Source organism: Brevundimonas sp. GW821-FHT12C05 (assembly GCF_058807475.1).
The window spans coordinates 215,997-269,345 of record NZ_JBXAQS010000003.1 but is presented as its reverse complement, the minus strand read 5'-3'; the positions used below and the strand labels follow the sequence as shown (position 1 = coordinate 269,345).

General features: G+C 69.0%; 56 protein-coding genes and 2 tRNA genes (2 of these 58 running past the window's edge). 32 read left to right on the top strand and 26 right to left on the bottom strand.

Going from position 1 to position 53,349, the window contains the following annotated elements; all coding sequences use genetic code 11:
• Nucleotides 1-485 carry the 3' portion of a GNAT family N-acetyltransferase gene (locus AC1RRF_RS13510; protein WP_492835361.1) on the top strand. The gene continues 49 nt to the left of window position 1, outside the view, so 485 of the gene's 534 nt are visible here — the last part of the coding sequence; the start codon falls outside the window, past its left edge; the stop codon is at nt 483-485.
• A gap of 210 nt (nt 486-695) precedes the next feature.
• Here AC1RRF_RS13510 and AC1RRF_RS13505 read toward each other — a convergent pair whose 3' ends face one another.
• The 3 genes from AC1RRF_RS13505 to AC1RRF_RS13495 all read right to left on the bottom strand — a co-directional run bounded on the left by AC1RRF_RS13505 (nt 696) and on the right by AC1RRF_RS13495 (nt 2,240).
• Complete coding sequence (locus AC1RRF_RS13505) at nt 696-893, bottom strand: hypothetical protein (protein ID WP_492835359.1); 198 nt, start codon at nt 891-893, stop codon at nt 696-698.
• A 123-nt stretch (nt 894-1,016) separates the two neighbouring features.
• A complete protein-coding gene (locus AC1RRF_RS13500) occupies nt 1,017-1,667 on the bottom strand; it encodes a BA14K family protein (protein ID WP_492835357.1) in 651 nt (216 codons plus the stop codon).
• 57 nt (nt 1,668-1,724) lie between these two features.
• Nucleotides 1,725-2,240, bottom strand: a complete 516-nt coding sequence (locus AC1RRF_RS13495) for a hypothetical protein (protein WP_492835355.1) — start codon at nt 2,238-2,240, stop codon at nt 1,725-1,727.
• A 137-nt stretch (nt 2,241-2,377) separates the two neighbouring features.
• On the opposite strand from AC1RRF_RS13495, the gene AC1RRF_RS13490 reads away from it, so the two are divergent.
• Together AC1RRF_RS13490 and bamJ are read left to right on the top strand one after the other, a co-directional pair.
• Entirely contained in the window at nt 2,378-3,580 is a 1,203-nt protein-coding gene (locus AC1RRF_RS13490) for a threonine ammonia-lyase (RefSeq protein WP_492835353.1), read from the top strand.
• Nucleotides 3,561-4,094 carry a BamJ family beta-barrel-assembly machinery protein gene (gene bamJ, locus AC1RRF_RS13485; RefSeq protein ID WP_492835351.1) on the top strand — a complete coding sequence of 178 codons (534 nt, stop codon included), beginning with the start codon at nt 3,561-3,563 and terminating at the stop codon, nt 4,092-4,094. Before AC1RRF_RS13490 ends, bamJ begins: the two co-directional genes overlap by 20 nt.
• A gap of 6 nt (nt 4,095-4,100) precedes the next feature.
• Here the strand turns inward: bamJ and AC1RRF_RS13480 are convergent, their stop codons facing one another.
• From AC1RRF_RS13480 to AC1RRF_RS13465, 4 genes are all read right to left on the bottom strand, one after another.
• Nucleotides 4,101-4,346, bottom strand: coding sequence for a hypothetical protein (locus AC1RRF_RS13480; protein ID WP_492835349.1), 246 nt, complete (start codon nt 4,344-4,346; stop codon nt 4,101-4,103).
• Between the two features lie 190 nt (nt 4,347-4,536).
• Nucleotides 4,537-5,592 (bottom strand): tRNA epoxyqueuosine(34) reductase QueG, encoded by a 1,056-nt coding sequence (queG, locus tag AC1RRF_RS13475; protein ID WP_492835347.1) that lies wholly within the window; start codon nt 5,590-5,592, stop codon nt 4,537-4,539.
• A gap of 24 nt (nt 5,593-5,616) precedes the next feature.
• On the bottom strand, nt 5,617-6,300 hold the full coding sequence (gene fzlA / locus AC1RRF_RS13470; protein WP_492835345.1) for an FtsZ-binding protein FzlA: 684 nt from the start codon (nt 6,298-6,300) through the stop codon (nt 5,617-5,619).
• A gap of 56 nt (nt 6,301-6,356) precedes the next feature.
• Nucleotides 6,357-7,277: a cation diffusion facilitator family transporter gene (locus tag AC1RRF_RS13465; RefSeq protein WP_492835343.1), complete on the bottom strand. Its 921-nt coding sequence runs from the start codon at nt 7,275-7,277 to the stop codon at nt 6,357-6,359.
• A 135-nt stretch (nt 7,278-7,412) separates the two neighbouring features.
• On the opposite strand from AC1RRF_RS13465, the gene AC1RRF_RS13460 reads away from it, so the two are divergent.
• Together AC1RRF_RS13460 and AC1RRF_RS13455 are read left to right on the top strand one after the other, a co-directional pair.
• Nucleotides 7,413-8,570, top strand: a complete 1,158-nt coding sequence (locus tag AC1RRF_RS13460) for a citrate/2-methylcitrate synthase (RefSeq protein WP_492835341.1) — start codon at nt 7,413-7,415, stop codon at nt 8,568-8,570.
• 27 nt (nt 8,571-8,597) lie between these two features.
• Nucleotides 8,598-9,407 carry an undecaprenyl-diphosphate phosphatase gene (locus tag AC1RRF_RS13455; RefSeq protein ID WP_492835339.1) on the top strand — a complete coding sequence of 270 codons (810 nt, stop codon included), beginning with the start codon at nt 8,598-8,600 and terminating at the stop codon, nt 9,405-9,407.
• An 11-nt stretch (nt 9,408-9,418) separates the two neighbouring features.
• Here AC1RRF_RS13455 and AC1RRF_RS13450 read toward each other — a convergent pair whose 3' ends face one another.
• Entirely contained in the window at nt 9,419-10,390 is a 972-nt protein-coding gene (locus AC1RRF_RS13450; RefSeq protein ID WP_492835337.1) for a complex I NDUFA9 subunit family protein, read from the bottom strand.
• Between the two features lie 175 nt (nt 10,391-10,565).
• On the opposite strand from AC1RRF_RS13450, the gene AC1RRF_RS13445 reads away from it, so the two are divergent.
• The 5 genes from AC1RRF_RS13445 (at nt 10,566) to lptB (ending at nt 13,517) form a co-directional block, all read left to right on the top strand.
• Nucleotides 10,566-10,652: transfer RNA gene (locus tag AC1RRF_RS13445), tRNA-Leu, on the top strand.
• A 297-nt stretch (nt 10,653-10,949) separates the two neighbouring features.
• Nucleotides 10,950-11,564: a ribonuclease D gene (locus AC1RRF_RS13440; RefSeq protein ID WP_492835335.1), complete on the top strand. Its 615-nt coding sequence runs from the start codon at nt 10,950-10,952 to the stop codon at nt 11,562-11,564.
• 12 nt (nt 11,565-11,576) lie between these two features.
• Nucleotides 11,577-12,230, top strand: coding sequence for an LPS export ABC transporter periplasmic protein LptC (gene lptC, locus AC1RRF_RS13435; protein WP_492835333.1), 654 nt, complete (start codon nt 11,577-11,579; stop codon nt 12,228-12,230).
• Nucleotides 12,230-12,706 carry an LptA/OstA family protein gene (locus AC1RRF_RS13430; RefSeq protein WP_492835331.1) on the top strand — a complete coding sequence of 159 codons (477 nt, stop codon included), beginning with the start codon at nt 12,230-12,232 and terminating at the stop codon, nt 12,704-12,706. Before lptC ends, AC1RRF_RS13430 begins: the two co-directional genes overlap by 1 nt.
• A 19-nt stretch (nt 12,707-12,725) precedes the next feature.
• Nucleotides 12,726-13,517, top strand: a complete 792-nt coding sequence (lptB, locus tag AC1RRF_RS13425) for an LPS export ABC transporter ATP-binding protein (protein ID WP_492835329.1) — start codon at nt 12,726-12,728, stop codon at nt 13,515-13,517.
• A 2-nt stretch (nt 13,518-13,519) separates the two neighbouring features.
• Here the strand turns inward: lptB and AC1RRF_RS13420 are convergent, their stop codons facing one another.
• Nucleotides 13,520-14,275 (bottom strand): DUF805 domain-containing protein, encoded by a 756-nt coding sequence (locus AC1RRF_RS13420; protein ID WP_492835327.1) that lies wholly within the window; start codon nt 14,273-14,275, stop codon nt 13,520-13,522.
• Between the two features lie 134 nt (nt 14,276-14,409).
• On the opposite strand from AC1RRF_RS13420, the gene AC1RRF_RS13415 reads away from it, so the two are divergent.
• Entirely contained in the window at nt 14,410-14,868 is a 459-nt protein-coding gene (locus AC1RRF_RS13415; protein ID WP_492835326.1) for a hypothetical protein, read from the top strand.
• Between the two features lie 10 nt (nt 14,869-14,878).
• Complete coding sequence (locus AC1RRF_RS13410) at nt 14,879-15,235, top strand: DUF2200 domain-containing protein (protein ID WP_492835324.1); 357 nt, start codon at nt 14,879-14,881, stop codon at nt 15,233-15,235.
• Here AC1RRF_RS13410 and AC1RRF_RS13405 read toward each other — a convergent pair.
• The 4 genes from AC1RRF_RS13405 to AC1RRF_RS13390 all read right to left on the bottom strand — a co-directional run bounded on the left by AC1RRF_RS13405 (nt 15,232) and on the right by AC1RRF_RS13390 (nt 18,922).
• Nucleotides 15,232-16,806, bottom strand: coding sequence for a phage tail sheath family protein (locus AC1RRF_RS13405; protein ID WP_492835322.1), 1,575 nt, complete (start codon nt 16,804-16,806; stop codon nt 15,232-15,234). The genes AC1RRF_RS13410 and AC1RRF_RS13405 overlap by 4 nt on opposite strands.
• Before the next feature lie 116 nt (nt 16,807-16,922).
• Nucleotides 16,923-17,375 carry a VOC family protein gene (locus AC1RRF_RS13400; protein WP_492835320.1) on the bottom strand — a complete coding sequence of 151 codons (453 nt, stop codon included), beginning with the start codon at nt 17,373-17,375 and terminating at the stop codon, nt 16,923-16,925.
• 102 nt (nt 17,376-17,477) lie between these two features.
• The gene (locus AC1RRF_RS13395; RefSeq protein ID WP_492835318.1) at nt 17,478-18,398 is read right to left on the bottom strand and encodes an FtsW/RodA/SpoVE family cell cycle protein; all 921 of its coding nucleotides are present in this window, start codon (nt 18,396-18,398) and stop codon (nt 17,478-17,480) included.
• Nucleotides 18,399-18,619: 221 nt separating this feature from the next.
• Nucleotides 18,620-18,922 carry a PadR family transcriptional regulator gene (locus AC1RRF_RS13390; protein ID WP_492835316.1) on the bottom strand — a complete coding sequence of 101 codons (303 nt, stop codon included), beginning with the start codon at nt 18,920-18,922 and terminating at the stop codon, nt 18,620-18,622.
• A gap of 372 nt (nt 18,923-19,294) precedes the next feature.
• Between AC1RRF_RS13390 and AC1RRF_RS13385 the strand changes: the two genes are divergently transcribed.
• The 4 genes from AC1RRF_RS13385 to AC1RRF_RS13370 all read left to right on the top strand — a co-directional run bounded on the left by AC1RRF_RS13385 (nt 19,295) and on the right by AC1RRF_RS13370 (nt 23,955).
• Nucleotides 19,295-20,122: a hypothetical protein gene (locus AC1RRF_RS13385; protein WP_492835314.1), complete on the top strand. Its 828-nt coding sequence runs from the start codon at nt 19,295-19,297 to the stop codon at nt 20,120-20,122.
• Nucleotides 20,122-21,711, top strand: a complete 1,590-nt coding sequence (locus AC1RRF_RS13380) for a hypothetical protein (protein WP_492835312.1) — start codon at nt 20,122-20,124, stop codon at nt 21,709-21,711. Before AC1RRF_RS13385 ends, AC1RRF_RS13380 begins: the two co-directional genes overlap by 1 nt.
• A 251-nt stretch (nt 21,712-21,962) precedes the next feature.
• Nucleotides 21,963-22,631 (top strand): hypothetical protein, encoded by a 669-nt coding sequence (locus tag AC1RRF_RS13375; RefSeq protein ID WP_492835310.1) that lies wholly within the window; start codon nt 21,963-21,965, stop codon nt 22,629-22,631.
• Nucleotides 22,632-22,851: 220 nt separating this feature from the next.
• Nucleotides 22,852-23,955, top strand: coding sequence for a helix-turn-helix transcriptional regulator (locus tag AC1RRF_RS13370; RefSeq protein ID WP_492835308.1), 1,104 nt, complete (start codon nt 22,852-22,854; stop codon nt 23,953-23,955).
• 47 nt (nt 23,956-24,002) lie between these two features.
• On the opposite strand, the gene AC1RRF_RS13365 is transcribed toward AC1RRF_RS13370, so the two are convergent.
• Nucleotides 24,003-25,586: a YadA-like family protein gene (locus AC1RRF_RS13365; protein ID WP_492835306.1), complete on the bottom strand. Its 1,584-nt coding sequence runs from the start codon at nt 25,584-25,586 to the stop codon at nt 24,003-24,005.
• 258 nt (nt 25,587-25,844) lie between these two features.
• On the opposite strand from AC1RRF_RS13365, the gene rpoN reads away from it, so the two are divergent.
• The 3 genes from rpoN (at nt 25,845) to ptsN (ending at nt 28,656) form a co-directional block, all read left to right on the top strand.
• Nucleotides 25,845-27,362, top strand: a complete 1,518-nt coding sequence (gene rpoN, locus AC1RRF_RS13360) for an RNA polymerase factor sigma-54 (RefSeq protein WP_492835304.1) — start codon at nt 25,845-25,847, stop codon at nt 27,360-27,362.
• Nucleotides 27,363-27,448: 86 nt separating this feature from the next.
• Entirely contained in the window at nt 27,449-28,114 is a 666-nt protein-coding gene (gene hpf / locus AC1RRF_RS13355) for a ribosome hibernation-promoting factor, HPF/YfiA family (protein ID WP_492835302.1), read from the top strand.
• Nucleotides 28,115-28,188: 74 nt separating this feature from the next.
• A complete protein-coding gene (gene ptsN / locus AC1RRF_RS13350; protein WP_492835300.1) occupies nt 28,189-28,656 on the top strand; it encodes a PTS IIA-like nitrogen regulatory protein PtsN in 468 nt (155 codons plus the stop codon).
• Nucleotides 28,657-28,745: 89 nt separating this feature from the next.
• On the opposite strand, the gene AC1RRF_RS13345 is transcribed toward ptsN, so the two are convergent.
• The 4 genes from AC1RRF_RS13345 to AC1RRF_RS13330 all read right to left on the bottom strand — a co-directional run bounded on the left by AC1RRF_RS13345 (nt 28,746) and on the right by AC1RRF_RS13330 (nt 30,386).
• Nucleotides 28,746-29,006 (bottom strand): DUF1150 family protein, encoded by a 261-nt coding sequence (locus AC1RRF_RS13345; RefSeq protein WP_492835298.1) that lies wholly within the window; start codon nt 29,004-29,006, stop codon nt 28,746-28,748.
• Between the two features lie 82 nt (nt 29,007-29,088).
• Nucleotides 29,089-29,508: an Hsp20 family protein gene (locus AC1RRF_RS13340; RefSeq protein WP_492835296.1), complete on the bottom strand. Its 420-nt coding sequence runs from the start codon at nt 29,506-29,508 to the stop codon at nt 29,089-29,091.
• 161 nt (nt 29,509-29,669) lie between these two features.
• Nucleotides 29,670-29,745: transfer RNA gene (locus AC1RRF_RS13335), tRNA-Ala, on the bottom strand.
• A 179-nt stretch (nt 29,746-29,924) separates the two neighbouring features.
• Nucleotides 29,925-30,386 (bottom strand): TIGR02300 family protein, encoded by a 462-nt coding sequence (locus tag AC1RRF_RS13330; protein ID WP_492835294.1) that lies wholly within the window; start codon nt 30,384-30,386, stop codon nt 29,925-29,927.
• 135 nt (nt 30,387-30,521) lie between these two features.
• On the opposite strand from AC1RRF_RS13330, the gene aroA reads away from it, so the two are divergent.
• The 7 genes from aroA (at nt 30,522) to mscL (ending at nt 35,829) form a co-directional block, all read left to right on the top strand.
• Nucleotides 30,522-31,817, top strand: a complete 1,296-nt coding sequence (aroA, locus tag AC1RRF_RS13325; protein ID WP_492835413.1) for a 3-phosphoshikimate 1-carboxyvinyltransferase — start codon at nt 30,522-30,524, stop codon at nt 31,815-31,817.
• Nucleotides 31,814-32,083: a hypothetical protein gene (locus AC1RRF_RS13320; protein WP_492835292.1), complete on the top strand. Its 270-nt coding sequence runs from the start codon at nt 31,814-31,816 to the stop codon at nt 32,081-32,083. The genes aroA and AC1RRF_RS13320 overlap by 4 nt, the downstream gene beginning before the upstream one ends.
• Nucleotides 32,080-32,364 (top strand): hypothetical protein, encoded by a 285-nt coding sequence (locus AC1RRF_RS13315; RefSeq protein ID WP_492835290.1) that lies wholly within the window; start codon nt 32,080-32,082, stop codon nt 32,362-32,364. The genes AC1RRF_RS13320 and AC1RRF_RS13315 overlap by 4 nt, the downstream gene beginning before the upstream one ends.
• Nucleotides 32,361-33,011 (top strand): (d)CMP kinase, encoded by a 651-nt coding sequence (cmk, locus tag AC1RRF_RS13310; protein ID WP_492835288.1) that lies wholly within the window; start codon nt 32,361-32,363, stop codon nt 33,009-33,011. Before AC1RRF_RS13315 ends, cmk begins: the two co-directional genes overlap by 4 nt.
• 161 nt (nt 33,012-33,172) lie before the next feature.
• Nucleotides 33,173-34,876, top strand: a complete 1,704-nt coding sequence (gene rpsA / locus AC1RRF_RS13305; RefSeq protein ID WP_492835286.1) for a 30S ribosomal protein S1 — start codon at nt 33,173-33,175, stop codon at nt 34,874-34,876.
• 243 nt (nt 34,877-35,119) lie between these two features.
• Nucleotides 35,120-35,404 (top strand): integration host factor subunit beta, encoded by a 285-nt coding sequence (locus AC1RRF_RS13300; protein WP_291835090.1) that lies wholly within the window; start codon nt 35,120-35,122, stop codon nt 35,402-35,404.
• Between the two features lie 11 nt (nt 35,405-35,415).
• On the top strand, nt 35,416-35,829 hold the full coding sequence (gene mscL / locus AC1RRF_RS13295) for a large-conductance mechanosensitive channel protein MscL (protein WP_492835284.1): 414 nt from the start codon (nt 35,416-35,418) through the stop codon (nt 35,827-35,829).
• A gap of 13 nt (nt 35,830-35,842) precedes the next feature.
• Here the strand turns inward: mscL and AC1RRF_RS13290 are convergent, their stop codons facing one another.
• Entirely contained in the window at nt 35,843-36,991 is a 1,149-nt protein-coding gene (locus tag AC1RRF_RS13290) for an N-acetyltransferase (RefSeq protein WP_492835282.1), read from the bottom strand.
• A gap of 150 nt (nt 36,992-37,141) precedes the next feature.
• On the opposite strand from AC1RRF_RS13290, the gene AC1RRF_RS13285 reads away from it, so the two are divergent.
• The 3 genes from AC1RRF_RS13285 to AC1RRF_RS13275 are packed head-to-tail and all read left to right on the top strand — an operon-like array spanning nt 37,142 to nt 42,601.
• Nucleotides 37,142-37,822 carry a hypothetical protein gene (locus AC1RRF_RS13285; protein WP_492835280.1) on the top strand — a complete coding sequence of 227 codons (681 nt, stop codon included), beginning with the start codon at nt 37,142-37,144 and terminating at the stop codon, nt 37,820-37,822.
• The gene (locus AC1RRF_RS13280; protein ID WP_492835278.1) at nt 37,728-39,320 is read left to right on the top strand and encodes a Y-family DNA polymerase; all 1,593 of its coding nucleotides are present in this window, start codon (nt 37,728-37,730) and stop codon (nt 39,318-39,320) included. The genes AC1RRF_RS13285 and AC1RRF_RS13280 overlap by 95 nt, the downstream gene beginning before the upstream one ends.
• Nucleotides 39,317-42,601, top strand: a complete 3,285-nt coding sequence (locus tag AC1RRF_RS13275) for an error-prone DNA polymerase (protein ID WP_492835276.1) — start codon at nt 39,317-39,319, stop codon at nt 42,599-42,601. Before AC1RRF_RS13280 ends, AC1RRF_RS13275 begins: the two co-directional genes overlap by 4 nt.
• 7 nt (nt 42,602-42,608) lie before the next feature.
• Here the strand turns inward: AC1RRF_RS13275 and AC1RRF_RS13270 are convergent, their stop codons facing one another.
• From AC1RRF_RS13270 to AC1RRF_RS13255, 4 genes are all read right to left on the bottom strand, one after another.
• Nucleotides 42,609-42,797 (bottom strand): hypothetical protein, encoded by a 189-nt coding sequence (locus AC1RRF_RS13270; RefSeq protein WP_291839156.1) that lies wholly within the window; start codon nt 42,795-42,797, stop codon nt 42,609-42,611.
• Entirely contained in the window at nt 42,798-43,883 is a 1,086-nt protein-coding gene (gene hppD / locus AC1RRF_RS13265; protein WP_492835273.1) for a 4-hydroxyphenylpyruvate dioxygenase, read from the bottom strand.
• Between the two features lie 169 nt (nt 43,884-44,052).
• Complete coding sequence (locus AC1RRF_RS13260) at nt 44,053-45,993, bottom strand: M1 family metallopeptidase (protein ID WP_492835271.1); 1,941 nt, start codon at nt 45,991-45,993, stop codon at nt 44,053-44,055.
• A 92-nt stretch (nt 45,994-46,085) separates the two neighbouring features.
• Nucleotides 46,086-47,345 (bottom strand): multidrug effflux MFS transporter, encoded by a 1,260-nt coding sequence (locus AC1RRF_RS13255; RefSeq protein ID WP_492835269.1) that lies wholly within the window; start codon nt 47,343-47,345, stop codon nt 46,086-46,088.
• An 80-nt stretch (nt 47,346-47,425) separates the two neighbouring features.
• Here AC1RRF_RS13255 and arsC point away from each other — a divergent pair, with 80 nt between their 5' ends.
• The 3 genes from arsC to AC1RRF_RS13240 all read left to right on the top strand — a co-directional run bounded on the left by arsC (nt 47,426) and on the right by AC1RRF_RS13240 (nt 49,184).
• The gene (gene arsC / locus AC1RRF_RS13250; RefSeq protein ID WP_492835267.1) at nt 47,426-47,785 is read left to right on the top strand and encodes an arsenate reductase (glutaredoxin); all 360 of its coding nucleotides are present in this window, start codon (nt 47,426-47,428) and stop codon (nt 47,783-47,785) included.
• A 66-nt stretch (nt 47,786-47,851) separates the two neighbouring features.
• Complete coding sequence (locus AC1RRF_RS13245; RefSeq protein WP_492835265.1) at nt 47,852-48,313, top strand: hypothetical protein; 462 nt, start codon at nt 47,852-47,854, stop codon at nt 48,311-48,313.
• A gap of 97 nt (nt 48,314-48,410) precedes the next feature.
• Nucleotides 48,411-49,184, top strand: a complete 774-nt coding sequence (locus AC1RRF_RS13240; protein ID WP_492835263.1) for an energy transducer TonB family protein — start codon at nt 48,411-48,413, stop codon at nt 49,182-49,184.
• Here AC1RRF_RS13240 and AC1RRF_RS13235 read toward each other — a convergent pair.
• The 3 genes from AC1RRF_RS13235 to AC1RRF_RS13225 form a co-directional block, all read right to left on the bottom strand.
• Complete coding sequence (locus AC1RRF_RS13235) at nt 49,181-50,287, bottom strand: cytochrome-c peroxidase (RefSeq protein ID WP_492835261.1); 1,107 nt, start codon at nt 50,285-50,287, stop codon at nt 49,181-49,183. The two genes, AC1RRF_RS13240 and AC1RRF_RS13235, sit on opposite strands and share 4 nt — an antisense overlap.
• A 32-nt stretch (nt 50,288-50,319) precedes the next feature.
• Complete coding sequence (locus AC1RRF_RS13230; protein WP_492835259.1) at nt 50,320-52,845, bottom strand: TonB-dependent receptor; 2,526 nt, start codon at nt 52,843-52,845, stop codon at nt 50,320-50,322.
• A gap of 139 nt (nt 52,846-52,984) precedes the next feature.
• A protein-coding gene (locus tag AC1RRF_RS13225) for a winged helix-turn-helix domain-containing protein (protein ID WP_492835257.1) crosses the window boundary here: on the bottom strand, nt 52,985-53,349 show its 3' portion. It continues 325 nt past the right edge of the window; only the last 365 of its 690 coding nucleotides appear in the window; its start codon lies off the right edge, out of view; the stop codon is at nt 52,985-52,987.

Below are 53,349 nucleotides of genomic sequence, written 5' to 3'. Positions count from 1 at the left end.
TGCGTAGCCCGCAGGCCCAGGACATCAGCCGTCTGGCGGCCTTGGCCAATGACGCCGACATCGCGCGGATGACGCTGCGCATGCCGCACCCCTTCTCGACCAAGGACGCCGAGGCCTTCGTCCTGGCCGTCGCGGGCCAGGATCCGGCCCGCGCCCGCACCTTCCTGATCGACCACGAGGACCATGGGCCGGTCGGGGTGATCGGCCTGTTCGAGGACGGCGATATCGGGCCTGAGGTCGGCTACTGGATCGGCCGGCCCTACTGGGGCCGCGGCTACGCCACCGAGGCGCTGGAGGCGGGCGTGGTCTGGGCCAGCCGCAACTGGCGCCGCCGCGCCCTGGTCGCGGGCCATTTCGACGACAATCCCGCCTCGGGCCGCGTGCTGGAGAAGGCGGGCTTCCTGTACACGGGCGAGGTCCGCAAGGGCTTCAGCCGCGCCCGCGGCGGCGAGGCGCGGACCCGTCGCATGGTGTGGCTGGCTTGACGTCTAAGAGGGGGCGCTAACGCTCGCGACGCGGTCGCGCGCTGCTTGAGCGCGTTTTCCCTCCCCCTTGTGGGGAGGGATGTCGGCGCGCAGCGCCGACAGGGTGGGGTACGTATCGGAGCGCTCGGCTCCCCACCCGTCCCGCTTCGCGGTCCACCCTCCCCATGAGGGGAGGGAGAACGTCTGCGCGAAGCCTTCAACCGCTTGGCGTCAGCCGAAGAGCGTCGGCCCGAAGATCGCGGCCAGGGCCACCGCGCCGCCTGTAACCGCCACGACGGCGCCCGCGATGAAGGCGACCAGGGTGCGGGCGCTACGCTGACGGCGCAGGCCGCTCGTTTTGACCGCGCGCAGGATGACGAACGGCTTGGGGCCGAAGACCTCGGACCCGGAAATATTGTGCTGGGACATGACGCTCCCCCTCGACTGCGCCCGGATGGGCGGGGCGAGGGAGCGGGCCGCAGAGGGCGAAACAATGGCGAACGCCGATCACCCACACGTCTGTGATCGGACGAACATTGTCAGGCGTTTAGCTTAGCCGCACCAGACCAGGCGGCCGCTGTAGGCCCGGTAATAGCCGCTGGCGGGGTCGTAGGAGCGGTAGGTCGCCCGGCACCAGTCGATGCGGCGTCCGTCCCTGGACCCGCCCGCGTGGCTGTCGCGATAACCGCCGCCGGGGAAGACGACGTCGGGCCGCCCATAGGCGCCCTCATAGGCCGTGCCCCCCTGAGTGTGACCGCCGTAGCCGTAGCCGCCGTAATACGATGAGCCGTAGCCGCGGCGCGGATAGCCGTAACCGCCGTAGCCATAGCGGCTGGAGCTGTATCCATAGCCGCCGTCGTACCGATAGCCGGCCAGCTGGCGATAGTCGCTGCGGGCCTGCGCGCTGACGCGGCGGCGCTGGTCGCGCCAGCGGTCGCCGCAGTCGTCGCGGCTGGCGTCCCAGAACCGGTCGCAGCGGTAGTCGCCCGGCCGGTCCAGCTGGCTGCGCCAGTCGAAGTTCGACGGCACGGCGTTCGAGCGGTAGCGCGGCGTGTAATAGCGGCTCCCGCCGTCGGGATCGTAGCCGCCGTTGTAGCCGCTGTTCCCGTACTCATGGCCGTAGCCGCCGTTCCACGACTGGGCGGCGGCGGGGGATGCGGCGAGGGCCAGGCCGGCCGCGGCGATCAGGAGGGAGGCTCGCATGGTTAATTCTCCGAAGCGGCCCGATACGCGGCCTCGAAACACGGGCACTGAAGGCACTCAGGGCAGGGTGACGGCGATCCGTCCGTTACGCGTCTCGACGTGACGCATCAGCACCACGCGGTCTCCCCCGGCGCTGACCGGGGCGATGATGAACCAGCCGCCCGCGGGCAGGCCGACGAAGTCGAAGGTCCCGTTCCGGCAGGTCTCCGAGCGGACGAAGGAGCGGTAGTCGGCGTTGGGATCGGGCACGGTCCGGGCGCGCACCACGGCCTCGGGCAGGGCGGCGCGGTCGGTCGAGCCGTACAGGGTCCGGAACCGGGCGCGGGTGTAGGGGGTGTCCGGCGTCAGGGCGACCGAGCCGGTGCAGCTGAAGACCTGGCCGTCGCGGCGATAATCGACCCGGCCCTCGATGGCCGCGCGGCCCGAGGCGCTGGACCAGGCGAAATCATCGGCGCGGAACGCGGCCGGTCCGGCCGGCGCGACCGGCCCCATGGGCACGGTCTCGCAGCCCGCCAGCACGGCGGCGGCGGCGGTCAGGGCGGCGAGGGGCAGAAGGGACCGGGCGGTGGACATGAGCTCTCTCCGGGCTGGCGCGGGTCGAACGCCCGATCAGACGCTCAACGCCGCCATAAGGTCAAGGTTGCGACCTCTTGGACCGTGGTTCACAAGCGCGCAACAAACCGGCGCGAGACCGGCTATAGGGGACGCTCATGACAGTGACGTTTGACGACATTCTGGCGGCACGGGACCGGATCGCCGGTCAGGTGGACCGCACGCCCGTACGCTATTCCCGCCGCCTGTCGCAGCTGACCGGCGCCGAGGTGTGGATCAAGTTCGACAACCTGCATTTCACCGGCAGCTTCAAGGAGCGCGGGGCGCTGAACCGCCTGCTGCAGCTGACGCCGGAAGAGCGCAAGCGCGGCGTCGTCGCCGCCAGCGCGGGCAATCACGCGCAGGCGCTGGCCTATCACGGCGGCCGCCTGGGCGTGCCGGTGACCATCGTCATGCCCGAGGGCACCCCCTTCGTGAAGGCGGACGGCACGCGGGCCCATGGCGCGACCGTCGTTATCAAGGGACTGGATTTCTCGGGCTCCACCGAAGAGGCCCATCGCCTGCGCGACGAGGAAGGCTTCGTCTTCATCTCGGCCTTCGACGATGAGGGAATCGTCGCCGGCCAGGGCGTCTGCGGGCTGGAGTTCATGGAGGACGCGCCGGACCTCGACGTCCTGATCATCCCGATCGGCGGCGGCGGGCTGATCGCCGGTTCGGCCATCGCGGCCAAGGCGATGAAGCCGTCGATTCGCATTTTCGGCGTCGAGGCGGCGATGTACCCCTCGTTCAGCGCCAAGCGGGCGGGTCTCCCGCCCAAATGCGGCGGCCAGACCATCGCCGAAGGCATCGCCATCAAGGCCGTCGGCGACATTCCCTTCGCCCTGGCCGAGCCGCTGATCGAAGAGGTCCTGGTCTGCCAGGAGGCCGATTTCGAACGCGGAGTCTCCTATCTGGCCACCATGGAGCGGACCGTGGCCGAAGGCGCCGGCGCCGGCGGACTGGCGGCCATGCTGGCCTATCCGGACAAGTTCAAGGGACTGAAGGTCGGCATCGAACTGACCGGCGGCAACATCGACGCCCGCATGCTGGCCGTGGTGCTGAACCGCGAGCTGGTGCGCGAGAAGCGGCTGATCGTCTATCGCATCCTGGGCGACGATCGCCCGGGCATGCTGTCCAAGATGAGCGCCGTGATCGGCGGCCTTGGCGGAAACATCATCGACGTCGTGCACAACCGGCTGGCGCTGGACGTGCCCGCCAAGGGCGCGGAGTTCGACATCATGGTCGAAACCCGCGGCGAGGCGCACGCGGAAGAAATCAGACAAGGACTTGAAGGTGCGGGTTATGAACTCCGGATGGGCTAGGGGCGTCGCCGTCCTGGCCATGGTCGCGGCCCTGGCCGCCTGCAATCGCGCGCCGGACACGTCAGGCGCCGACGCCGAGGCCAATCTGAAGGCCGGGCAGGCCTTCATGGAACGCAACGCCAAGGCGGACGGGGTGCAGACCCTGCCCGGCGGCATCCAGTACAAGGTCCTCCAGTCCGGCCCCGCGGGCGGCGAGAGCCCCGACAGCAACGACCTGGTGCGCGTCGAGTACGAGGGCACCCTGACCGACGGCACGGTCTTCGACAGCAGCTATGAGCGCGGCCAGCCGGCGGTCTTCACCCTGGGCACGGTCGTGGCCGGCTGGACCGAGGCGCTGCAGCACATGAAGGTCGGCGACGAGTGGATCGTCTACCTGCCGGCCGACAAGGCCTACGGCGAGCGTGAGGCGGGCAAGATCCCGGCCAACAGCGTGCTGGTCTTCCGCCTCAAGCTGCTGGCCATCGCCCGCGCCGAGGGCGGCGAGCGCGTGATCGGCGTCACCGCGAACGCCTGATCCGGGTCAGAAGCAGCCGGAGCCGCCTTCGTCGGAGGTGATCGTCTCGATCACGCCGGCGCTGGCGGTCCAGCGAACGCGGACGCTGCGGTCGCAAGGCCAGGTTCCGAGGTAACGCACCCCGCTGCCGCGCACGTCGCCGTCCTCGTCCGTATAGCGGCGCACACTCTTTTTCTGGGTCGCCAGCCAGTCGAGCAGAGGCGCTTCGCGACTGCCGGGCGGGAACAGCCCCTGCACCCGCTGGCGCAGCATGACATTGGTCGGACGGTCGGCCGGGTTGGTCGAGTTCGCCTTGGTACAGCGCCGTGTCGGGCCAGCCGGAAGCGCAGCCGCCCAGCAGGGTGAACGCCGCCAGCGCGATCAGAACTCTCATCGAAACGCCTCGTCGAAGGTCAGGTCGTGGGGACGATGGCCTGAATGCCCTCCCGGCGGCAATCCGCCATTAGAGCCGGCCCGCCTCCGGTTCCGCCCTCAGCCGGCCCAGCGCCCACTCGGCTGCGTCCCGGACCACCGGATCGGGATCGGCCGCCAGCGTCTCCGCCGTCGGGATCAGCCCGGCGTCGGCGCTGTTGCCGATGGCGTACAGCACATTGCGCACGAAGCGGTTGCGCCCGATCCGCTTGACCGGGCTCTTGGAGAACAGCGCCCGGAAGGCGGCGTCGTCCAACGCCGCCAGATCCGCCAGCCGGGGCGAGACCAGGGCGTCGCGGGCCTGCACGCGACCCTCCTTCGCGGCGGCGGCGAACTTGTTCCACGGGCAGGAGGCCAGGCAGTCGTCGCAGCCGTAGATGCGGCTGCCGGTCGCCGCGCGGAACTCCTCCGGCCACGGCCCCGCGAACTCGATCGTCAGATAGGACAGGCAGCGCCGCGCATCCAGCTGGAACGGGGCCGGGAAGGCGTTGGTGGGACAGGCGTCCAGACAGGCGGTGCAGGTGCCGCAATGCTCGCCTTCCGGCGGGTCGGGCTCGAACGCCGTGGCGCTCAGGATCACGCCCAGGAACAGCCAGTTGCCGTGGCTGCGCGACAGCAGGTTGGTGTGCTTGCCCTGCCAGCCCAGTCCGGCGCGCTGGGCCAGCGGCTTTTCCATCAGGGGGGCCGTATCGACGAAGACCTTCACCTCCTCGCCGGTCCGCGCGGCGATCTGGCCGGCCAGGGTCTTCAGCCGGCCCTTGATGACCTCATGATAGTCGTCGCCCCGCGCATAGACCGAGATATAGCCCGCCGAACGGTCTTCCAGCTCCGGCAGGGGATCGTGCTCCGGTCCGTAGTTGAGGCCCAGGACGATCGCGCTGCGCGCTCCGTCCCACATGGCGGTCGGATGGGCGCGGCGCTCCAGCGTCGTCTCCATCCAGCCCATGTCGCCGTGACGGCCCGACTCGACGAAATGCGCCAGCCGCTCGCCCGCGCTCCATGGCTCGGACGCCGAGGCGAACCGGCAGACGTCGAAGCCCAGGGCGGCGGCGCGCTCGCGAATGAATTTACGGGGATCGGCCGCCATCCGGGCGGTTTGCCGCTCCGGCGCTCAGAAGTCGAGGTCGGCGTAGTGCGGGGCCGCGGCCACCCCGGGGAAGCGGTCCGTCAGCAGGGGACGGAAACAGGGGCGGGATTTCAGCTTCATGTACCAGGTCTTGACCGCCGGATAGTTCGCCCAGGCGACCTCGCCGAAGTAGTCCAGGATCGACAGGTGGGCGGCGGCGACGATGTCGGCCTGGCTCAGACGGCGTCCGGCCAGCCAGTCGCGCTCGGCCAGCAGGCCTTCCAGCATGGTCAGATGGCCGCGCAGCGCCTCGCGGCCGGCGCGCAGCTGGCGCGCCTCGGGCGGGCCGAGCCGCAACAGGGGCTTCTCCATCCGCTCGTGCAGCAGGACGGCGTCGACCTCGTCGGTGAAGCGGCGGTCGAACCAGCCGACCAGGCGCCGGGTCTCGGCGCGCTCGAACGGATCGGCGGGCACCAGGAAGGGCTCGCGGTCGCGATCCTCCAGCCAGCCCAGGATGGCGGCCTGTTCGCACAGGGTCAGGACCCGGTTGTTGGCGGTGGTCTGCAGCACGGGCGTCATGCCGGACGGGTTCAGCGAGCCGACCGGGCAGTCCGGCTCCCACGGGCGGACGGCGTTCTCCTCGAACGCCACCTTGGCTTCGCCCAGCGCCAGTCGCGCGGCGCGCGAGACGGGGTCGAAGGCGAAGTGGAACAGGATGGAGACCGACATCCCGCACTCCATGCGCCCAAGCCCGTTAAGCGGGCGTTAGTCATCGCCCTACGCAGTCAGGACCAGGGGCCTTTTTGCGCGGTGTCGGCCGACGCCGGTCCGCGGGGGTCGGGATGGATCAGGATGTCGGCGTGCGGCCACAGGGCCAGCAGGCGGCCCTCGGCCTGTTCCAGGATGTCGTGGGCCTCGGCCAGGGTCAGGGTCGGCGCCATGTCGACGTGCATCTGGATCGTGGTCACCGGTCCCGCCTGACGGGTGCGCAGCCGGTGGACGCCGGCGATGCGCGGGTCGGACAGGATGGCGCTGGTGATGGCCACGCGGTCGGCGTCCGAGGTCGCCCGGTCCAGCAGTTGGTCGGCGGCGTCCTTGAGCACGCCGGTGGCGCCCCAGAACAGCCAGACCGCGACCACCAGGCCCGCCGCCGCATCCAGTCCGGGCGCTGACAGGAAGGCGCCGGAGACGACGCCGATCAGGACCACGACATTGGCCGCCAGGTCGGAGGCGTAGTGGGCGCGGTCGGCGGCCACGGCGATCGAACCGCTGGCCTTGATGGCCCGGCTCTGGCGCCAGATCAGCCAGCCGGTCAGCGCCATGGAAATCACGATAACGCCGACGCTCCAGCTGCCCGAGGTCACCGGGCGCGGATCGAACAGGCGCTGGATGGCCTCCCAGCCGATGAAGACGCTGGAGGCGAACACCAGTCCGGCCTGCACCAGCGCGGCCATGGCCTCGCCCTTGCCGTGGCCGAAGCGGTGTTCCTCGTCCGGCGGGGCGGCGGCCCAGCGCACGGCGAAGAAGGTGGCCAGCGACGCGATCAGGTCCAGCGACGAATCCGCCAGCGAAGCGAGGATCGAGACCGATCCCGAGGCCCCCAGGGCGAAGGCCTTCAGCGCGATCAGCACCACCGCGACGCCGACCGACAGGCGCGTGACGCTGCGGGTCGCGGCGTGGGCGTCGTCGAGGGAGGAGGCGGTCATAAGGCCTTGTCGCGGAAACCTGAGACCCTGCCAAGGCGCCGTGCGCGTACCGACGTTAGCGTGTTCGTCACGAAAGGGTCCCATGGTCGCGTCCCATTAAGGTTTCCGGGTGCTGAACAGCCGGGGGAGACAGGCATGGAAACGTCCGGCGACCGCTGGATCGGGCGAGGCGAGGCGCTGGACCGTCTGCGGGTCAAGGCCCAGACGCTCTACGCCTATGTTAGCCGTGGCCGCATCGCCGCCCGGCCCGACCCGAACGATCCCCGCCGCAGCCTGTACGCCGTCCGCGACATCGCGCGCTTGACCGGCGATACGGTCGAGGACGGCGACGAAGCGCCGCGGACGGCTGAGCGAGGCCCCGCCGCGCGCGGCCAAGCCGATCTGGAATCCTCGATCAGCGTCGTCGCCTCGGGCCGCCTGTTCTACCGGGGGCTGGACGCGGTCCAGCTGTCCGCCACGGCGACGCTGGAGGATGTGGCCCGCGGCCTGTGGGGCGCGCGGACCGCCAATCCCTTCGCCGAGCTTCGGCCGCGCGTGGGCGTGACGCCCGGCGGCTCGACCCGCGCGCGTCTGTTCACCGCCCTGTCGCGCCGCGCCGAGGAGGACGCCGACGCCAAGCCGCGCGACCCCCAGGCCCTGCGCATCGAATGCGCCCGCGTGCTGGACGAGGCGGTCGACGCCGTCGCCGGTCCGGGGCCTCGCCTGTTCCTGCACCAGCGGCTGGCCCGGTTCTGGAAGGCGCCCGAGCGCGACGCCCAACTGATCCGCCGGGCGCTGGTCCTGTCGGCGGACGTCGGGATGGACGCCGCCGTCGTGGCGACCCGCGCCGCCGCCGGGGGCGGGGCCTCGCCCGCCGCCGCCGCCCTGGCCGGGCTGGCCGTGCTGGCCGCCTCGCGCACTGTGAACGAGACGGCTTCCGCTTCGGCCTGGATCATCGCCGCCCGCCGCTCTCCCGCCGAGGCCGCCCGCGATGCGGCCGGGGCCGGGTTCGGCGACCCGGACTGGGCCGCGGGCGATCCGCGGGCCGCAAGCCTGCTGGCCGCCGCCGAACTGCCGACCGACCTGGCCCGCGTCCTGCGCGACGGAGAGGCGGCCGCGGGACAGCCGCCGGGATTCGCACTGGCCCTCGCCGTCGCGGTCCGCCGCATGGAGCTGCCCCGCGACGCGGCGCAGGACATTCTGCTGACCGGCCGTCTCGCGGGTTTGCTGGCCCATGCGATCGATCAGATGCTGGACGGCTCGCCTATCCGGGCGCGCCTGCGCTATGTGGGGCCCGAACCGGGCGCGAACTGACCCGACCTCATCTCTGAAAGGGCGCGCATGGCGGACTGGCTGGCGGCGATCATCCTCGGCCTGGTGGAAGGCCTGACCGAATTCATTCCGGTCTCGTCCACCGGCCACCTGCTGCTGACCAAGGAGGCCCTCGGCCTGCCGCCGGAGCCGTGGGACACCTTCATCGTCATGATCCAGCTGGGCGCGATCCTGGCGGTGGTGGCGCTCTACTTCCAGCGCCTGTGGAAGGTGCTGATCGGCCTGCCGGGCAAGGATCCGGCGGCGCGGATGTTCGCTCTGTCGGTGCTGCTGGCCTTCATCCCGTCGGCGATCGTGGGCCTGCTGTTCCACGATTTCATCAAGCGGGTGCTGTTCAACCCGACCATCGTCTGCGTGACCCTGATCCTGGGCGGCTTCGCCCTGATCGCGCTGGAGCGCTGGGCCCCTCCGGCCCGCACCGATGACGCCATGAAGTTCAGCTGGAAGACCGCGCTGGGCGTCGGCCTGTTCCAGTGCCTGTCGATCATCCCCGGCGTGTCGCGCTCGGGCGCGACCATCGTCGGCGGCCTGCTGCTGGGCGTCGACAAGAAGGCGGCGGCGGAATTCTCGTTCTTCCTGGCCATCCCGACCATGGTCGCGGCCTTCGGCCTCGACTTCTGGGAGAGCCGCGACCTGATCAACGGCAATGTCGCCGGCCTGATCGCCATCGGCTTCGTGGTGTCGTTCTTCAGCGGCCTGTTCGTCGTCAAGACGCTGGTCGACTTCGTCGGCAAGCACGGCTTCGCGCCCTTCGCCTGGTGGCGAATCGCGATCGGGATCCTGGGTCTGGTCGGCCTGACCTTGACCGGCGGGCTCTAGGCCCGAGGGAGTTAGGCCGCCGCCGCTTCCGCGAACTGGCCGCCGCGGCGGTAGCGCCACAGATAGCTGGCGGCCACGGCCTCCACGCCCGTGGGCTCGATGCCCAGCGCGGCCAGACCCTGCGCGTCGGCGGCGACGACGTTGTCGCTCTCCAGCAGCACTACCTGGTCCTTGGTCAGCGCCGGCTTGAAGCCGAGGATGGCCGGGATCTGTGCGAAGGTCCCGATCAGCCTGGCGATGGCGAAGGGCAGGGGCAGGAAGCCCGGCGTGCGGTAGGTCTCGCGCGCCACCAGCTTCAGCACGTCCTCGAAGGTCATCACCGCCGGGCCGCCCAGTTCATAGGTCTGGCCGTCGGCCTCTGTGCGGCTCGCCGCGCGGGCCACGGCCTCGGCCACGTCGCCGACATAGACCGGCTGGAATTTCGTCTGCCCGCCGCCGATCAGCGGCAGGACGGGGGCGATCTGGGCCATGCCCGCGAACTTGTTCAGGAAGTCGTCGCCGGGGCCGAACACGACCGACGGACGCAGGATCACCGCATCCGGCTTCACCTCGCGCACCGCCATCTCGGCCTCGGCCTTGGTGCGGGCGTAGTCCGACGCGCTCTCCGGATTGGCGCCCAGGGCCGAGACCTGGACCAGACGGTCCACGCCGGCGGCGGCGCAGGCTTCCGCGATCGTGCGCGACGCGCCGACGTGCAGGGCCTCGAAGGTGCGCGCGCCGGATTCGTACAGGATGCCGACCAGATTGATCACGGCGTCCGCGCCGCGGACCGCTTCGGCGACCTGGGCGGCTTCCGTGGCGTCGCAGCGGATGGCCTGGATCTGGCCGACCGACCCGGAGGTCTGCAGCTTGTAGGCCCGGTCGGGGCGGCGGCAGGCGATGCGGATACGCCAGCCACGACGGGCCAGGGCGTGCACAACCTGGCTGCCGACGAATCCCGAACCGCCGAAGACGGTGACCAGGCCGGGGGCGACTTCGCTCATGTCAGACTCCAAAGGCGAACGGCGCTTGGGCGAACCCTTGCTGGGGCGGGGATTAGACGATGGCCGCGAGCCTCGCAACGCAAACGCAAAAAATGGCTGTTGACCCACATGATCCGCTGCCTTAGAGGTCCGCGCCTTCCAGACGAAAACGCCCCCTCGGGGACGCGACGTCCGGGCCCAGATGGCGGAATTGGTAGACGCGCTGGCTTCAGGTGCCAGTGACTGAAAGGTCGTGGAGGTTCGAGTCCTCTTCTGGGCACCAATTATTGAAACGGCGTCGCACTTCCGGTGCGGCGCCGTTTCTCTTTTGGGCGTAGGCGCGACGCGCTCCGGCGCTTCTCCGGCGGCTCCAGTGCGGCGAAGTGATTAGTGGTCAGTGATTAGTGGCTGGCCGCTTCACTGACCGCGCCGCTCGCGCACCGCCGCCTGCGGCATCGAACCACTAATCACTAACCACTATATCACTGGCTGGGCTCCGTCGGCCGAGATTGGCCGTCTGCCCGCCCCATCAGGCGACATTGGTCTCGCCTCCCGCCCGCCGAGGCGCTAGTTGAAGCGAATGACGGTATTTCTGCACGAAGGCGATCTTCCCGACGGTCTGGACCTGGGTCCGGTGGTGGCTGTCGATTCGGAGACCATGGGCCTGCGGTTCCGCCGCGATCCGCTGTGCGTGGTCCAGTTGTCGTCCGGCGACGGCGACGCCCATGTCGTGCGCCTGAACCGGCCCGCCTACGACTGCCCGAACCTGAAGCGCATCATGGCCGATCCGAACGTGCTCAAGCTGTTCCACTTCGGCCGCTTCGACATCGGCATGTTCCAGCTGCATCTCGGCGTCGAGACCCGTCCGGTCTACTGCACCAAGATCGCCTCCAAGCTGGCCCGCACCTACACCGACCGGCATGGTCTGAAGGATGTCGTGCGTGAGTGCGCGGGTGTCGAACTCAGCAAGGCCCAGCAGTCCAGCGACTGGGGGGCGGCCGTCCTGACCCAGGCCCAGCTCGACTACGCGGCCTCCGACGTCCTCTACCTGCACGCCGTCAAGGCCAAGCTGGACGAGATGCTGGAGCGCGAGGGCCGCACCGAACTGGCCCGCCGCTGCTTCGACTTCCTGCCGACCCGTTCGGCCCTCGACCTCGCGGGCTGGGACGAGCAGGACATCTTCGCCCATGCGTGAGGTCGTCGCCTGATGATCGAGCCGGTCGAGAACCGCGCCGCCGAGGACGAGGCCCGCGTCGCCGCGACGGCCAAGGCCTTCCGCTCGCGTTCACGCCGGGTCCAGCTGCTGCGCCGCCTCCTGCCGGTGCTGATCCTGATTCTGGCCGGCGGCACGATCAGCTGGGTGGTCCTGCGCACCGTCATGTCCGACGTCGAGCGCAAGGCCGGGACCAGCCGCGAGGTCCGTCTCGACAACCCCATGTTCCACGGTCAGGACGCCCAGGGCCGCAGCTTCGTCATCGGGGCCAAGGGCGCGGTGCGTGATCCGGCCACTGGCCGCTTCCGCCTGATCGGCCCGGCGCTGCGCCTGAACCTGGGCGGGCGCAAGGTCACCACCCTGACCGCTGACGGCGGTACGTACGACGAGGTCGCCAAGACCGTGACCATCGGCCCCAACGTCCGGATTTCCGACGGCGGCACCGGCTTTACGCTCGTCACGCCCGAGGCGGTGGTCAATACATCGACCGGCGTCGTGACCGGCGACAAGGGTGTTCAGGGCTCTGGCCCTCTTGGAACCATCAACGCTTCGTCCTATGCGATCTATGAACAGGGCCAACGGGTCGTGTTCAGCGGTACGGGCGATAACAAGGTGCGCGGGACCGTGAACCCGACGAGGGCGAACTGATGAGCAAGACCAGACTTCTGACCGCCGCCGCGCTCGGCCTGGGCCTCATGGCCCTGCCGACGATCGGCGACGCCCAGACCTTCCAGGGCGGGCAACCGATCACTTGGGGCGCCGACCGCGTCGAATATGTGGGCAGCACCTTGAACCTGGTCGGGCGCGCCGAACTGATCCAGGGCGACAACCGCCTGCGCGCCGACCGCATCGCCGGTCTGGACCAGACGGGCGACAGCCGCGTCGAGGCGACCGGCAACGTCTATCTGGTCACGCCGCAACAGACGATCCGCGGCGACCACGCGGTCTTCACCACCAACAACGACACCGTCATCCTGACCGGCGACGTGATCCTGACCCAGGGCGAGAACGTCGTCACCGGCGCGCGTCTGGTGTACAACACCCGCACCGAGGCGGCGCAGATGGAGGGCGGCTCCGGCCGTCGCGTCCAGGGCGTCTTCCACCCCCAGACGCGGGGGAACTGAGCTTCGGCTCGGGTATCGCGTGGCGCGCAAGGAACTTTCAGCCCTCAACGTCCATGACGCGGTCGCCCCGGCGCCGGTCGAGGCCGCGCGCGCGACCGGCCTGCGGGCCGAGCATCTGGCCCGTTCGTTCGGCCAGCGGCAGGTCGTCCGCGACGTCTCCCTGACCGTCCAGCGCGGCGAGGTCGCGGGCCTGCTGGGTCCCAACGGCGCCGGCAAGACGACCTGCTTCTACATGATCACCGGCCTGATTCCGCCGGACGCCGGCTCGATCTGGCTGGACGGCGAGGACATCACGGCCCAGCCGATGTACCAGCGCGCCCGCATGGGCCTGGGCTATCTGGCGCAGGAAGCCTCCATCTTCCGCGGCATGACGGTCGAGCAGAACATCCGCGCCGTCGTCGAACTGCACCAGACCGACCGCGCCAAGGTCGCCCAGGAGACCAGCCGCCTGCTGGAAGAGCTGCGCATCGACCACCTGCGCCACGCCCCGGCCTCGGGTCTGTCGGGCGGCGAGCGTCGCCGCTGCGAGATCGCGCGGGCCCTGGCCGGCAACCCCAGCTTCATGCTGCTGGACGAACCCTTCGCCGGCATCGATCCCCTGGCGATCGCCGACATCCGCCAGGTCATCCGCTACCTGGCCAGCCAGGGCATCGGCGTGCTGATCACGGACCACAACGTCCGTGAGACGCTCGAGATCATCGACCACGCCTCGATCATCTCGGGCGGTTCGGTCCTGTTCGAAGGCAAGGCCGAGGACGTCATCCGCGACCCCGAGGTCCGGCGCGTCTACCTGGGCGACATGTACGCCTGATTTCAGCCGTTGCGGCGGCCGAACGGCTGCGACGGCGCCGTTCCGGGATCATAGGCGGACCGGCCCCAGTCGACCGGCGCGGCCTGGCGGGCCGACGCCGGCTGGGCCTGCGGTCCCGGGCCGAAGTCGAAACGGGGCTTGTACGCCGGCTCCGCGCCCGTCTCGGCCCTGGCCTCGGCGAACAGGGTCTCCAGCCGCGCCTCGTCATAGATCCCGCCGCCCGAGGAATAGCCGCCCGAATGGGGATCTCGCGGGTCGCCGCCGAAGCGGTTCTCGCCTTGCGTGCCCGGCAGCAGGGTCAGGATCAGCAGGATGCCCTGGCAGATCATGCCGATCAGCGACAGCACGCCCGCCGCGCCCAGCCCGGTCAGGATCGTGCCGACGAAGGCCTCGCGGCTCGCGCCCGCGCCGACCGCGCCGGCGGCCGTGATGATCGTGCCGAAGGTCATCACCAGGCTGAGCAGGCCGGGCAGGATCAGGCACAGCCAGATCGCGCCGCGCCCGCTGTCGTGCAGCCGGCGCACCAGCACGGCGTAGTTGGGCACGACCAGGGCGGCCAGGCTGACCATGATCACGCCGAAGGCGATCAGCACGCCGGGCGTCGCCTGGTCGGGTTCGCCGGAGCCCATGGCGCCGAACGTCAGGCCGACCAGCAGGCCGTACCAGAGTCCCTGCAGCACGGCGAACAGCCAGTACTCGCTCCGGCTGGCGCGACCCTTGAAGTCGGCGTAGCGGATCAGCGGTCGGAACATCAGCATGGGAGGCCCCCAAAAAGCCTGTCAGACGAGGCTCAACCTGCGGGCGAGCGATGAACATGTCGCTGACGGAAGAGGTTAACCGCCGCCCGCCCGCCACGCTTGCCCCGGACGGCCCGGTCTCGCACACTCCCGCCATGCAGAGACGTCACGCTCTCCCCCTGACCGCCGCCGCCGCCCTGTTCGCGGTCCTTCCGACCGCCGCCTTCGCCTGTGACTTCGCCCTGCCCGCCGACCCGGCGGGGCGTGAAGCGGCGGCGCGGGCTACGATCGACCAGTTCACCGCCATCATCGACGCCGAGGTCGTCCGCGCCCCCGCCCCGGATCGCCCCGCCCTCGTCCGCGCCGTCCGCGTCTTCAAGGGGCCCCGGCAGGCGCTGTTCGAGATCGGCCCCGAGCGCACCTCCTGCGACATGCCTGTGGGCGGCGTCGGGTCGCGCTGGCGCCTGTTCCTCACGGGCGGCCCGGACCTCTGGCGCGCCGGCGACACCGCCTCCTATCCAGCCGACGAGGACCGGCTGCTGGGCTCGGACCGCGAGCGGGACTGGCCCTTCGTGGGCGTGGCGATCGTTCCTCCCTCGCTCCCGACGGATTGAGGGCGTCCGCATGACCCACCGCGTCTACGCCATCAGTTTCGCCTCGGTTTACCCTCACTACATCGCCAAGGCTGAAAAGAAGGGGCGAACCAAGGCTGAGCTCGACCAGATCATCTTCTGGCTGACCGGCTACACGCCCGCCCAGTTCGAGGCCTTGCTGGCCGACAAGACCGACCTGCGGACCTTCTACACCCAGGCCCCGCGCCTGAACCCGGCCCGCGCGCAGATCACCGGCGTCATCTGCGGCATCCGCGTCGAGACCATCGAGGACCCGCTGATGCGTGAGATCCGCTACCTCGACAAACTCATCGACGAGCTGGCCAAGGGCAAGGCGATGGAGAAGATCCTGCGGGCGCCGCCGCCCTAGCCCTGCCCGGCCGTCTGCTGAAGGTTCAGGATCACGAACTCGGCCGGTCTCGTCGGCGCGAAGCCGATCTGGATATTCACCCGCCCGGCCTCGATGTCGGCCGGCGAGGTGGTGGTGGCGTCGCAGGTCACGAACCAGGCCTGGTTCGAGGCGGATCCGAACAGGGCGCCCTGTTTCCACAAGTCGTTCATGAACGCCGACACCTGGCTGCGCAGGCCCGCCCAGAGGACTTCGTCGTTGGGTTCGAACACCGCCCACCGGGTGTTCTGCAGGGTCCATTCCGTCAGATAGAGCATCAGCCGCCGGACCGGGATGTAGGCGTACGGATCGCCCAGCACGTCGGCTCCGTGCAGGGTGCGCGCGCCCCAGATCAGCGTGCCGCCGATGGGGAAGGTGCGCAGGCAGTTGACGCCCAGCGGGTTCAGCACGCCGTTCTCGGCGTCGGTCAGCACGGCGGGCAGGCCGGCGACGCCGTTGAGCGCCGCGTTCAGCCCCGCCGGCGCCTTCCAGACGCCGGACTGGACATCGGTCTGCGCCCACACGCCGGCCATGTAGCCGCTGTTGGGGAAGGTCCGGACCTGGCCGTCGCGAAGGGGGTCGGCCGCCTGCACCCGGGGGAAGTAGACCGCGGAACTGCGCCCCGCCTCGACGCTGAACGCGCCCAGGTCGGCCGGCGACACCGCCTGCAACTCGCCCCGCGCATAGTCCGCCTGCCATCGCGTCGGCGGATCGATGATCAGCATCGCATTGCGCAGGACGCAGTATTCCGCCGCCCTCTGGTAGACGACCGGCGGCGTGTCGCCGTCGATGTCGTCGGGCGGAATGCACAGGATGTTGAAGCCCGGCGTCTGGTCCAGCGCATACAGGCCGGTCTTCCGCACCGGATCGCCCAGATAGGCTCCGATCGACAGGGGTGCTGAATCCCGGCCGCCCTGGCCCTGACCGCTCGCGCCCGCCCCCACGGTCCCGCCGCTTCTCCAGGTCACCAACTGCGACTGCTCGGCCAGCACGTGGCGCAGCAGCCGCGCGGGATAGGCCGGGTCCAGGGTGACGTTGGCGAACCGTTCGCTCCGGACCGCGCCGTTCGTCTCCTCATAGGCGACGGTCAGGTTGAACAGGCAGGCTGGATCGGACACCCCCAGCCCGCGCGCGACCTCCGCGGTGACGCCCGTCGCATCGACCGTGGCGCTCAGGCGGTCGCCCCAGCTTCCGGGAGACGCGGCGGTCAGCACCAGGGGTTCGGTCTCACCCTCAGCCGCCGGGCCCAGCGGCAGGGATGCGAAACCATCCGTGTCGCCGCCGGCGGGAGGCCCGAACAGCCGGACGCACACCGCCTGGCCCCCGCCGTTCTCGAAGAAGGCGTTGACCTGGTAGGACATCGAACTGTCCCCATCCAGGCCGCCGAAGACGCGCTGGTAGTCTCCCCAGCTGTTCAGCGTCACGGCCGTGTTCACCGGCCCCATCGGCGCCCGGCCGATGAAGGCCGCCAGCGAGGTCGTGACCCCGGAGTTGGGCGGCGGCGAACCGATCTCCTGCACATAGACCCCCGGATACGAGACCGTCAGAGCCATTATCCCGTCCCCCGAGGCCGTTTCCGCTCGCCGGCGCTTGAACGCGCGGTTGTGAAGCGCGATCCTGTTCGCGGCCCGCGTGGCCGTCAACGTCTCGTCGGCGGCGACGTTCGGCCCTACCGCCCGTCGGCCAGCGGCTCCGCCAGTCCGATCAGCAGCCCTTCCGGCCCGCGGATGTAGCAGAGGCGATAGGCGTTCTCGTACTGCACCACCTCGCCCACCAGCTGCGCGCCCAGCGGGCGCAGCCGCGCCAGCACGTCGTCGATGTCGCTGACCGTGAACATGGCCCGCAGATAGCCCAGGGCGTTCACCGGCGCGGTCCGGTGATCGGCGACCACCGCCGGCGCCAGGAACCGGGACAGCTCCAGCCGGCTATGCCCGTCCGGCGTCACCATCATCGCCACCTCGACGCTCTGGTCGCCCAGCCCGGTCACCCGTCCGGCCCACTCCCCCTCGATCCGGCCGCGTCCCTCGCAGGTTAGCCCCAACTCGGTGAAGAATGCCACGGCGTCGTCGAGCGACTCCACGACGATGCCGATGTTGTCCATTCGCAGGAGTTGGCTGGGCATGGGTTGGGTCCCCGGGCGGTGCTGAAGATCGAGGGTCAGCTTAGGACTCAACGCGGCGGTTGGCGACGTCCGCTTTCGGGCGGATCCGGCGCATGCCTGATGTCACGGCGCGGCGACGACCAGGTTCGACTCCGCGCTTTCCGGCCTTGCCGTCGGTGCGACGCCGCCAGTCTGCGGCAGGCGCGACTGGCTCCACGCCCGCGGCAAACCGACCGTGGCCAGGATGTAGCCGACGATCGAGCTTCCGCTGTAGGCGACCAGGGGCGTCGGATAGTCCGCGACGATCGCGGCGATGATGATCGCCGCCCAGGTCGCGCCAAAGGCCGCATGGACCGCCCGGTGGCTCCGATCGCCGACGAAGCCCAGCGCGGCGGGCAGGATCAGTAGGGCGGCCCCGCCCCATACCGCCGCGCCCGGCGCCAGGCCCGCCGAGAAGGCCGTCCGGAAGACGCGGTCCACGAACAGCATGGCCGGCACCACGTCCGGCCGCAGCCAGGTCACCGCGAAGCCGGCGATCGACGCGATCAGGCAGAGCAGCCCGAGCCGATCACGGCTCACCAGGACGACCGCGGCGAGCCCCGCGGCCAGCGCGCCTGCCATCGCCCGGTCGGGCTGAAGCGCCAGGGCGACGGCCGCCAGCCCCACGCCCAGCGTCGTGAGCGCGTCTCGGGCGCGGGCGAAGACGGTGATCAGAAGCGGCAGAAGGATCAGGCTGGGCTGCAGGACCACCCCTCCGACGGAGATCCAGCGCCGGGCGCCCGTCGCCTCGTGACCCAGGGTGGCGGTCAGGAGCAACGCCACGCCGATCGCCACGGCCAGCACGCCCGCCAAGGGACGCTGGACCGGATCGCGGCCCAGCAGGGGAAGAACGACGATGAAGCCCGCGGCCAGGGCCGCCAGGTTCATGGTCAGCATCCGAACCGGCGCGCCGGTGGTGCTGAGATAGACCAGGCCCAGAAGCGTCGCTGCGGTCGCGCAGACGAGGGCGAGGCCGCGGCCCCGCCAGAGATCTTGAACCTTCATTCCGGCCTCCCCCTGTGTTTCGGCCCTGTCAGGCGACAGGGCCCTCTGAAATGCATCCGTGAGGCCGGCCCTCGCGGCCCAGACCACGCACCCGAGCGCGAAGAGCACGGCCGCTCCCGGCCGATCGATCTCGGCCGCTTCCCTCGCCATGGCTTCCGTCCAATGGCGCAGGTGCGCCGGCGCCCACGACTGGCATGCGCGTACGATCCGCTCGGCGGCCGTCACGCGGGGTGTCCCGCCGGCGTCGCCGCCTGCGTCTTCAGGGGCGGGTTCTCCGCCGCCAGCCGGTGACCCGCGGCCGTCAGTCGATAGGCGTGGCGAGGCGGACGCCCACCCTCCGCGGGCAGCCACTCCGCCTCCAGATGGCCCTGGCCCTCAAGCCGGATGAGCAGCGGATAGAGCGTCCCCGACTTGAGCCCGGCGGCCCGGCACAGATCATAGCCATGCGACCACCCCGGGCTCGCCTCGGCCAGGATCGCGAGCACGGAACGCGTAGCGGGAGAAGGCGCGCGGGAACGGGTCATGCCCATAACTCTACATAGGTAGAGTTTTAGTCAAGGGTGTTTTCGCGGTCGCCAAAGGACGGCCGCGGTTTGCTCGACCGACGCCATCGCCGTGGCGGCCCAAGCCCCCCTCGATCCGGCACCGCCCTTCGCAGGTCACCCAGCGCGGCGAAGGAGGTCACGGCGTCGTCCAGAGACTCCACGATGATGCCGATGGTGTCCATTCGCAGGAGCTGGCTGGGCATAGGGAAGGGGGCGGCTGGGTAGAACGGTCTGAGCGAGTTTGTACGGGCCCTGGCAGTTTGGTAACCTTGAAGGCGAAAAGAACGGCAATCGCTCATTCTATATTCTGAGACGGTGGGCCCAATCCGCTCTAGGGTAGGCGAAGTGGCGATGAGCAATAGCAACCAGGCTCGGAACCTCTCCGACATCGTCTCACTAGAAGCGTGGCACGACGAACTGGCCTGCGACCTGGGCCGGTCTGATCTGCACGTTGAGGCATCGTTCATGACCGGCCGCATGGGCGGTGGAGCTGACAACCCTGTGCGGTTCAAGTTGACACTGCGTCAGGCTGAACTGGTGGTCGTGGTTCCCGCTACGGAGCCGGTAAAGGTAGATCCAACGAGCGTGCGACGAGATACGCGAGACCGAAGGGCGACCGTCAAGGACACCTATAAGCAAAGCGGCAAATTGGAAGGCTCAGCAGCCGCCAAGATTAAGGTGGGGGCGACCGCGGCCGATGTGAATTTTGAGATGGGTGGAGGCGCGTCGGGATCAGCTAGCAGGGACCATTTAATCGAGATTTCAGAGAACATTCGCTCGATCGTTGCGGTTCACGGTAAGACGGCTGACGGTGCCCATTTCTGGACATTGTCGCCCGCAATAGGGGAAACGCTTGATGGGCGACCTTGGGACGGTGTGAATGAGCCGCGCCTGACGCTGGTAGATACCCGCAAAGCCGAATCGCGCAGCCTGCCGGCGACGGTGCGTGTTGAAATTCGGTGTCGGCGGGAGGACCTGGAAATTTCCGACATCGTGCTTACTGACGACAAGCGGCAGGGGTTGTTCAAGAAGGATCCCAATCGCCGAAACAAGCTGGCCGCCGCCGAGGCCCTCATCCGAACCCGGATGTTTGAGGAAGGCCTTCTTGAAAGCGGCGCCGACTTGAATGACCCGTATGCCCGCATGACTATCGCGGTCGTTTCGGCCGAAAGTGTCTGATGACGCGGTCCGATGAAGACTGGCGCGACGCGGTCGCCCGCATTCTGGAAGCCGACACCGGCGATTTGCGCGCCCTCGCAACTCTCGCAGGCGCAGATCCGCGAACCCTTTATATTGGTACGCGGTTGGACGGCGTCGACGTGCGAGGCCAAGACCTCCGGGGAATGAACCTGGAGTATGTGGATAAGTCGAAGATCAAGCATGACGAGGCGACCCGCTTCGACGAGGTGGCAGGCAGGCTGCCACTGATATATTTGAGTGAGCAGGATGTCGATCGCACCAGCGTCGGCCGCCTATCGAAATGGACGCCTTTCATTCTGGCCGAACTGGAGGTGGCGGCATTCCAAAGGGCTGCTGCTGCGCACGATGGCCCGATCTTTATCTTGGCATGGGGGCCGCCGTCGAAGAGCGCCCTCGAGATGGCGCGGGCGCTTTCGATCACAGGAATTGATTATCTGCTCGTAGTCATCGACGACGCACGATCCCTGCGGAAACGAGCCGAACATACGTTGCCTCTTCCGCTCGAGGAGCCATCACTTAGTGTGCTATCCAACGCGTCAATGCTTGGGTTCCGTCGTAAGGTAGTCACGCCGGAGGCTCGGGACGCCATGTGGGTTATGGCGGATCGATGGGCCGATCGACAAATGTTCTTCCATGGACGGGACGCTTGGTTCGCTCGCGCCCGGGGGGTTGGGGCTCACCCACAGCGCGACGCCGCTGCGCAGATTCTTGATCGGCTTACAGGGCTCTCGATCTCGGCGCGACGTTCAATAGTTGTCGCGCCCCTACGGAGTTCCGACCGGAACAATGTAGATGTCGACCGCCCCGCCATGCGGTTGTTGAACAGCAAGGTCGCAACCGCTGTAACCGCGCGCCATACCCGAGAAGATTTCCATCTCGCGGCGTTCGGCGAATTTGTCCGTCAAGACCACCCCGATGACTATCTGCGTACTACCCTGGAAGCCCTTTTGGCCCGAGAAACGACGAGGCCTGCGCCACGCACTCTCAATATCGCATCTCGAACAGGATCGTTGGAGGTCCAATCTGATAATGGGTGTGAGCTTTTAAGTCGAAAGATTGTGTACCATGATCCGTACATCGATCTAAACCAAGTAAGTTCCATTGTTCTCAGCGAGCGCGCAGATATCGGTACAGTGGTGGAGCGCCTGATAGTTGCTGGTGAGCTTTGGGTGACTAGCCGCGACCTTCTCGCGCTACCGCCGGATGGGATGAACATCCAGCTTCTTATTGCGGCGCAGCTGCGTCGGGTGGCTCGTACAATGAATGGGCGACCGCGCCGGATTTATCTGGAGTTGTTGTTGCGCCAAGCTCTGCGCGACTCAGCGTTGTTGGTAGATGAGGGAGAGCGCCTATTGGAGGGGCTCCGGCGGGGCGATTTTTCTGAACACTATGACCTCAGTCTTTCCAAATTGTTGGTGCACCCCTATGGCACAAGTGGTTTGCTGAGAATCGTTCCGCTTAGTTTGGGTGAGCGGTCTGTGGTCGATGAACAATTTGATCTTCATCTAACTGCAGATTCTGACGGGGTACAGATCTTTGGCCTCCGCCATTTCAGTCTTGAAGCTTGAGCTTCACCTAGCGTTTCCAACCAAATACATTATCCGTACGACCGTCCGACGAAATTCTCCGGGATGGGCGGTACAATCACGGCAATTCATCAAACCTATCAGAGGCAACAACTAGATCGAGGAGCCACACAATCAGTTCAGCGCTCGGTTGGACTATTATGTCCGGTAGTCAGCAATTAGCCTTTCCGCCATCCCATCCGTCCAATCCTGACGCACCCCCATGCCATCCTCCCCGCCATAGGAGGACCGCCGTGCACCCCACCGACCCCGCCGTTCCGTCCAGCGCCGCCCCCGCCGGCCACGCGCTCCGCAGCCAGGCCGTCTGGGACCTCGCCCGCCGCGACTACCTCGCGGGCGACTCCCGCACCCAGGTCTGCGACCGCTACGGCCTGAACCCGTCCACCTTCACGGACCGGGCGAAGCGCGAGGGCTGGCGCAAGGCGGACCAACCGGACCCGTCGCCCGTCCCCGACGACGATCCCGAGGCCGACGATCCCGTCGATTGCGCGGCCCTGGCCGAGGACGCCCTGGTCCGGGTGCGGCGGGCGCTCAGGCGCGGGCGGGCGGCGGAGGCGGCGTCGTGGATGCGGCTGCACGAGAAGCTGGCCGCGCGGCTGGAGGCCGACCGCGAGGCCGCGCGGCGGCGCGAGCGGGTGGAGGAGATGCGGGGCTCGGCCGGCGCCGCGGAGCCTCTGGAGCGCGCCCTCGCGCCGCTGCGCGATCGGCTGGCCGTCATCGCGGGCGTGACCGGGACGCACCTGCGTCTCGCCCGGGCGTGGCGGCAGGGCATCCTGACCAAGATGGACTTTCACCAGCTGTCGGCGCTGAACGACGGCGCGGTCGAAGATCTGAAGCTGGCGATCGACGCCGCCGATCCGCACGCTTCGCACCCGGATTTTTCCACCGCGCCCGACCCGTGAGGCCTGCGGGGCTCCCGGCCCGGCCCGCCTTCCGTGGACGTCATCCGCGATCCGGAAAACCGGCGGGTCCGGGTTCGATCATCGGGTCCGCCGTCCGTGACCGGCGCCATCGACAAGCCCTGGAATTTGGAGGAACGATGGTGTGTCGCATGCCGGACGAGTCCTGCCTGCGTCCGGCGAGGCGGTCTCCCCCCAAGCCACGGTGCGACAAGGACAGCGGATGACCGAACACCTCGTCGAACGGATCTACGAAGCGGCCTTCGTGCCCGATCTGTGGCCCGAGGTTCTCGACAGCCTGTCCGGCGGGTCCAGCGCCGACAACGGCTCGATGTTCGTCTACAACCAGAAGGGGGCTCCGCATCGACGCCAGACCTCGCAGCAGGACGACGCCCAGTTCACCGACCTGATGGCTCAATACTGCGCCGACGGAACCTGGCAGCGGTCGACGATCACGGCCTATCTGCGCGATCTGCCGCCTTCGAGCTTCGTCCATGGCGACGACTACTTTCCCACCGACGTCGTCGAGTCGGACTTCCTGGACGGCGCCTGCCGGGCGCGCGGCAAGGGCAGCTTGATCCTGACGTGGTTCGCCATGCCGACGCGGGCCGAGGACGCCGTCGTCGTGCTGGAACGCGACCGGGACGCGGGGCGGCCGGAGGATCGCGTGCTGTCCTGGCTCAACACCCTGCGGCCGCACCTGGCGCGGGCGCTGATGATCTCCGCCCGGCTGAATCTCGAACGGGCGGCCAACACGGTGCAGACCCTGTCGCAGCTCGGCCTGCCCGCCGCCGTCCTGGCCGCCAATGCGACGGTCCTGGCCGCCAACCCCCTGTTCGAGGCTCTGAAGGGGCCGTTCCGGATCGGCGCCTTCGATCGCCTGTCCCTGGTCGGCGACCTGGCCAACGACCTGTTCAGGGCCGCGGTCGCCAACGCCGATCCCAGTGGAGCGGGCGTCAAATCCATTCCCTTGCCGGCGCGCGGCGACCATCCGCCGATGATCATCCACGTGGCGCCGATCGAGCGTAGCGCCCACGACATCTTCAACCAGGCGGCCTGTATCGTCATCGTGACGCCGATCGGCGTCGTCGATGTTCCCGACGGCGCCATGCTGAACGGCCTGTTCGACCTGTCCCCGGCGGAGGCCCGGCTGGTCCAGAAGCTGGCGCACGGGATGACGATCAACCAGGTCGCCGACCACCTGGCCCTGTCGGTCGCCACCCTGCGCACCCAGCTGAGGTCGGTGTTCGCCAAGACCGGCACGTCCCGGCAGGCCGAGTTGAGCCGGCTGATCGGATCGATGGGCGGCCTCTCTCCACCGGGATGATCGGGGCTGGACGAGGCCGACCGGGATCACCCCGGGTCCGGGAGAGGTCAGAAGATGTCGAAGCCGATGCCGACGCCGCCGGACTGTTCGCCGTGGCGGCCGAAGGCGCCGCCGACCGAGACGGACACGCCGTTGCGCAGGCGACGACCGTAGCCGACGGACAGCGCCTCCTCGCCGTTCTGGAAGCCCAGGCCGACGGCCACGCGGCCCCGTCCCGGCATGGCGCCCGCGGCGTTCATGGCCATGTTCAACTGGGCGCTGCTCATCGCTCCCAGCCGGTCGATCCTCTGGCCTTGTTCGCCGAAGCGCCGATCGACGGAGTCGCCCATGGCGGCGAGCCGGCCATCGACGGCGGCCACGGCCTGATCCGTATAGGCCTTGGAGGCGTTGAGGGTCGCGACGTCGCCGGCGTCGGCGTAGGTCCGGGCGCTGGCCAGGGTCGCGGCGTCACCGGCGTCGGCATAGGTGCGGATCACCTGGTCCGCGGCGTCCATCTGGCGACGGTTGACGGCGTCGGTGGGGGCGACCCCGTCGGCGACGTTGCTCACCCGCGTGCCGTTGGCGCCCTCCAGGGTCAGGGTGTCGCGCGAAGCGTCGTCGTAGGCGGGGGCCAACGGATTGCCTGGGCCGATCGGGCCCTGGGGGCCTTGCGGACCGGTGGGACCCGTCGGGCCGGCGGGACCGGTCGGCCCCGGCGTTCCGGCGCCCAGGGCGGTCAGCCGGGCGTCCACGGCGCCGAACGCCGCCGCGATGTTGCTGTACTGTACGCCCTGGATGGTGAGGTTCGGGAACAGGAAGCCCTGGCTGGTGAAGGTGCCGTCATAGATCGCGCCGCCGCCCAACACCTGGGCGAGGATCCCGCCGACGAAGTTGGTCTTGCTCATCAGCTGGCTGAAGTTGACCGCGTCCATGGCCTCGACGGCGTTGGCGACGTGGATGATGTTGCGTTCGGCGTCGGCCGCGCCGACGGACAGGGCGTACTGCCGGTCGCCGACCGCGCCGTAGCCGATCGCTGTGGCTCCCAGCGCCGTGGTCGTGGCGTTGACGCCGAAGGCGGCGCTGCGGTCCGCGCCGGCGACGACGTTCTGCCCGACGGCCACGCTGCTATCCCCCTCGGCTCGGCTGCCCACGCCCGCGGCGAAGCTGTAGTTTCCCGCGGCGATCGCGCCTGCACCGAAGGCGGCCGACGATATGCCCAATGCCGCGGCGACTTCCTGGTCGCGGTCGATAAGACCGTCGCCATTGAGGTCATACCAGCCGCCCACGGCGATCGCGCCCGTCGCCGCCTGACCGGTTTGCGCGTAATAGCCGAAAGCGCTGCTGAAGCCGCCCCTGGCTTCACTCGAGTAGCCGAAGGCGTTGCTGTAGGCGCCCAGGGCGCTGTTGCGCCGGCCGTAGGCGTTGGCCCGGTCGCCGCTGGCGTTGTTGGATGTTCCGAACGCGCTGTTGAAGGGCGTGCAGGTCGTGTTCGCGCCGCCGGGGTTCTCCTGGCCCTCGTCGGTGGTGGGAGGCGGCACGGTCATCACCGATTCGTCGGGATTCAGGCAGGCCGCGTCCTGCGCCTGGGCCAACCCCGGCAGGCCGAGGCCGCCGGCGGCGGCGACCGCGCCCGCCATCAGCAGGTTGCGCAAGCTGATCCGCCGCGCGCGCCGTGGCGCGGGGTTATCACCGGTGGTGTGACCAGAAGCAGACATAAGACCCTCCAAAAACGCATGACAGCGATGGGGGGATCTGGTCCGCGTTCCGGGGGCCTCGCATCATCCATATGGATGAAGGCGGCGCGGGAAATGCGCGGCGGCGGCGCCGTCGTCAGGGCATCGGCGCTTAGAGCCCCGTTAACCGCTTCGGCCACAAAGTGGCCGAAGCAAGTTTCGGGCCAGACGCCCGGCATGGGGAATGCGGTGCTCGGACAGAGGCTGGAGATCAGGCAGGGCCAGGGGCTGGTCATCACGCCCCAGCTGCAGCAGGCCATCAAGCTGCTGCAACTGTCCAACCTTGAGCTGGAGGCCTTCGTCGAGGCCGAGCTGGAAAAGAACCCCCTGCTGCAGCGCGAGGACGCCGAGCCGGGCGAGATCAATGACGCGACCCCCGAGCGGATCGAGGTCGCCGACCGCGCCGAGATGACCTTCGAGGACGGCCGCAGCGCCGACGCGGGCGACTCCGTCGATGCGCGGGGCGACGATGTCTACGGCGACGCCGCCCCGGGCGAGCGCGGGGCGGACCGCACCGACGACGGCCAGCCCGGTCTGACCGATTGGTCGCGCGCCGGCTCAGGCGGCGGCCTGCCGGACGGGGAGGGGCGCGAGCAGCCCGATACGCGCGAAAGCACCCTGTGGGAGCACCTGCAGGTCCAGGCCTCGCAGGCGGGCTTCTCGCCGGCCGACCACGGCATCGCCCTGACCCTGATCGACATGGTCGACGAGGGCGGCTACCTGCGCGGCGACCTGGCCGAGGTCGCCGACCGGCTGGGCGTAGACGGCGAACGGATCGAGCGCGTGCTGGCCGTCTGCCACGGGTTCGAGCCGACCGGCGTCATGGCCCGATCGGTGCCGGAATGTCTTGAACTGCAGCTGATCGAGCGCAACCGCTTCGATCCGGCCATGGCCGCCCTGCTCGAGAACCTCGACCTGCTGGCCAAGCGGGACCTGGCGGGCCTGCGCAAGATCTGCGGCGTCGACGCCGAGGACATGGCCGAGATGATCGCCGAGCTGAAGGCGCTGACGCCCCGTCCCGGCGCGGGCTTCGGCGGCGAGCCGGCCCAGACGGTGATCCCCGACGTCCACGTCCGCGCCGATCCGGCCGGCGGCTGGAAGGTCGAGCTGAACGCCGACACCCTGCCGCGCCTGATCATGGACAAGCGCTATCACGGCGTCGTCGCCGGCGCGGCGCGGACGGATGTCGACAAGACCTTCGTCGCCGAATGCGCCGCCCAGGCCAGCTGGTTGGTCAAGTCGCTGGACCAGCGGGCCAAGACCATCCTCAAGGTCTCGTCGGAGATCGTGCGTCAGCAGGACGCCTTCCTGGCCTTCGGCGTTGAGTTCCTGCGCCCCCTGAACCTGAAGACCGTCGCCGACGCCATCGGCATGCACGAGTCGACGGTGTCTCGGGTGACCTCGAACAAATACGTCTCCACGCCCCGGGGCGTGTTCGAGCTGAAATTCTTCTTCACCGCCGCGATCCAGTCCTCGGACGGCGGCGCGCTTCACTCCGCCGAGGCCGTCCGTCACCGGATCAAGTCGATGATCGATGGCGAGGGCCGCGACGGCGATGTTCTGTCCGACGATCGCATCGTCGAACTCCTCAGCGAGGCCGGCATCGACATCGCCCGCCGCACGGTGGCGAAGTACCGGGAAGCGCTGCGGATTCCGTCGTCTGTCGAGCGCAAGCGGATGCTGAAGGCCGGGTGAGGGACCTGCGACCAATCGCGCAAGCGTGACTGCCGATTTCGGTGTTCTTCGTTGACACCAAACGCGCGCGGTCGCGTTCTATGAGCATGCAAGTCCAAGTGAGCGGCAAGCACGTAGATGTCGGCGAAGCGTTAGGCTCGCGCATCTCCCAGGAACTCGAAGACGGGATCGGAAAATACTTCGAACGCGGTGCTGAAAACGCCGAGGTCGTGGTGTCGAAGGACGGTCACGGCTTCAAGGTGGACTGTTGGGTCCGCCTTGCGTCGGGGCAGGCCATCGTCACCACCGGGCTGGGCGGAGACGCCCACGGCGCCTTCTCCGACTCGCTCGACAAGCTCGAGAAGCGGGTCCGCCGTTACAAGCGCCGCCTGAAGGATCACCATATCGGGCCCAAGCGTCTCTCCCCGGAGAAGACCGAGGACGCCGCCCGCGAGGTCGCCCGCAGCATCGTCCTGCGTAACCCGGACGAGGTCGAGGACGACACCTTCGGCGAAGCGGGTGCGCCCGGCGAGCCGCCGCCCGTCGGCATGGTCATCGCGGAGACCGAAACCGAGATCCGCACCATCACCGTCGGCCGCGCCGTGGCCGAGCTGGACATGACCGGCTATCCAGTCGTCGTCTTCCGCAACGCCGCCCACGGCGGCATCTCGGTGGTCTACCGTCGCCCGGACGGGAATGTGGGCTGGATCGACCCTGAGCGTAAGGCGATCTCGCTCAACGGACACGGTTCGGTAAACGGTCGTACGTCATAGTGCTTCCCACAAGGGGGCGGGTGCTCTAAAGGGCGCCCGCCCACCCGGGATGATCGAGTAGAGTCGGGGTTCCAATGGACATCGGTGATTTGCTGGCGGACGGCGGTGTCGTTCTGCGCAGCGGCGCGTCGTCGAAGCGCCAGGCCCTTCATGTGGTGGCTGACGTCGCCGCACAGGCCCTGGGCATGCCCGAGGCGCGCGTGCTCGAAGCTTTGCTGGAGCGCGAGGCGCTGGGGTCGACCGGCCTCGGTTCGGGCGTCGCGGTTCCGCACGCCCGTCTGGAGGGCGTCAGCCGGGTGACGGCGGTCTTCGTGCGCCTCGATACGCCCGTCGCATACGGCTCGGTGGACGACCGCCCCGTGGACCTGCTGTTCGCCCTGTTCGCTCCGCCCAGCGACGGCGCGGAGCACCTGCGGGCCCTCGCAGCCGTCTCGCGCGCCCTGCGCTCGTCCGAGATGCGCGAGCAACTGCGTCAGGCCCATACGGCCGACGCCATCCGCGCCCTTTTCGTGCGCGACCACGTCCCGGCTACGGCCGCCTGACGGCGGTCGTCCAGTGCGCTAGCGGCGCTCGCGCGACGAGCGCCTGCTTGCGCGCGTACGGCTGATCTCTGGTGGATTGAGCGGGCCGGTCAGTGGACCGACACGGGCTCCAGTTCGTGGGCCACGGCGGTGGCGAAGGCGGTGTCGCGGTCGGTCATGATGGCCAGGCGCTCGCCGTCGGCGCCGTGCACGGCGTAGAGGGTCGCTTCCGGATCCACGGACAGGCCCTGGATCGCCGTAGCAGGCGTGTCGGCCATGATGTCTGCGGCGCGGATCTCGCGCACATAGACGAGGTCGGGGGCGCCGAGTTCGGCGAAGTCCTGTCGGGTCATCTTCAGTTCGGGCGTCATGCGACCGCCTCCTTATGTTCAGCTAACGCCTGTGCGGCGCTTGGGTTCGGCCCCGAAAGCGGCGGCCGCAGAAACAACGGGTTCAGCCCGTCGTGATGGGGATGCGCCGCAGGACGGGAAGGTCCTCAGGACGGCTCATGTCGACATGCAGCAGGCCATGCTCCAGGCGAGCCTCGTCGACCTCCAGCCCGTCCGCCAGCACGAAGCTGCGGACGAAGCCACGACCGGCGATGCCGCGGTGCAGGAAGGACTGGTCGGCCTTGCCCGCGTCCTCGCGCTTGCCGGCGACGGTCAGCTGGCGGCCCTCGAGGGTGATCGCCAGATCGTCCGGGCCGAAACCCGCGACCGCCAGGGTGATGCGCACCGACCGCTCGCCGCGCTGCTCGACATTGTAGGGCGGGTAGCTGTCGGCCGCCGCCCGCTGGGCGCGGTCGATCAAGGCCCGGGTGTGGTCGAAGCCCAGAAGGAAGGGGCTGTCGAACAGGATGGTGCGCGTGGTCATGTCTCAAGCCCCCGAAGCAGGCATTCGCGCCGTCCACGCCCCCCGAAATCGGCAGGGCGCCGGCTGAAGGATAGATGGGACCGGACGCCCGGCAGTGCAACGGCTCACGCTGACCAGGGCCGGAATTGGAGAAGGCCCCGCAGTTTCCCGCGGGGCCTTCATGGTGGAGCTTAGCGGAGTCGAACCGCTGACCTCTTGCATGCCATGCAAGCGCTCTACCAACTGAGCTAAAGCCCCGAACCGTTGCCGGTCAGTCCGCCGAGGTGTTGGTGTTGGCCCCCGGCGAGGCGGCGGAACCTATGTCAGGGCCGTTTGGTGATCAAGCCCGGTTCCACCATTTATTTTCGCCTTTTTCGAACGCTGTTCGGAAGGCGATTTCCGGGCGGATCGAACGCTGCCGATCCGCCCGGAATTTGTCAGTCCTCGTCCGACGAAGGCTTGCCGATTTCGTCTTCGAAGGAGTCGTCGTCCTCGTCCTCGATGAACGGAACCGAGTCGTCATCGTCGTCGTCGGCCAGGACGTCGTCGTCCTCGGTCGCTTCGCCCATGCCGGACTCTTCGGTCGGATCGACGACGGCTTCGTCCTCGTCGTCCGGGGTGAGGATCGGCTCGTGGCCTTCCTCGTCGATCTCCGGCGTCTTGACGTCGTCTTCTTCGTCCTCGTCGCCGTCGGCCTTCTTGTCCTTGACCTGATCTTCGGCCTCGTCGTCCGCCGGATAGCCGGCCGGGCGGCCGCGACGGTTGCGCAGCTTCAGGGCTTCTTCAGGATCGAAGTCAGTGCCGCACTTCGGGCAGTGAGCCGGTCGGCGGTTCAGGTCGTAGAATTTGGCCTGGCAGTTCGGACAGACCTGCTTTTGGCCCAGTTCGGGATTAGCCACGGGGGCGCCTCTCACGGTAGGGGGGAATTCGGGCGGCTCCCTTGCCACCCTTGGGAGCCGCTGTCAAAAGCCATCTCCGCGCGCCCGCGCCGCCCAGACCACTTCGGAGACCGCCGGGTGACGAACTTCACGCATCTGACCGCCCGCCGCAGCCCCGCGCTGAAGGGCGCCGTGCGCGCTCCCGGCGACAAGAGCATGTCGCACCGGACGATGATCTTCGGGGCCATGGCGACCGGCGTGACCGAGGTCGAGGGCCTGCTGGAGGGCGACGACATCCTGGCCACCGCCCGCGCCGCCGAAGCTTTCGGCGCGACGGTCGAGCGTCTGGGGCCGGGCCGCTGGCGGGTGACCGGGCAGGGCGGCTTCCGTTCGCCGGACAGCGTCATCGATTGCGGCAACGCCGGAACGGGCGTGCGCCTGCTGATGGGCGCGGCCGCCGGCTATCCGGTCTCGGCGACCTTCGACGGAGACGGCAGCCTGCGGAAGCGGCCGATGAAGCGGGTCACGGGTCCGCTGGCCGACATGGGCGCACGGTTTGGCTGGCAGGCCGCCGAGGATCGGCTGCCGGTCGAACTGTCGGGCGGCGGGCTGACCGCCATCGACTATGTGCAGACGGTCGCCTCGGCCCAAATCAAGTCGGCCATCCTGCTGGCGGGATTGAACGCCGAGGGCGTCACCACGGTCACCGAGCCGGAGAAGAGCCGCGACCATACCGAGCGGATGCTGCGCGCCTTCGGCGCCGAGGTCGGTGTCGAGGAACAGGGCGACGGCTGGAAGATTTCGCTGAGAGGCGGCCAGCCGCTGACCGGAACCTTCGTGGCCGTGCCGGGGGACCCGTCGTCGGCGGCCTTCCCTCTGGCGGCGGGGCTGGTGGTTCCGGGCTCCGAGGTCACGGTCGAGGGCGTGATGCTGAACCCGCTGCGCACCGGCCTGTTCGACACCTGGCGCGAGATGGGCGCGGACCTGACCATCACCAACCGCCGCATGGCCGGGGGCGAGGAGGTCGGCGACGTCACCGCCCGCCACTCGGCGCTGAAGGGCGTGGTCGTGCCGGAAGACCGCGCCGCTTCGATGATCGACGAATATCCGATCCTGGCCGCCACCGCCGCCTTCGCGGAGGGCCGGACGGTGATGCGCGGCGTCGGCGAGATGCGGGTCAAGGAAAGCGACCGCATCGCCCTGATGGTCGCCGGCCTGAAGGCGTGCGGGGTCCCGGTGGAGGAGGAGCCTGAGGGCTTCATCGTCACCGGAGGCCCCATTGCGGGCGGCGCGACCGTCCACACCGCCCACGATCACCGCATCGCCATGAGTCATTTGGTGCTGGGTCTGGCCGCCGACCGGGCCGTCGCGGTCGACGAGCCCGGCATGATCGCCACAAGCTTCCCGGGTTTCGTGGAGATGATGAACGGCCTGGGCGGTCTGATCGAGTGAAGGGGCTGCGCGACGTCCTTTCTCGCGGCGTCGCGGTCCTGGGGCTCCTGACCTGTCTGGGAGGGGCCGGCTGGACGGCGTGGACCGTGTGGCGAGGGATCGTCACCGGCATGGTGACGGGCAAGCACGGCGCGGTTCATCTGAGGATCGAAGGCGATTTCTTCTACTATTCGACGGTGGTTCTGAACGGCCTGGCCTGCCTGTTATGGCTCGGCCTGGCGGCGTTCGCGGTCGTTGTGCTGGTCCGCTGGAAGGATTGGACGTGAGCCGTGCGTTCATGCGGCGGTCGTTCCAGGCCGTGACGACCTGGATCCTCGCGGCGCTGATGGGCGTGGGGTGCTGGCGGGGTGGATCGGAGCTGCTGACCATCCTGGATAGAGGCGTGATCCCGGGCCGCCGGGGTCCTTCGCTGCATCTGGCCGACAATGCGCTGGCCTACTGGGCCGTGTTCGCCTTCTTCTGCGCCGCGTTGATGGCGGCGATAGGCTTCACCCTGTTTCTGGCCTACGTCGGCTGGCGGCAAGCCATGGAGGATCGCCGATCTTGAGCACGAACTTCATCATCGCCGTCGACGGACCCGCCGCCTCGGGCAAGGGCACGATCGCCGCGCGGCTGGCGGCGGAATACGGCCTGCCGCATCTGGATACGGGCCTGCTGTACCGCGCCGTCGGCGTGGGCCTGCTGGACGCGGGCAGGTCACTGGACGACGAGGCGGCGGCGGAGGCGGTCGCCCGGGCGCTGGACGCCGGCGATCTGAGCGACACAGAGCGTCTGACCAGCGGCGAGGCCGGCGAGGCCGCCAGCCGGATCGCGGGCTTCACCGGCGTGCGCGCGGCCCTTCTGGCCTTCCAGAAGGCCTTCGCGGCCCAGCCCGGCGGCGCGGTGCTGGACGGGCGCGATATCGGCACGGTGATCACCCCCGAGGCCTCGGCCAAGCTGTTCATCACGGCCACGCCCGAGGTGCGGGCGACGCGCCGCTGGAAGCAGTTGACGGCGCGCGGGACCGAGATCGCTTTCGAGGACATGCTGGCCGACATCATCCGCCGCGACGAGCGCGATGCGGGCCGGGGCGCGGCCCCGATGGTGCAGGCGGACGACGCCGTCTTGCTGGACACGACCGATATGGATATAGAAGCCGCCTTCGATGCGGCCCGCCGTATCGTCGAGGCGGCGCGCGCGAAACACGGTCTCTGACCGTTTTCGCAAATCCAACGCTCCCATCCTCGGCTTCCGCGGGCGCTCTGGTTGAGCTTCAGCCTCGCGTCCCGACGACCTGACTCTTTCTTCTGAACCCCTCTTTGGCGCGGGACCCTTCGGTCGCGCGCTCAAGCCTTTTTCTCCAACCCCAGAGTTACATGACCGACACCCTCACCCCCACCCGCGACGATTTCTCGGCGCTGCTCGACGAAACCCTTCAGGGCCGTGACCTCGGCGAAGGCCAGGTCGTTCACGGCCGCGTCGTCGGCATCGAAAAAGACATCCTGATCATCGACGTCGGTCTGAAGACCGAAGGCCGCATCCCGGCCCGTGAGTTCGGCATCGGCGAAGGCGCCGTCATTCCGAAGCTCGGCGACAACGTCGAAGTCTATCTGGAGCGCGTCGAGAACGCCCTGGGTGAAGCGGTCATCAGCCGCGACAAGGCTCGTCGCGAAGAAGCCTGGACCCGCCTGGAAGTCGTCTTCGCCGACGGCCAGCCGGTCAACGGCACCATCGTCGGCCGCGTCAAGGGCGGCTTCACCGTCGACCTGGGCGGCGCCTCGGCCTTCCTGCCCGGCTCGCAAGTCGACATCCGTCCGGTGCGCGACGTCGCCCCGCTGATGGGCAAGGAACAGCCCTTCGCGATCCTGAAGATGGACCGCCCGCGCGGCAACATCGTCGTCTCGCGTCGCGCCATCCTGGAAGAAGCCCGCGCCGAACAGCGCACGGAGCTGGTCGGCCAGCTGCAAGAGGGTGAAGTCCGCGAAGGCGTCGTCAAGAACATCACCGACTACGGTGCGTTCGTCGACCTGGGCGGCATCGACGGCCTGCTGCACGTCACCGACATGTCGTGGAAGCGCGTCTCGCATCCGTCGCAAGTCCTGGCCGTCGGCGACACCGTCAAGGTCCAGATCGTCAAGATCAACCCGGACACCCAACGTATCTCGCTGGGCATGAAGCAGCTGCAAGCCGACCCGTGGGACGGCGTGGAAGCCAAGTATCCGGTCGGCGCCAAGATGTCGGGCCGTATCACCAACATCACCGACTACGGTGCGTTTGTTGAGCTGGAAGCCGGCGTTGAAGGCCTGGTCCACGTCTCGGAAATGTCCTGGACCAAGAAGAACGTCCACCCGGGCAAGATCGTCTCGACCTCGCAGGAAGTCGACGTGGTCGTGCTGGATGTCGACGCCTCCAAGCGCCGCATCTCGCTGGGCCTGAAGCAGGCTCAAGACAATCCGTGGGACGCCTTCGTCGCCAACAACCCGATCGGCTCGACCGTCGAGGGCGAAGTCAAGAACGCCACCGAGTTCGGCCTGTTCATCGGCCTGGACAACGACATCGACGGCATGGTGCACCTGTCCGACCTGGACTGGAACGTGTCGGGCGAAGAAGCCATCCAACGCTACCGCAAGGGCGAAACCGTCAAGGCCAAGGTCCTGGACGTCGACGTCGAGAAGGAACGCGTCTCGCTGGGCATCAAGCAGCTGGGCGGCGATCCGATGGAAGGCGACACCTTCAAGAAGGGCCAGCAGATCACCGTCACCGTGACGGCGATCGAGACCGGCGGCATCGAGGTCAAGTTCGGTGAAGACGACGCTCCGGCGACCGCCTTCATCCGCAAGTCGGACCTGTCGCGCGACCGCAACGAGCAGCGCACCGAGCGCTTCTCGGTCGGCGACCGCGTCGACGCCATGGTCACCGGCATCGACAAGGCCTCGCGCCGCGTCTCGGTGTCGATCAAGGCCCTGGAAATGAAGGACGAGGCCGAGGCCATCGAACAGTTCGGGTCGTCCGACTCGGGCGCTTCGCTGGGCGACATCCTGGGCGCCGCCCTGCGCGAGAAGGCCGGCTCCAAGGAGTAAGCCTCTTCGTCATCGGCGAAAAACAATCAGGCGGCCGGAGCGATCCGGCCGCCTTTTTTGTGTTCGAAGCCGGGACGCGCGGTGGAACTCCTGTACGGTTTCCGACCTTTAACCTACAATTCGCGGGCTGAACGGACGGTTGGGCCTTTTTCGCCGGGCGCGCGAGAGATAGGGTGGGCTTGCATCCTAAGACTGGATGCAGCCGTATGGGTCCGGGCTGGGGCTGAACAGGGCGGGGGCTGCATGATCAAATCCGAGCTGATCGAGAAGCTCGCGGCCGAAAACACGCATCTGACCCATGCTGAGGTCGAGCGTGTCGTGAATGTCGTGCTCGGCCGCATGGTCGAGGCGCTGGGCGACGGCGGTCGCGTGGAACTTCGCGGCTTCGGAGCCTTTTCCGTTCGGGGCCGCCCGGCGCGCGCCGGCCGTAATCCGCGCACCGGCGAGTCGGTCGAGGTTCCCGCGAAGGCGGTTCCCTTCTTCAAGAGCGGCAAGGAGCTGCGCGAGCGGCTGAACGCCACCGACTGACAGGACGCCCCATGGGACTGGTCACCGAGTTCAAGGAATTCATCGCCCGCGGCAATGTCATCGACCTGGCGGTCGGCGTCATCATCGGCGCGTCGTTCGGCAAGATCGTCACCAGCCTGGTCGAACAGGTGGTCATGCCGCCGATCGGCCTGGCGCTGGGCCGGGTCGACTTCTCGAACCTGGAGTGGGTGCTGGTCCCCGAGAATCCGGCGACCACGGAAATCGAGAAGGTGGCGATCCAATACGGCGCCTTCATCAACACCGTGATCCAGTTCCTGATCGTCGCCGTCGTCATCTTCCTGATGGTGAAGCTGGTGAACAAGATGCGTCGCGAGCAGGCTGCGGCTCCGGAAGCCCCGGCCGCGCCGACCCCGACCGAGGCCCTGCTGGCGGAAATCCGCGACGAGCTGAAGGCTCGCCCCTAACGCTTAAGACGTCCTAGGCCTTGGAGGCCGTCGCCGGAGCGGCCCTCGGAGCCCGTGCGCCGCGCACCGCGCGTTCGAGCGGAACGGGCCGCAGGCAGATCGCATAGTCGCCGTCGTAGGGCGTGGGCGACCACAGGGCCGGATCGGGCGCATCCTCTGAAAACTGGACGTGGCAGTGGCCCCAGCCGCCTTCGCGTCGAGCCGTGCGGGCGAAGTCGCCAAGCCGGAGCAGGTCCCGCGGTGTGACCATGGGCAGCCGAAGTTTCGCCGCCCCCATGGCGCGGGCCGCGTCGCGCAGGGCCGTCATCAGCACCGGTACCGCGTCGGCGTGGGGCTGCAGGGCCTCCAGATCGATGATCTCCAGCACCGGCGGCTCGAGGATGTTCGATTTGGCCATCATGGCCATGGCGTAGGCGACGACGGCGCCGTCCCGCTCAAAGGCCAGGATCAGCGGTCGCTGGGACAGGTCGGGGTCCTGCAGGCGCCACCGCTGGATCTCCGGCCCGCGGTCCGCCAGCAGCCGCCCCTCGTCCGTCAGCGCCCGCCAGAAGGCGGCGTAGGGCGAGGCGTCGCCGAAATCGCCCAGCAGGCTGACGCCGGGCGGCAGGGCGGGGCGGGCGGCACGGCCGAGCCGGTCGTTCATCAGCTGCTCGCCCAGTCCCGACACGGCGCGCGGCGCGGCCGCATACAGCCGCCGCCACAGGCGGCTCAGCGCCAGGGGCAGGGGATCGACGACCCAACTCAGCTTCAGCGCATGGGTCTGTTCGGGCCAGGCCTGCATGCCGTGGCGGGCATAGAGGGGCTGGGACGTGGAATTGGCGTTGAGGGTGTAGCGGACAAAGACGTCGGGCTGGGCGGTGAAGGTCTTGAGCATGTCGCGGCTGGTCCCGCGCACGCTCGCCGTGACGATGATCGAAAAGCCGGTCGCGCCGTGCAGTCGTCGCCCGCCCAGCCGGAAGCGCTGGATCAGATTGCCGACGTGGGCTGCCGGCTCGCCATCGGGGCCGTCGGCGACCCAGCCCGCCGGCGCGCCGATGTCCAGCCGGGCCGGGTTGGCGTGCAGCCATCGCCACCCCGCCAGCGACCGTTCCGGCCAGCCCACGCTGCGGTGCAGGTCCTGCACCCTGGGATAATCCGCTTCTACGATCTCTCTGAGCGTCATGGCTGAGCTGTATCGTTTCGGGAGCGGGGCGCGCTCCACGACGGTAAACGTGCAGGGAGCGGGCCAGTTCTACAATCGCGGGTATATGCGTATCCACCGGAACGGGAGGGATTGGATTCCGGTTTGACTCTTTGCGAAGCGGAACAAATAATGAACATCCGTCTTTTCATGGTCGCCATGTCTCCCTTTTCCGCCGCATCGCCGGAGCCGTTTCCAGAGGCCGCCGCGCCTCTGGAGGAGGTTTGCGCATCGACGCCGCGGGACATGGCGGCGACCGTCCTGTTCGCCCTGTCGCGGGGGCGGGAGGATGATCGGCGACCGGTGTTGATCGCCGCGCCCCGGGCGTGGTTCGGGGAATACGGTCGCCCCCACGGCCCCGGCCTGGCCGGGACGGCGCTGATCCTGACGCCTGTGTCGACCGCCGCCGAGGCGCTGTGGGTGCTGGAGCAGGCCTTGCGGTCGGGGGCGGTGTCGCTGGCGCTGGGAGCGGTGGACGGGGCCAGCCTGGCCCAGACACGGCGGCTGGACTTCGCCGCCCGGGACGGCGGTTCGACCGGAGTGATGTTGCCGCGAAGCCTGGACGGGCTCAGCGCGGCGCGGCGGCGCTGGCGCGTGTCGGCGGCGCTGTCCGCGCCCGACGCCGACGACCCCCGCGCGCCGGGGCAGGCGCGCCTGATCGCGGAGATGACGCGGGGCCGGGGCGAACGTCCCGGCGCCTGGATGCTGGAGCAGGATGATGAGACGCATCGTCTCCGTCTGGCTGATCGACTGGCCGGTTTCGGTCCGGCGCCGATCGCTGGAACGGGCGCGACGTCCGGCCTCGCCGCCTGACCCCGCCCTGGACCCGCAGACCCCGTTCGCCCTGATCCTGAAGAACAGTCGGGGCGCGGCGGTGATCCACGCCCTGAACTCGGCCGCCCGCGCCGCGGGGCTTCGGCGTGGCCAGACCCAGGCCGACGCCCTGGCCATGATCCCCCACCTGCTGTGCCGACCCGCCGATACGGCCGCCGATGACAAGGCGTTGGAGGCGTTGGCGGTCTGGGCCGAGCGCTGGTCGCCGTCGGTCAGCCTCGATCCGTCCGGCGAGGGGCTGGAGGGGCTGTTCCTCGACGTCACAGGGGCGGCCCATCTGTTCGGCGGCGAGGCGGGCCTGCTGGCCCAGATCCGCACCCGGCTGGCCGAGGCGGGGACGATCGCACGGGTCGCCCTGGCCCCGACGCCGGGCGCGGCTTGGGCGCTGGCCCGCTGGGGCGAGGGCCGGGACCCGATCGCCACGGACGAGACCGTCGCCGACCTGCTGGCCGATCTGCCGATCGAGGCGCTGCGGCTGGACGACCGCACGGTGACCGGCGCCCGCCGGCTGGGGCTGAAGACCATCGGCAGCCTGTACGCCATGCCGCGCGCGGGTCTGGCGCGGCGGTTTCGGGACGGCGACGCCATCGGCCTGGTGCGGCGACTGGATCAGGCGCGGGGGTATGTCGGCGAGGCCCTGACGCCCGTGCGTCCGCCCGCCCGCTATCGCGTTTGGCAGGCCTTCGCCGAGCCTCTGGGCGATATTGAGGGCGTGGAGGCGCGCCTGCCTGAACTGGCCGCCGACCTGACGCGGGCGCTGGAGCGGGACGGGCAGGGGGCGAAGGCCCTGACCCTGACCGGCTTCCGCTCGGACGGGCTGACGACCGGGCTGTCGGTGCGCATGGGACGGCCGGGGCGCGAGGTCCCGATCTGGATGCGGCTGTTCCGCGAGGCTGGTTTCGGACGGCTGGAGCTGGGCTTCGGTTTGGACGCCCTGATGCTGACCGCCGACCTGACCGAGCCCATGGCGGCGCGGCAAGGGGCGCTGGAAAGCGAGGCGGAGGCGAAGCAGGCCGAGAGCCTGGCCGCCCTGATCGACCGGCTGACCGCGCGGCTGGGCGAAGAGCGGGTGCTGACGCCCGAACCGGTCCACAGCTGGATCCCCGAACGCGCCGAGCGTCTGGTCCCCGCCCTGGGCCGGGTTCCTGAATCCGACCCGGGGGAAGCCGGTCGCCGCCCCCTGCTGCTGCTCGATCCGCCCGAGCCGATCGACGATCCGCTGTTCGACCTGCCCGAGGGGGCGCCCGCGCGCTTCACCTGGCGTCGGGTCAGCCGCCGGGTGGTGAGGGCCGAGGGGCCGGAGCGGCTGTCGCCCGAATGGTGGCGGCCCCGTCCCGATGGGCGCGAGGTCCGCACCCGTGACTACTACCGCGTCGAGGACGGCGAGGGCGGCCGCTACTGGCTGTTCCGCGAGGGGCTGTACGGGCGCGAGGAGGGTCGCGCGCCGTCGTGGTGGATGCACGGGGTGCTGCCATGACGGTCTGGAACGGCGAATACGCCGAACTGGGCGCCCTTACGAACTTCAGCTTCCTGGAGGGGGCGTCGCACCCACACGAGATCATTCACCAGTCGAAAGCGCTGGGGATGGCCGCCGTGGGCGTGGCCGACCGCAACACCCTGGCGGGCATGGTGCGGGCGCTGATGGAGGCCGAGAAGGTCGGGCAGCAACTGGTGATCGGGTCGCGACTGGTGTTCACCGACGGGACGGCCCTGATCGTCTTCCCGCGGGACCGCGCCGCCTACGGCCGGCTGTGCCGCCTGTTGTCGCTGGGCAAGAGCGAAGCCGTGCCGCAGCCGGGCGCGGACCCGCAGGGCGAGCGGATCGAGAAGGCCGAGACCCGGCTGACCTTCGAACAGGCCGTTGGATTGGGGGAGGGAATGATCGCCCTGGCCCCCGCGCCCGAGACGCCCGACGCCGCCTTCGAGCGCCGGCTGGCGGCGTGGCGGGCGGCCTGGCCGGACGATCTCTACCTGGCCGCCGCGCCCCTGTGGCGGGGGGATGATCGGCGGCGCCTGAACCGGCTGGCGGCCATGGCCCAGCGCACCCGCGCGCCGATGATCGCCACCAATGCGGTCCTGTACCACCACGCCGACCGGCGCATGCTGCAGGACGTGCTGACCTGCATCCGCGAGGGCGTGACGATCGACAAGGCCGGGCGGCGTCTGCGGGCCAACGCCGAGCGCGACCTGAAGACGCCCGCCCGCATGGCCCACCTGTTCCGGGGTCATGAGGCGGCGCTGGAGCGGACCATGACGGTGGCGCGCGCCTGCAGCTTCTCCCTGCGCGAGCTCAGTTATCAGTACCCGGACGAACCGGTGCCGCCGGGCTGGACCGCGCAACGGCGCCTGATGCGCCTGGCCTTCAAGGGCGCGAGGGAGAAATGGCCGGATGGGGTGGCCCCCAAGGTGTTGGCGTCGATCCGGGCGGAGCTGAAACTGATCAAACTGCTGAAGTATCCGAACTACTTCCTGACCGTGCACGACATCGTCGCCTGGGCGCGGGGACAGGAGAAGCCGATCCTGTGCCAGGGGCGGGGATCGGCGGCCAACTCCGTGGTCTGCTTCTGCCTGGGCGTCACCAATGTGAACCCGGCCGAGCAGGACGTGCTGATCGAGCGCTTCATGTCCGCCGACCGGGACGAGCCGCCGGATATCGACGTCGATTTCGAGCATGAGCGGCGCGAGGAGGTGATGCAGTACGTCTATCGCCGCTACGGCCGGGATCGCGCGGCCATCGTGGCGACGATCATCCACTATCGTCCGCGTTCGGCGATCCGCGACGTGGGCAAGGCGCTGGGCCTGACCGAGGACGTGACCGCGCGCATGGCGGACACCGTCTGGGGCTCGTGGGGCGACGCGGTGAAGGACGAGCATGTCGACCGCACCGGCCTGAGCCGGGATGACGCGCGTATGCGGCTGGCCCTTCAGCTGACGGCCGAGATCATCAAATTTCCGCGCCATCTCAGCCAGCATGTCGGCGGCTATGTGCTGAGCCAGACGCCCCTGCTGGAGATCGTGCCCATCGGCAACGCCGCCATGGACGACCGGACCTTCATCGAGTGGGACAAGGACGACATCGACCATCTGAAGCTGATGAAGGTCGACGTTCTGGCGCTCGGCATGCTGACGGCGTTGCGGCGCGGCTTCGACATGATCGAGGACAGCTATGGCCGGCGGCTGCACCTTCATACCGTTCCGCCGGACGACGCCGAGGTCTACGGCATGCTGTGCAAGGGCGATTCCGTCGGGGTCTTCCAGGTGGAGAGCCGGGCCCAGATGGCGATGCTGCCCCGGCTGAGGCCGGAGGTCTTCTACGATCTGGTGGTGGAGGTGGCGATCGTCCGGCCAGGCCCGATCCAGGGCGGCATGGTCCATCCCTATCTGAAGCGGCGCAGGGAACGGCGCGAGGCGCGGGCGCGGGGCGAATCCTATGAGATCGACTATCCCAGCCCGTCGCCCGAACATGGTCCCGCCGACGAACTGAAGCAGGTGCTGCACAAGACGCTGGGCGTGCCGCTGTTCCAGGAACAGGCGATGCGGATCGCCATGCAGGCGGCGAAGTACACGCCCGCGGAAGCCAACAGCCTGCGCCGGGCGATGGCCACCTTCCGGCACATGGGGACCATCGGCCAGCACGAGGAGCGGTTCACTTCGAAGATGATCTCGCGCGGCTACGATCCCGAGTTCGCGCGAAGCTGTTTCGACCAGATCAAGGGCTTCGGGGAGTATGGCTTCCCCGAGAGCCACGCCTGCTCCTTCGCCCTGCTGGTCTACATCTCGGCGTGGATGAAGCATCACTATCCCGAGGTCTTCGCCGCCGCCCTGCTGAACAGTCAGCCGATGGGGTTCTACGCCCCCGCCCAGCTGGTCCGGGACGCGAAGGAGCACGGGGCCGAGGCGCGCCATCCGGATGTGAGCATGAGCGATTGGGACGCCACGCTGGAACCCGTGCCGGGTGAGGCGCGCCGCGCCCTGCGCCTCGGCCTGCGGTCGATCGACGGCTTCAAGAAGGGATGGGCCGAGGACATCATGAAGGCGCGGGCCGAGGGGCCATTCGCCGACCTGGACGACCTGCGCCTGAGGGCGCGGCTGACGCCGGCGGCGATGGATCGGCTGGCCGAGGCGGACGCCTATGGATCATTGAGGCTGACCCGCCGGCAGGGGATGTGGGCCGCCCGGGGCGCGCCGCCGGTCGCCGGCGCGCCCCTGTTCGAGGCCGTGGGCCTGCGCGAGGCCGACGGTCGTCCGCCCGAGGCCCTGCCCGAACTGGCGCCGTCCGAGGAGGTGGTGGGCGACTACCAGACCATCCGCCTGTCGCTGAAGGGGCATCCGGTCAGCTATCTGCGCGACCGGCTGGCGCAGGCGGGGGCGCTGACGACGGCGGACTACCCGGGGACGGCGAACGGCAGGCGGGTCGCGGTCGGCGGGGTGGTGCTGGTGCGCCAGCGGCCCGGCACGGCCAAGGGCGTCTGCTTCATGACCGTCGAGGACGAGACCGGGGTGGCCAATCTGGTGCTGTGGCCTGACGTGTTCGAACGCCTGCGTCCGGTGGCCATGGGCGCGCGGATGGTGCTGGCGCGGGGCAAGGTGCAGACCGCCGAGGGGGTGACCCACCTGGTGGTCGAACAGCTGGAGGACTGGACCCCCATGCTGGGCCATCTGACCCCCGACGCCGCCCCGGGATCAGGTCATGCGCCGACGCGCGGGGGGCATCCGAGGAATGTGCGGGTGCTGCCGGGGTCGCGGGATTTTCACTAGACGGGCCTCAGCCCTTCCGGTGCCAGCGCCACTTCCAGATGCGGTAGCCGATGATGGGGGCGAAGCCGCAGATCAGGGCCGCGGCCAGCACCGTCCAGAAGCCGCCGCCCAGCCAGAACTCGCCCGCCAGCGCCCCGACCACGGCCGCGAGGAGCGGACCGAGCCAAGGCAGCCAGTGGGGCGGCCGCACCTTCATTCAGGCATCGACCTTGATGACGCCGCGACGGATCTGGTCCAGCTCGATCGAGTCGAACAGGGCCTGGAAATTGCCGTTGCCGAAGCCCTCGTTGCCCTTGCGCTGGATGATCTCGAAGAAGATCGGGCCGAAGGTGTCCTGGGTGAAGATCTGCAGCAGCAGGCCCTCCTCGTCGGAACCATCGATCAGGATGCGGTTCTTGCGCATCCGCTCCACGTCCTCGCCATGGTTGGGCAGGCGTTTGTCGATGAGCTCGAAATAGGTCTCGATGGTGTCCTGGAAGTCGACGCCGCGCGCCTTCATGGCCTCGACGGTCTCGAAGATGTTCTCGGTCGTCAGGGCGATGTGCTGGATGCCCTCGCCGTTGTAGCGGCGCAGGAACTCCTCGATCTGGGAGTTGTCGTCCTGGCTTTCGTTCAGCGGGATGCGGATGGCGCGGTCGGGCGCGATCATGGCCTGCGAGAACAGACCGGTCGCCTTGCCCTTGATGTCGAAATACTTCTGCTCCTCGAAGTTGAAGATCGAGTTGTAGAAGCCGGACCAGGTCCGCATCTCGCCGCGTTTCACGTTGTGGGTCAGGTGATCGAGGATCTCCAGGCCCATGGAGTTCTTGCGCTCGGCCTCTTCCCAGCCCTCGATCTCGTCCCAGGCGTCATACAGCGAGCCGTTCTCGCCGTACTGGTCGATGACATAGAGCAGCGAGCCGCCGATGCCCTGCAGGATGTAGGGATAGTCGTTCGCCAGCGCGCCGCCGTGGGCGCCTTCGGCGGCGCGGGCGCCACGGGCCAGGGCGCCTTCAAAGGCGGATTTGGCGTCGGCGACGCGGAAGGCCATGCCGTTGGCCGAGGGGCCGTGATCGGTCGCGAACTCGCCCGCCTGGCCCTTGGGCGACAGATTGACCAGCATGGTGATGTCGCCCTGCTTCAGGCGGACGACATTGTTGGCCGGGTTCACATGGGTGCGGGTGAAGCCCATCAGCTCCAGGCGGGCGACCATGGCCTCGGGCTCGGGGCCGGTGAACTCGACGAACTCGAAGCCGTCGACGCCGAGGGGATTGTCCTGATCGATACGGGCGGCGTCAGTCATGTGGCGTCTCCTGAAGGGGGTGTCGGCGGAAGCCGATCTTGTGGGGCGGAACCTAGTGTCGCGGGGCGGTGAAGCCAAGGTGGCGCCGGACACAGGTTCGTGGGATGTCGGCGCGCCAGCGACGACGGGGTGGGGGACCATCCGGCCCATCCCACCCGTCTCGCTTTGCTCAGTTCGGTCGGCCCACCACGGCGTCGACCGAGTTGGTCGTGACCGGGTGATAGCCCGGGCGGGCCTGGGCGTAGATGCGGGTGGCGATGGGACGGCCCCATTCGTACTGGGCCCACAGGCTGGTGAAGAGCGGCAGGACGAATTTGCGGCGGCCCTGGGTGGTCAGGAAATGCTCCAGCGTCGGCACGGCCGGCTGGTAGCGGTGCTGGACCGCGATCTGCAGCCAGGCGAACAGGACCTCGGCGTTGCCTTCGGTCTTCAGGTGCAGGGTCGATTCCAGGTCGGCGAGTTGGGCGTCCGAGAACCAGCGGCCGCTGGCCGGCGGCACGGGCGGACGCCAGGCGAGGAAGCGCTGGCGCTCCTGCGTCGACCAGTTCGCCCACGGAATGGCCGAGGCCGGGCCGCCCGCGGCGAAAGCCAGCGCCGCCGCGTCGACCGGGACGAAGGCGTTGGACACCGGCGGTCGCCAGTTCGACGGCATGCCGGGCTGGTAGATCCAGGCGTCCATCATGATCTGGTCTTCCAGCGCCTTGGTCGTCACCAGGTGGGCGCGGATGTCCTGGAGGAACAGTTCGGTGGTCATCGGGCGGAAGGCGTTGCGCTCGAAATAGCCCTTCAGCCAGGCGTCGAAGCGCTCGCGGCCGACGATGCGCTCGATGGTGCGCAGGAAGGCGGCGCCCTTCTCATAGGCGACGTCGGTCAGGCCCTCGTCCGGATCGCGGCCGTCGAGATCAAGCTTCAGGCGGGTGTCGGCGGGCGGCAGGTCGGCCAGCGTCGTTTGCAGATCGCCCCAGCCCAGGGATTGCAGCATCAGCGCCCGGTCGGGGCCGTACAGGGCCTCCATGATCCGGTTTTCGAAATAGACGGTGAAACCTTCGTTGAGCCAGAAGTCGGCCCAGGTGGCGTTGGTCACCAGATTGCCCGACCAGCTGTGCGCCAGTTCGTGCGCCACCAGCGACACCAGCGACTGGTCGCCGGCGATGATGGTCGGGGTGGCGAAGGTCAGGCGCGGGTTCTCCATGCCGCCGAACGGGAAGGACGGGGGCAGCACCAGCAGATCGTAGCGGCCCCAGCGGTAGGGGCCGTAGAGTTGCTCGGCCACGTCCACCATGCGGGCGGTCGGGACCAGTTCATCGTGGGCGGCGCGCAGGCGCGACGGCTCGGTCCAGACCCCGGTGCGCTCGTCGATGGCGGCGAAGTCCACGTCGCCCACGCCGACGGCGATCAGATAGGGCGGGACCGGATTGGTCATGCGGAAGCGCCAGGCCTTGCCGCCCTCGACCGGTTCGCCGTTCGTGGTCAGCGTCTCGGCGCTCATCACCACCTTGAGGTCGGACGGCGCGACGATGCGGGCGTCCCAGGTCTGGCGGATGCCGGGGCTGTCCTGCGTCGGAACCCAGGTACGGGTCAGGATCGCCTGGCCCTGGCTGAACATATAGGGCCTGCGGCCGCCCGCCGTCTGGGCCGGGGTCAGCCATTGCAGGGCGGCGGCGTCCGGGCGGGTCGAGTATCCGATGACGACCTTCTGCGTTCCGCCCGCGGCCAGCGCCGGGAAGCGCACGGTCAGGGCCTGGCCGAGGATCGGGTCGGAGGGGCCCGTGCTGTGCTGCAACACCGCGCCCGAGGCGTCGGTGACGCTGCGGATGTCGAGGTTGCGGATGTCGAGGATGACCTCCGTCGCGCCGGGGACGCCCTGGATGTCGAGGGTGGCCGTCCCGGACAGGGTGTTGGTCTGGAAGTTCGCGGCCAGGTCCAGCGCGACGTGGCGGACGTGGGCGATCTCGGGCCGGGCGTAGGAGTGGACGTCGCGCACATACTGGACCGGCGCGGTGGCCGAGGCGGGCAGGGGCGGCATGTCCGAGCCGGAAGCGGTCATGGCGCATCCTCCCAGGGCGGTGGCGAGCGCGAGCGCGGAGACGAGGCCGAGGGTCCGGATCATGGGGCGTCCTTCCTGTGGCCCGCCGCCGTTCGGGCGTATCGAGGCCGTGTTCTTTTTCGCTGGCCGGAGAACGCCCCGGCGCGGCGAAAAGATCAAGAGGGATGCGCGACCGGCGCCAGATGCTTGGCGCGGAACAGGTGTCCCCGCTCGGCGATCAGGACGAAGACCAGGGCCAGGACGCCCATGACGGTGAAGCCCAGCGCCATGGGGGTGGCCGAGCCGTTGAACGACTGGCCGATGGCGAAGCCCATCAGCGAACCGATGATCGTCGAGATGAAGCCCTGGGCCGAGGAGGCGGTGCCCGCGATATGGCCCATGGGCTCCATGGCCATTGAGCCGAAATTGCCGGCGATAAAGCCGAAGCAGAACATGGTCAGGGCCTGCAGGATGGCGAAGGTCCAGATCGACTCGTGGCCGCTCAGGTTCACGGCGCTGTGGATCACGCCCATGGCGATGAAGCCCAGCAGGGCGGTGTGGGAGATCAGCCGCGAGCCCAGTTTCTCCACCAGCCGCGAGTTCAGCAGGCTGGCCACCGCGATGCCGCCGGCGATGGCGGCGAAGACGGTGGTGAACAGCTCCGGCGCCTTGAAGACATCGAAGAAGATCTGCTGGCTGGAGTTGATGAAGCCGAACAACGCCCCGGTGATGCAGGTCATCGCCAGGGTGTAGCCGATGGACACGCGATTGGTGACGGCCTGGCGGAAGGCGTCGGCGATGCGCGCAGCGTTGATCGGCAGGCGGTCCTCGGGGTGCAGGGTCTCGGGCAGGCGGATCATTGCCCAGAGCAGGACCGTGCCGCCGAACACCGCCAGCACGCCGAAGATCCAGTGCCAGGGCGCGACGTTCAGGATCAGCTGACCGACCGTCGGGGCCAGGATCGGCACGCCGAGGAAGACCAGGAAGCTGAGCGACATGACCCGCGCCATGGTGCGGCCCGAATAACGATCGCGCACGATGGAGACGGCCAGCACCCGGGTGGCGGCGGCGCCGATGCCGGTCGCGACCCGCGCGGCGATCAGCAGTTCGAAGGTCGGGGCGAAGGCGCAGGCGATGGCGAAGACCACATAGATCAGCAGACCGCCGATGAGCACCGGCTTGCGCCCGAAGCGGTCGGCCAGCGGGCCGTAGACGATCTGGGCGCCGCCGAAGCCGAGCAGATAGGCGGTGATGATCCACTGGCGGCTGTTGTCGGTGACGACGTTCAGCGACTCGCCGATGTGCGGCAGGGCGGGCAGCATGGAATCGATGGCGAGCGCGTTCAGCGCCATGAACATGGCGATCAGGCAGACGAACTCGGGGAACCCCGGGCCCTTGGCGGCGGGCAGGGCGGCGGCGGGCGTGGGGGAGGTCATCGGGGCCACATGCGGTCGGGGTGCGACAATCGCAACCGGTGGGCGGTGAAAAGATCGGCGGAGTGGCTATAAGGCCGCCCATGACCGTGACCATCTTCCACAATCCGAACTGCGGCACCTCGCGCAATGTGCTGCAGATGATCCGCGACGCCGGCCAGGAGCCGGAGGTGATCGAGTACCTGAAGACCGGCTGGACGGCCGAGGGGCTGAAGGCGCTGCTGGCCGAGGCGGGACTGACCCCGCGCGAGGCGATGCGAACCAAGGGCGATGCGGCCGGTGCGCTGATCGGCGAGTTGGGCCTGCTGGAGGCGGGTGTCTCTGACGACGCCATCTTCGCCGCCATGCTGGAACACCCGATCCTGGTCGAACGGCCGTTCGTCCGCACGCCGAAAGGCACGGTGCTGGCGCGGCCGAAGGAAACGGTGCTGGAGGTTCTCTAGCGCGCCTTGCCGGGAGAACGGCGGTCTGCCTACCCTGTGGCGAACCGCAATCGGGGGATCGGCCACATGTCCAAAATCATCGCCGTCGTGGTGATGGTCGCCGCCGCGGGCGCCGCCGCCTGCACGCCGACCTATGTCGCGCCGAAAGGAATGCCGACCGCCCATATCGCGCTGACGCGTGGAGCCATGACCGACGCCGACCACGCCGAGCTGATGGTGTCGAACGCGGAGTGGTCGCGGCGGGCGAACATCTCGGGCGGACTGCTCTTCGCCTATGACAAGCCCGAGGTCATCGCCGCCGGCGTCCCGATGTATTTCGAGCTGCAGACCGAGCGGACCGCGGGCTACACCATGATCTTCTGCGGCTCGCATTTCGTCTTCGTGCCGGAGGCGAACCATAGCTACGTCGTGTCGCCCAACGAGGCGGGGACGAGTTGTTCGCTGACCCTGACGGACGCCGCGACGGGCCGGACACCCGACACCTTCCGCGTCGAGCCGGTGCAGGAAGGCTGGAGCCCGGCGGACTGAAGGTCGCCGGCGCGCAAAGGCCGCGCCGCCTCGACTAGTCATTGCGAGTGATTATCGATATTAGGCGAGCCCCTGTTTCACCCGGCTCGCCGTGTTCATGTCCTTTCGCCCCCGCCAGAGCGCGACCGCCACGCCGGGCGGGCATGTGTTGGCCTATGCGCTGGTCGCGGCGGCGCACGTGGGCGGACTGGCGCTGTTCGGCCTGCAGGCGGCGCCTGAGCTGATCGGCGGCGCCGCGCCGGTGATCAACCTGACGCTGATGCCGTCGCCCCGCTTCGACTCGCCGACGCCGCCGTCCGCCGCCGCGAAGGCCGAGCGTCAGGCCGGGGGCGCCGCGCGGCCTGAGGCCGCAGACCGCCCCCGCGCGCACCTGACCTCAGCGGTATTTCCGGCGGACCTGACCGTCCCGCTCCCCGTCCAGCCGCAACCCTCGGAACAGACGCGCCGGTCGGATGACAGCCGCACTGACGCGCCGGGCCCGCTCGGGCCCGGACGCGCGGGCGAGCGAGGGCAGGTCAATGAGGACGCCGCGACGCCGGGCGCGACCCAGGGCGGCGGCGGGCAGTCGTTGGGCGCCGCGGCGGCGGCCGACACCGACACCTGGTCCGCGGAGGTCCTGGCCTGGATCGAACGGCACAAACGCCATCCGGGCGGCGCGCGCGGCGTCGTGACGGTGAGCTTCCAGCTGGACCGCCGCGGGCGGGTGCACCGGCTGCGCCTGGTGCGTTCCAGCGGAATCAGGATGCTTGACCGGGCAGCGCTGGACCAGATCGCCGCGACCCAGCCCTTCCCGCGACCGGCCCCCGGCGCGCGCTGGAGCCTGCGTGATTTCACGGTGAACATCGACTACCGGGCCAGGGGCGCCGCCTAGAGGGCCTCGAGATAGGCGACCAGGTCGTCGATCTCTTCATCGGTCAGGTTGAGCGGTTCGAGCATCGGATCGGTGACCGGATACATCGGATCGTTCTCCGCCCCCGCGGGCCGACGCGGATGCGCTCCGCCCGCGTTGTAGAAGCGGACGATGCCCTCCATCAGCGGGAACAGGCCGTTATGCATCCACGGTCCCGTGCGGGAGACGCCCAGCAGGCTGGGCGTGCGGAAGGCGCCGACGTCCTCGGGCCGGTTGGTGACATGGTAGCGGCCCAGATCCTCGTGCTCGCGGCCGTAGAAGGTCAGGCCAAGGTTGTGGAACTTGCCGTCGCTGAACGCGGGGCCGCTGTGGCAGCTGGCGCAGGCGGCCTTGGTGCGGAACAGGTGCAGGCCGCGCAGCTGCTGGTCGTTGAGCGCGCGCCGGTCGCCGCCGATGAACCGGCGCCAGCGGCCCTGACCCGGACGCAGGCTGCGCTGGAAAGTCGCCAGCGCCTTGGCGATACGGTCGATGGTGACCCGGTCGTCGCCGAAGGCGGCGCGGAAGGCTTCGGCATAGGTCGCATCGGCGGCGATGCGCGCCTCGATCTCGGGCAGGGCGCCGGCCATCTCCAGCGGATCGACCAGCGGGTGCAGGCTCTGCGCCTCCAGGGTGTCGGCGCGGCCGTCCCAGAACAGCACCGGCAGCCAGGCGGCGGGAGCGACGGAGGGGGCGTTGCGCTTGCCGCGCTGACGGTCGTGACCGAAGGAGGTGCGCACCCCGTCGGCGAAGCCCAGCTCGCGCGCATGGCAGGAGGCGCAGGCGATCTGGCCCGAGGCCGACAGGCGAGGATCGTCGAACAGGCGCTGGCCCAGCGCAGTCTTCTCGGCCGTCACCGGATTGTCCGCCGGTGTGACCGGCGGGGGCAGGGGAGCGAACTCGGTGAAGACCGCGCCCGCCCTCAGGTTTGGGGCCGGCCAGGTCTCCGGCGCTCCGGCGTAGGCGGCGCGCAGCTCTTCCGCCGTGGGTGTTTCAGACACCATGGCGCGGGTGGCCGCCGCTGAATCCTGGGCGTGCACGCTGTCGAACGCCCATGTCCCGGCGATCAGGCCGATCGCCAGGATCACGGACGCCGCGGCGGCGCGCCGGAGGATGTGTCTCAGTAGCGGAATCTGACCGATACCCATGCATTGCGGCCCAACTGGTAGGGCTGGGACGGCGAGACGTAGTTGTCGTTCAACACCGTGTTGAACAGGTTGTTGACCCGAAGATCGAGGGAGACGTTTCCGTAGGCCGTGCGGGCCACATCGACCTGGGTCGACAGGTTCACGTCCACCGAATCCTTGATGTCGACCTTGCCGTAGACGTCGTAGCTGACGCCGCCGACAGTGGTGTTGACGCCGGTGTCGGCGACCCGCTGGTAGCCCTCGCGGTAGCGGGCGTTGACGTTGGTGCGAACGCGCCCGTCGAGCCAGCGCGCGCTCCAGTCGCCGTTCAGGATGAAGGGAGAGGCGTAATCCTGCAGCTGGTTGTCGGCGATGGCTTCCAGCAGGTCGACGATCTCGCCGTTGTAGAAGACCTTCTGGCCCGACAGCTCGACCTCGTCGGCCATGGTGAAATAGCTGAGGTTGGTCGCGTCGGTGTGCGAGAAGTTGGTGCTCATCGTGAGCGTGTGGTTCTCCCCAAAGCGGCGCGTGTATTCCAGCGACAGGCCGCGATAGCTGCGCTCGCCGTCGTTGGTGGCGGTGTAGACGCTTCGGGTCGCCGTGGTTCCGGTCTCGCGGTCGTAGATTTCGGTGGTGCGGACCGAGCGGGCGATCATGTCGCGGTTGTCGCGGAGCACGCCCTTGATCCGGTACTCGCCGCCGATCCAGGCGAGCGGTCCGGTCAGGGCCAGGGTGGCTTCGTCCGAGTACGGAGTTTCCAGGCCGACGCCCGAATAGCGGCTGCTGTCGGTGTGGCTGCTGAGGACCCAGTTGTCGCTCCAGCGGCGCTCGGTCCCGACGATGGTGGGGGTGCGGGTGTAGGTGCGCGTCACCCCGGCGCCCTCGCGCAGGGCGTAGCCGAGGAAGCTGCGGTTGTAGTAGCGGTTCAGGCCCCCCGTCAGGTTCATCCCGGCCCATGGCAGGTCGCGCGAGATCGACAGGCGCGGCGCGACATTGTGGTTGTCGAGGAAGTCCTCGTGATCGTAGCGCAGGCCCGCGCGAACGTCGAAGCCGCCCAGGTCGAACTGGTACTCGGCCCACAGGGCGTAAGTGTTTATCTCGGCTCGGGCGTCGAAGGCGCCGTAGCGCAGCTGGGTTGTCAGGGCATAGGAGCCGTTGCGGCAGGCTAGGCTTTCGCCCTTCAAGCAGACGGTGTTGACGTTGATGTTGCTGGTCAGGTGCGAGATCAGCTCCTGCGGCCGTTCGCGGTGGGCCTTCACGTTGGAGACGTCGAAGCCGGCGGACAGGTTTCCGAAGCCGAGCGGCTGCGCCCAGTCGCCCCTGAAGCGGGTGTCGTCCTGCTCCTGGATGAAGTCCCCCGCCGCGCCGATGGTGCAGGAGCTGGCGGCCGAACAGCCCGCCATGCCCGGGGCCGAGGTCGAGATGTTGAACGTGCCCCACGGCGCGTCACGGGTGTTGTCCGTGTTGGCGTAGCTCAGGCTGAGGCTCCAGGCCGCGGTCCCATGCTCGCCGTCCAGTCCGATCCGGGCGGCCAGTCCGCCGCCGTTGGAGGTGATGAGGTTGTCGTAGGCGGTGTTGGTCTGGCGGGCCTGGCTCTCATAGGGCGTGTAGTTGATCTGGCCGGTCAGGGTCACCGTGTCGGCCAGATCGTATTCGGCCTTCAGCAGGAAGTTCTCGCCCTTGCTGGTCAGGCCGAACGAGCCGTAAGCCAGATAGCTGTTGCCCGGGAAGTTGGTGACGGTCGAGGTGCTGCGGTTGTAGCCGGCCAGCAGGCGCAGCCGTTCATTGACCGGCAGGTCCGCGCTGAAGCCGAAGCGCTCCTTTTCGAACACCGGCGTGGCGGGCATGGCGCCCGATCCGATGGCGGTGCGCGCCAGGTCGGAGATCCGGTAATCGGCCATGCCGTCGTTGGTCAGGCCGTAGTAGGTCTCGAAGCCGAACACGTGCGACGGGGCGCGGGTGGCGATCTCGACGACGCCGCCGGTAAAGTCGCCGTAGCGGGCCGAGATGTTGGAGTCCCGCACCGTCAGCTCGCCGACCAGGCTGGCGTCGACCCAGTGGGTCTGGGCCGAGGCGGCGGCGACGCCGAAGCCGGTGAAGTCGCCCGCGCCCTCGTCGCCATCGTACATGTAGGAGTTCACGCCGACGCCATCGAGAACGAACAGGTTCTCGTTCACCGAGCCGCCCGAGATGGAGATGGTCTCGGGGCGCAGGTCCTGCAGGGCCTCGCGCGAGGCGGCGCCCGCCGAGTTGCTGAACTGGACCGTCGGCAGGATGCGCAGCAGGCTGTTGACGTCGCCCGAGCCGGGCGCGCGGTTGTCCACCGCCTCGCGGTTGAGGGTCGTGGTCCCGGACTCGGCCCCCGTGCCGTAGACCGGCGCGGCGGGTGCGGCGCCCGCGTCATCAACGACAACGGTGGGGATGGATCGGGGCGGCGTTTGCTGGGCGGACTGGGCCGAGGCGTGACCGGCGTGGGCCAGCAGGGCGACCGCCGCCGCTGACGAAAGAAGATGACGCATGACCATGGAATGCACCCCGCAAACTGACTGGGCGGGTCCGTTATCCGTGATCACATGAATATGCAAATCATTATCAATGACTGCGACGCCAAGGCCAAGCTTGGGGCCCGTCATGGGCGTTGAATTCGCGTCAAGAGGCCTAGGTCTGCAGCCGGTATCCGACGCCGGGTTCGGTGGAGATCCAGCGCGGTTGGGCCGGGTCGGGCTCGAGCTTTTGCCGGAGCTGGCCGACGACGACGCGCAGGTACTGGGTGTCGGCGGCGTGGGCCGCGCCCCAGACGGCGGTGAGCAGGTCCTTGTGACTGAGCACCTTGCCGGCGGCGCGCGCCAGCTGGGCCAGCACGTCGTACTCCTTGGGCGTCAACCGCACCTGTTCGCCCGCGCGAGTGACCAGGCGGCGGTCCAGGTCGATGACCAGGTCGCCGACCGCGATGGGTCCGTGCGGCTGGTCGGCGCCCGTCTTCAGGCGCAGGGCGACGCGTAGCCGAGCCAGCAGCTCGCCGA

What these genes read in the sequence shown, in the direction of transcription:
- mscL (WP_492835284.1), top strand. Translation starts at nt 35,416, where the DNA reads ATGGGACTGGTCACCGAGTTCAAGGAATTCATCGCCCGCGGCAATGTC.
- AC1RRF_RS13245 (WP_492835265.1), top strand. Translation starts at nt 47,852, where the DNA reads ATGTCCAAAATCATCGCCGTCGTGGTGATGGTCGCCGCCGCGGGCGCC.
- AC1RRF_RS13505 (WP_492835359.1), bottom strand. Translation starts at nt 893, where the DNA reads ATGTCCCAGCACAATATTTCCGGGTCCGAGGTCTTCGGCCCCAAGCCG.
- rpsA (WP_492835286.1), top strand. Translation starts at nt 33,173, where the DNA reads ATGACCGACACCCTCACCCCCACCCGCGACGATTTCTCGGCGCTGCTC.
- AC1RRF_RS13230 (WP_492835259.1), bottom strand. Translation starts at nt 52,845, where the DNA reads ATGCGTCATCTTCTTTCGTCAGCGGCGGCGGTCGCCCTGCTGGCCCAC.
- AC1RRF_RS13260 (WP_492835271.1), bottom strand. Translation starts at nt 45,993, where the DNA reads ATGATCCGGACCCTCGGCCTCGTCTCCGCGCTCGCGCTCGCCACCGCC.
- ptsN (WP_492835300.1), top strand. Translation starts at nt 28,189, where the DNA reads ATGGACATCGGTGATTTGCTGGCGGACGGCGGTGTCGTTCTGCGCAGC.
- hppD (WP_492835273.1), bottom strand. Translation starts at nt 43,883, where the DNA reads ATGACTGACGCCGCCCGTATCGATCAGGACAATCCCCTCGGCGTCGAC.
- AC1RRF_RS13300 (WP_291835090.1), top strand. Translation starts at nt 35,120, where the DNA reads ATGATCAAATCCGAGCTGATCGAGAAGCTCGCGGCCGAAAACACGCAT.
- AC1RRF_RS13495 (WP_492835355.1), bottom strand. Translation starts at nt 2,240, where the DNA reads ATGTCCACCGCCCGGTCCCTTCTGCCCCTCGCCGCCCTGACCGCCGCC.
- queG (WP_492835347.1), bottom strand. Translation starts at nt 5,592, where the DNA reads ATGGCGGCCGATCCCCGTAAATTCATTCGCGAGCGCGCCGCCGCCCTG.
- AC1RRF_RS13455 (WP_492835339.1), top strand. Translation starts at nt 8,598, where the DNA reads ATGGCGGACTGGCTGGCGGCGATCATCCTCGGCCTGGTGGAAGGCCTG.
- AC1RRF_RS13400 (WP_492835320.1), bottom strand. Translation starts at nt 17,375, where the DNA reads ATGCCCAGCCAACTCCTGCGAATGGACAACATCGGCATCGTCGTGGAG.
- lptC (WP_492835333.1), top strand. Translation starts at nt 11,577, where the DNA reads ATGATCGAGCCGGTCGAGAACCGCGCCGCCGAGGACGAGGCCCGCGTC.
- AC1RRF_RS13405 (WP_492835322.1), bottom strand. Translation starts at nt 16,806, where the DNA reads ATGGCTCTGACGGTCTCGTATCCGGGGGTCTATGTGCAGGAGATCGGT.
- AC1RRF_RS13280 (WP_492835278.1), top strand. Translation starts at nt 37,728, where the DNA reads ATGAGACGCATCGTCTCCGTCTGGCTGATCGACTGGCCGGTTTCGGTC.
- AC1RRF_RS13285 (WP_492835280.1), top strand. Translation starts at nt 37,142, where the DNA reads ATGAACATCCGTCTTTTCATGGTCGCCATGTCTCCCTTTTCCGCCGCA.
- AC1RRF_RS13270 (WP_291839156.1), bottom strand. Translation starts at nt 42,797, where the DNA reads ATGAAGGTGCGGCCGCCCCACTGGCTGCCTTGGCTCGGTCCGCTCCTC.
- AC1RRF_RS13415 (WP_492835326.1), top strand. Translation starts at nt 14,410, where the DNA reads ATGCAGAGACGTCACGCTCTCCCCCTGACCGCCGCCGCCGCCCTGTTC.
- AC1RRF_RS13380 (WP_492835312.1), top strand. Translation starts at nt 20,122, where the DNA reads ATGACGCGGTCCGATGAAGACTGGCGCGACGCGGTCGCCCGCATTCTG.
- AC1RRF_RS13290 (WP_492835282.1), bottom strand. Translation starts at nt 36,991, where the DNA reads ATGACGCTCAGAGAGATCGTAGAAGCGGATTATCCCAGGGTGCAGGAC.
- hpf (WP_492835302.1), top strand. Translation starts at nt 27,449, where the DNA reads ATGCAAGTCCAAGTGAGCGGCAAGCACGTAGATGTCGGCGAAGCGTTA.
- AC1RRF_RS13385 (WP_492835314.1), top strand. Translation starts at nt 19,295, where the DNA reads ATGAGCAATAGCAACCAGGCTCGGAACCTCTCCGACATCGTCTCACTA.
- AC1RRF_RS13410 (WP_492835324.1), top strand. Translation starts at nt 14,879, where the DNA reads ATGACCCACCGCGTCTACGCCATCAGTTTCGCCTCGGTTTACCCTCAC.
- AC1RRF_RS13440 (WP_492835335.1), top strand. Translation starts at nt 10,950, where the DNA reads ATGACGGTATTTCTGCACGAAGGCGATCTTCCCGACGGTCTGGACCTG.
- AC1RRF_RS13340 (WP_492835296.1), bottom strand. Translation starts at nt 29,508, where the DNA reads ATGACCACGCGCACCATCCTGTTCGACAGCCCCTTCCTTCTGGGCTTC.
- arsC (WP_492835267.1), top strand. Translation starts at nt 47,426, where the DNA reads ATGACCGTGACCATCTTCCACAATCCGAACTGCGGCACCTCGCGCAAT.
- AC1RRF_RS13240 (WP_492835263.1), top strand. Translation starts at nt 48,411, where the DNA reads ATGTCCTTTCGCCCCCGCCAGAGCGCGACCGCCACGCCGGGCGGGCAT.
- AC1RRF_RS13465 (WP_492835343.1), bottom strand. Translation starts at nt 7,277, where the DNA reads ATGACCGCCTCCTCCCTCGACGACGCCCACGCCGCGACCCGCAGCGTC.
- AC1RRF_RS13275 (WP_492835276.1), top strand. Translation starts at nt 39,317, where the DNA reads ATGACGGTCTGGAACGGCGAATACGCCGAACTGGGCGCCCTTACGAAC.
- AC1RRF_RS13390 (WP_492835316.1), bottom strand. Translation starts at nt 18,922, where the DNA reads ATGACCCGTTCCCGCGCGCCTTCTCCCGCTACGCGTTCCGTGCTCGCG.
- AC1RRF_RS13460 (WP_492835341.1), top strand. Translation starts at nt 7,413, where the DNA reads ATGGAAACGTCCGGCGACCGCTGGATCGGGCGAGGCGAGGCGCTGGAC.
- AC1RRF_RS13430 (WP_492835331.1), top strand. Translation starts at nt 12,230, where the DNA reads ATGAGCAAGACCAGACTTCTGACCGCCGCCGCGCTCGGCCTGGGCCTC.
- AC1RRF_RS13370 (WP_492835308.1), top strand. Translation starts at nt 22,852, where the DNA reads ATGACCGAACACCTCGTCGAACGGATCTACGAAGCGGCCTTCGTGCCC.
- bamJ (WP_492835351.1), top strand. Translation starts at nt 3,561, where the DNA reads ATGAACTCCGGATGGGCTAGGGGCGTCGCCGTCCTGGCCATGGTCGCG.
- rpoN (WP_492835304.1), top strand. Translation starts at nt 25,845, where the DNA reads ATGGGGAATGCGGTGCTCGGACAGAGGCTGGAGATCAGGCAGGGCCAG.
- AC1RRF_RS13490 (WP_492835353.1), top strand. Translation starts at nt 2,378, where the DNA reads ATGACAGTGACGTTTGACGACATTCTGGCGGCACGGGACCGGATCGCC.
- AC1RRF_RS13395 (WP_492835318.1), bottom strand. Translation starts at nt 18,398, where the DNA reads ATGAAGGTTCAAGATCTCTGGCGGGGCCGCGGCCTCGCCCTCGTCTGC.
- AC1RRF_RS13420 (WP_492835327.1), bottom strand. Translation starts at nt 14,275, where the DNA reads ATGCTGATGTTCCGACCGCTGATCCGCTACGCCGACTTCAAGGGTCGC.
- AC1RRF_RS13255 (WP_492835269.1), bottom strand. Translation starts at nt 47,345, where the DNA reads ATGACCTCCCCCACGCCCGCCGCCGCCCTGCCCGCCGCCAAGGGCCCG.
- AC1RRF_RS13500 (WP_492835357.1), bottom strand. Translation starts at nt 1,667, where the DNA reads ATGCGAGCCTCCCTCCTGATCGCCGCGGCCGGCCTGGCCCTCGCCGCA.
- AC1RRF_RS13345 (WP_492835298.1), bottom strand. Translation starts at nt 29,006, where the DNA reads ATGACGCCCGAACTGAAGATGACCCGACAGGACTTCGCCGAACTCGGC.
- fzlA (WP_492835345.1), bottom strand. Translation starts at nt 6,300, where the DNA reads ATGTCGGTCTCCATCCTGTTCCACTTCGCCTTCGACCCCGTCTCGCGC.
- AC1RRF_RS13450 (WP_492835337.1), bottom strand. Translation starts at nt 10,390, where the DNA reads ATGAGCGAAGTCGCCCCCGGCCTGGTCACCGTCTTCGGCGGTTCGGGA.
- AC1RRF_RS13480 (WP_492835349.1), bottom strand. Translation starts at nt 4,346, where the DNA reads ATGCTGCGCCAGCGGGTGCAGGGGCTGTTCCCGCCCGGCAGTCGCGAA.